This is a genomic window from Bradyrhizobium sp. USDA 4516, assembly GCF_054055915.1.
In genome coordinates this window covers 1,815,001-1,872,035 of the sequence record NZ_JBSRXT010000001.1, presented here as the reverse complement: position 1 = coordinate 1,872,035, position 57,035 = coordinate 1,815,001, and the positions used below count along the sequence as shown (strand labels likewise).

Genomic DNA, 57,035 nt, shown 5'->3' with positions numbered 1-57,035 from the left:
GAAGAAGGCGATCAGCGAGAGCGACCGCAAGCAGGCGCTCGACCGCATCGCCTCCGCCGAGTCGCTCGACGCGCTCGCCGATTGCGATCTCGTGATCGAGACCGCGATCGAGAAGGAAGAGACCAAGCGCAAGATCTTCCACGAGGTCTGTGCGGTACTGAAGCCGGAGGCGATCGTCGCGACCAACTCGTCGTCGATCTCGATCACAAGGCTCGCCGCCTCGACCGACCGCCCGGAGAAGTTCATCGGCATTCATTTCATGAATCCGGTGCCGGCGATGGAACTGGTCGAGTTGATCCGCGGCATCGCCACCGACGACATGACCTTCGACACCGCCAAGGCGTTCGTCGCCAAGCTCGGCAAGCAGGTCGCGGTGTCGGAGGATTTCCCCGCCTTCATCGTCAACCGCATCCTGTTGCCGATGATCAACGAGGCGATCTACACGCTGTATGAAGGCGTCGGTAACGTCGAGGCGATCGATGCCGCGATGAAGCTCGGCGCGCACCATCCGATGGGCCCGCTCGAGCTCGCCGATTTCATCGGCCTCGACACCTGCCTGTCGATCATGCAGGTGCTGCACGAGGGGCTGGCCGACTCCAAGTACCGGCCGTGTCCGCTGCTGGTGAAGTATGTCGAGGCCGGCTGGCTCGGACGCAAGAGCCAGCGCGGCTTCTACGACTATCGCGGCGACAAGCCGATCCCGACGCGGTAATCGTCGCGTCTTCAGATCAGTGCCCGCAGCAGCGCAAGCGTCGCGGGCACCAGACCGACAATCATCGTCACACCCGTTCCAAGTCCGAGCAGATGTGCTGTCAGCGCGAGGCGCGGGGTCCGTCCGTGAGGCGTCATTGCAGTGCCGCGCAGGCGCGCTTCAGCCGCCTTGCGGCCTCCTCGATGGTCGATGACGGGTTGGCGAAGCTGAGGCGGATATAGGGCGACAGCCCGAGATCCTCGCCGGGAAACACTGCCACGTCGGCCGCCTCGAGCAGATAGGCCGAGAAATCGCGGTCGGTCCGGATCACTCTGCCGTCGGGCGCGCGCTTGCCGATTATGCCGGCGCAGGCGACCAGCAGATAGAACGTGCCTTCCGGCGGTGTGCAGGACAGCCCGGCGCATTCGTTCACGAGTTCGGCAAAGCGGTCACGCTTGGCGCGCAGGATGGCGGCACGCGCAAGCAGCACATCCTGCGCGCCGTCGAGCGCGGCAATTGCCGCGGCCTGGCTGATCGACGACGCGCCGGACGTGGTCTGCGACTGGATCGTGATCATCGCGCGGATCAGCGCCGCGGGTCCTGCGGCATAGCCGATGCGCCATCCCATCATGGCGTAGCTCTTGGCGAGGCCACTGACGGTCAGCGTCCGCGGCTTCAGGCGCGGCTCGATTTCCGCAAGCGTCGGCGCCGGAGATCCGTTGAACACGATGTGCTCGTAGAGCCCGTCGGCCAGCACCCAGATGTCCGTATGCCGTAGCAGGACCGTGGCGATCTCGGACAGATCATCACGCGAATACAGCGCGCCGGATGGGTTGACCGGATTGTTGACGATGATCCAGCGGGTTCGCGCCGAGATCGCCGCCTGCAAATCCTCCGCGCGCAGCTTGAAGCCGTCGTTCTGCGCACACGGCACCACCACCGGCGCCGCGCCGGCCAGCCGCACCTGATCGAGATAGGGCGCCCAATACGGTGCGGGGATGATCACCTCGTCGTCGGGCGCCAGGGTCGCCAGCAGCGCGTTGAACAGCGCCTGCGTCGAGCCGTTGGTGATGACGATCTCGTCCAGACCATAGTCGAGATGATGGTCGCGCAGCAGCGCGGCGTGCACCGCCCGCTTCAGCTCCGGCGTGCCGTCGACATCGGTGTAACGGGTTTCGCCGCGCAATGCCGCGTCATGCGCCGCCGTGATCACATGCTCCGGTGTCGGGAAGTCCAGATTGCCCGACGACAGCTCGATGATGTCGCGCCCGGCGGCGCGCCGTTCGCGGGCGCGGCGGCGCAGCACCGATGCGGGCGATGCCGTGATGCCGCTCATGCGCGGTGAGAGAAGCGGTGCAGCGGTCATCGGACGTATTGCGCCTCACCGTTGCCGAACGACCAGTTCTCGGGGAGCACCTCGACAAGGTTGATGAAGATGTCCTCGGCGCGCAGGCCGGGGCTTTCGGTCAGCCGTTCCGCGATCCGTCGATAGAGCTTCTGCTTCTGCGCCACCGGGCGGGTATTGCTGACAGTAATCTGGATGATGATCAGATCATCGCTGCGCCTGATGCCGAGATAGTCGGCACCATAGAGGAAATCATCGTCATCGTGCTCGGAGATTGTCATGAAGCGATCGCCTTCCGGCACGTCGAAGGTCTCGCGCATGGCGCGATAAAGGCTTTCGAGAACGGCCTTGCGGTAGGCGGCGGGCTTGCCCCGTCGCAATGAAACGCGGGTCAGCGGCATGATGGTGGCTCTCCTGGTGGCGTGACGTGCCGCCGATCCTAGAGGCTCCTTGTTCATTGAAAAACGGTATGATAAAGCATTTCAATGATTTCATATTTAAATGAATGACCATGAAGGCGCTCGACCTCGAGGCGGTCCAGGCGTTCGTCCTGGTGGCCGATCTCAGCAGCTTCACGCGCGCGGCGCAGGCGATGGAGACCACGCAGTCCGCGGTCAGCCTGAAGATCAGGCGTCTGGAAGACGGCCTCGGCCGGCGGTTGCTGGAGCGAACGCCGCGGCTGGTTCGGCTGTCAGCTGAAGGTGCCGCCTTCCTCGGCGCCGCGCGCAATCTGGTGGCCGCGCATCAATCGGCGATCAGCTCGTTTGCCGTCGAGCATCGGCGGCTGGTCGTCGGCATCAGCCACCACATCGTCGGCTCGGAGCTCGCCTCGCTGCTGAAGCGGATGAACAGCACCGATCCCGGGCTGGTGATCCAGCTGCACGTCGACACGTCGCGTTCGGTGCTTAGCGCATTCGACGACGGCGGGCTCGATGCTGCGATCGTGCTCCGCCACGACGCCAAGCGCCGCGATGGCGACGTGCTGTTCGAAGAGCCGTTCGGCTGGATGGCCGCACCCGATTTTCACCATCGACCGGGCGAGCCGTTGCGCCTCGCGACGCAAGCCGAGCCGTGCAGCGTGCGTGCCATGGCGGTCGAAGCGCTCGACGCCGCCGGCATCGCCTGGACCGAGGCATTCGTCGGCGGCGGGTTGTCGACGATCGGAGCTGCGATCTCCGCAGGCCTTGCGGTCGCGGCGCTGGCGCGCCGGGTGGCGCCGGCGGACACCGTCGATCTCGGGCCGCGGCTTGGCCTGCCGCCATTGCCGTCCCGCGACGTCATGCTTCACTCAAAACTGTCCGATGCGCGGACACGGCAAGCGCTGCGCACCCTCGGCGCCGCCTTCGCGGCGAACGCGGCCTGAGACGCGGATCATCGCGCTAGCGGGAATTTCGAGGCCGATGCGTCAGCCTGACGCGGCCATCGATTACCCAAGCATTAACTTTCGCGCGTTACCTCAAACCCCAGTTTTGGGAGTGCCGCGTATGGACATGATGAGCATGGTCACCAGCATCCTGTCGATGCAGCAGGGTAGTCTGCAGGGTGAGATCGCAACCCGCGTGACCAAGCAGAACCTCGACGCCGAGAAGTTCGCGGTTCAGACCCTGCTCGGCACGCCTTCCACCGCGAATTTGTCGCCCGGCATCGGCGACAACCTCAACACCGTCGCCTGATCAGAACCCGGCTGCGGCTGGCTGCAGCGCGGCCTTCACCAGCTTGATCGCGTCGTCGCTCGCCCATTCGGCGGGACCGGCGATATTGGCGATTTCGCAGCCCTTGCCGTCGACCAGCACCGAGGTCGGCATGCCCAGCGCCTTGCCTATGTTCTTAAGATCCTGAAAAACCTTGGCTTTCTGATCCGAAAAATAGCCGAGACTGGTCAGATTGGCCTCTTTCAGGAAGTTTTTCGGCTTGTCCGGGTCGCGGGTGTCGATGTTGATCGCGACCACCTCGAAATCCTTGCCGCCGAGCTTGGTCTGCAGGCTGTCGAGCGCCGGCATTTCCTTGCGGCAGGGCACGCACCAGGTCGCCCACAAGTTGACCAGCACGGTCTTGCCGCGCCAGTCCGAGAGCTTCTTCGGCTGGCCGTTGGCGTCCTCGAAGGTCAGGTCGGGCAGCATCAAGGGGGTGGTCGCCATGGTCAGCGCCGCGACCTCGCCGTGGGCAAGCGGGGCGATCTTCTTCGCAAGAGCCACCGCGCTGTTGCAGGCGATATCGCCGCCCGCGGGATGCTTGAGGCTGGAGACCCCCGCATAGCCGATCACAGCCCCGGCCAGCACGGCGCCGATCACCAGCGGGATGCGCCACTTGGCGGTCGGCCTGGCGGTCGGGTTGGGTTGGGTCGTCTCGGGCATATCGTTTGTCATCCTGGGTCGATGTGGCTAAGCAGTGCCGGGAATACGACCGGAACTGCGGTGCTGTTTCGCCGCCTCCGGCCATGAAACCGCAAGGCTGAAATACGAATTCGTGAGCGAGATGTCATGAGCAACAAGATGTGGGGCGGCCGCTTCTCGGAACGTCCCGACGCGATCATGGAGGAAATCAACGTCTCCATCGACGTCGATCGTCACCTTTATGCCCAGGACATTGCCGCGTCCAAGGCCCACGCCGCGATGCTCGCTGCGCAGGGCATCATCACGTCCGCTGATGCGAAAAATATCGGCAAAGGTCTAGACACGATTTTGTCAGAGATCGGCAAGGGCGATTTCGATTTCAAGCGCGCGCTCGAGGACATTCATATGAATGTCGAGTCGCGGTTGTCCGAATTGATCGGGCCCGCGGCGGGCCGGCTGCACACCGCGCGCTCCCGCAACGACCAGGTCGCGACCGATTTCCGGCTTTATGTCCGCGACACCATCGATGAGACCAATGCGGCGCTGGCCGCGTTCCAGCAGGCGCTGGTCGCGCGCGCGCTGGAGCATGCCGGCACGGTGATGCCGGGCTTCACCCATCTGCAGACCGCGCAGCCCGTGACCTTCGGTCATCATCTCCTGGCCTATGTCGAGATGGCCAGCCGCGACCGCGGCCGCTTCGCCGACGCGCGCAAGCGGTTGAACGAATCGCCGCTGGGCGCGGCCGCGCTCGCCGGGACCTCGTTTCCGATCGACCGCGCCGCGACCGCAAAGGCGCTCGGCTTCGACCGTCCGATGGCCAATTCGCTCGACGCGGTATCCGACCGCGATTTTGTGCTGGAGACGCTGTCGGCGGCCGCGATCTGCGCAGTGCATATGTCGCGCTTCGCCGAGGAGATCGTGATCTGGACCTCGCCCTTGGTCGGCCTCGTCAAGCTCAGCGACAAGTTCACCACTGGCTCGTCGATCATGCCGCAGAAGCGCAATCCGGACGCGGCCGAGCTGGTCCGTGCCAAGACCGGCCGCGTGATCGGCGCGCTCACCGCGCTGCTGATCGTGATGAAGGGCCTGCCGCTCGCCTATCAAAAGGACATGCAGGAGGACAAGCAGGGCGCGATGGAGGCTTTCGAGGCGCTGTCACTGGCAATTCGCGCCATGACAGGCATGGTCGAGGACCTGGTGCCGGACGAAGCAAAGATGAAGGCCGCCGCCGGCGAGGGCTACGCCACCGCCACCGATCTTGCCGACTGGCTGGTGCGCACCCTGAAAATGCCGTTCCGTGACGCCCACCACGTTACCGGGCGCATCGTCGGCCTGGCATCGAAGCAGGGTGTGGCGCTGCACGAGCTGCCGCTCAAGGCCATGCAGGAGGTTGAGCCGAAGATCACGGCCGACGCGCTGAGGGTGCTCAGCGTCGAATCCTCTGTGCAGAGCCGGACCTCGTTTGGCGGCACGGCGCCGAAGAATGTGATGGCGCAGGCCAAGGCCTGGGCCAAGCGGCTGGAAAAAGAGCGAAAATTGGGCTGAACCGGAAAATTTGGCCGTGATTTCATGGCGCTCCGCCTCTCGCCAGAGCACGCCAATGTTTGTATGGTGCCGCCCGAATTGGGGAATTCGTCGTGATTAGCAAGAACCGCCTGACCCCCTCGGGATGGGCCATCGTTGTGCTGGGCGTATCCGCGCTGGCGCTCGGCGGCTGCGGCCGCAAGGGACCGCTCGACCTGCCGCCGACCGCGAACGTCGCGCCGGGCGCGGCACCGAGCGACACCGAGAGCGAGCGGGCGGCGCAGCCCAGCGTGTTCAATCCGACCTATGGCTCGGAGGCCGCGCCGGCCGCGCCGCGAGGCAATAAACGGCCCTTCCTCCTCGATCCGCTGCTCGGCAATTAGTATTTAAAAGCGTGTCATGAACCATTTCGACTATCGCAACGGCGTGCTGCATGCCGAGGCGGTCAATCTCATTGAGCTGGCGGAGGCCGTCGGCACGCCGTTCTATTGCTATTCGACCGCGACGCTGGAGCGTCACTACCGCGTCTTCACCGAAGCCTTCGCCGGCGAGAAGGCGCTGGTCTGCTACGCCATGAAGGCGAACTCCAATCAGTCGGTGCTGCGCACGCTGGCCAAGCTCGGCGCCGGCGCCGACGTGGTATCCGGCGGCGAGTTGAAGCGGGCTCTGGCGGCCGGCATTCCGCCCTCGAAGATCGTGTTCTCCGGGGTCGGCAAGACCGAAGGCGAGCTGCGCGCCGCGCTCGCAACTGACATCCTCTGCATCAATATCGAGTCCGAGCCGGAGCTCGAGATGCTGTCGCGTCTCGCGGTCGAGATGAAGAAGACGGCCCGCATCTCGGTGCGGGTCAATCCCGATGTCGATGCCGGCACCCATGCCAAGATCTCGACCGGCAAGTCCGAGAACAAGTTCGGCATTCCGATCGCCCGCGCCCGCGAGGTCTATGCCCGCGCGGCAAAGCTGCCGGGCATCAAGGTCACCGGTACCGATGTGCATATCGGCAGCCAGATCACCGATCTCGGCCCGCTGGAGGTCGCTTTCCGGCTGCTCGCCGAATTCGTGCAGACGCTGCGCGCCGACGGCCACGACATCTCGCATATCGATTTCGGCGGCGGCCTCGGCATCCCCTACTACATGGATCGCGCCGCGCCGCCGGCGCCGGACGCCTATGCGGCGATGGTCAAGCGCGTCACGCACAATCTCGGCTGCACGCTGATGTTCGAGCCGGGACGTATGATCGTCGGCAATGCCGGCATCCTCGTCACCCGCGTGATCCATGTGAAGCCGGGCGATGCCAAGAACTTCGTCATCATCGACGCGGCGATGAACGACCTGATCCGGCCGACGCTGTACGAAGCGCATCACGACATTCTGCCGGTGCGCCAGCCCGCGCCCGGCACCCCGACCATGGTCGCGGATGTAGTCGGCCCGGTCTGCGAGACCGGCGATTACCTCGCGCTCGATCGCGCGCTGCCGCAGCCGAAGGCCGGCGATCTGCTGGCGATCATGACCGCCGGCGCCTACGGCGCGGTGCAGTCCGGCACCTACAACACGCGGCCTCTGGTGCCCGAAGTGCTGGTCAAAGACGACCAGTACGCCGTGGTCCGCCCGCGCATCGACGTCGACGCCCTGATCGCGATGGACAAGCCGGCGCCGTGGCTGTGATGGCCGGTGTCGCGCTTCACTAACGGTGTCGTCCCTGCCTAGTGCGCAATTGCGCACGGGAGCAGGGACCCATAACCACCGCTCCTGATTGTTGTCCTGAGCTGGGGCCGCAGCTCAGCTAAACCACGAAGTCCTGTGGTGATGGGTCCCGGGTCGCGCGGAGCCTGTCATCGGGCGGCGCTTCGCGCCGACCCGTTGGCTTGCCCGGGACGACAGCGTTTATTTCGGCGAGAGCGTTACTTCGCGGCGTGCGCGCCGCCTTTACCGCCGCCGACGATCACGCCCGCGGCCTTCTCGATCGGCTTGATCGCCGCGGTGAAGTCCGACTCCGGTCCCTCGTCGCGGATGATGACTTCCCAGAGCCGGCCGACCGCCTCGGCGACTTCCATCGACAGCCCGAGCGCGCGCATTTCTTCGACCGCAAGCCGCACGTCCTTCACCATCAAGCCGGTGGCGAAGCCGAAGTCGAAGCTGCGCGGCAAGACCGAGCGCGGAAACTTGTCGCGGCTCGCGGTGTTCAGCCCGGAGCCGGCATTGATGACGTCGATCATCACGGCCGGATCGAGCCCGGACTTGACGCCCATCACAACAGCCTCCGAGGTCGCCACCATCGCGGTCGCCGACAGGAAGTTGTTGGCGAGCTTCATGGTCTGGCCGGAGCCCGGCTTGGTGCCGATGAAGAACACCTTGCCGATGACGTCGAGCGCGCCCTTCACCAGTTCGAAATCGGCGCGCGGGCCCGACACCATCACTGCCAGCGTGCCCTTCTCGGCGCCGGCGACGCCGCCGGAGACCGGGCTGTCGATCTGCACGATGTTCTTCTTGGCCAACAGCTCGTGGATCTTCACCGCCATCCGCGAGCCGACGGTGGAGAGGTCGATGAAGCGTTTGACGCGCGTGCCCTCGATCACGCCGCCCGCGCCGGTCGCCACCTCGAGTGAGGCCTGCAGCGAGGGCAGGCTCGCCATCACGGTCTCGACGCGGTCGGCGATGTCCTTGGGCGAGGTTGCGGCCACCGCGCCGAGTGCGACCAGCCTGTCGAGCGCGTCCTTGCCTGTGTCGAACACGGTGAGCTTGTGGCCGGCCTCGATCAGCCGGCGCGCCATCGGGAAGCCCATCTTCCCGAGGCCGATGAATCCGATTTCCATGAGTCGTTTCCTCTATGTCGTTATGTGCGATATGCGCGCCTCCCACACGATGTCGTCTCTGCGAAAGCAGGGACCCATAACCCCAGGACTAAGTTGTTTGGTGCAGTCGGGGCCACAGCCGTCGTAACCACGACGAGCTGTGGTTATGGGTCCCGGCTCGGCTTCGCTTGGCCGGGACGACAACGAGTGGAGCTCGCTCACGCCTTGTTGTCGAGTTCGGCGAACACTTCGCGCGCGATGCGGAAGCTGTCGACGCCGGCGGGGATGCCGGCATAGATCGAGACCTGCATGAAGATCTCGCGGATTTCGTCGCGGGATACGCCGTTGGTCAGCGCGCCCTTGATGTGGGCCTTCAATTCGTGCGGCCGGTTCAGGATCGAGATCATGGCGAGGTTGAGCATGCTCCGGGTCTTGCGCGGCAGTTCCTCGCGGCCCCAGACTGCGCCCCAACAATATTCGGTGACGAGTTCCTGGAATGGCTTGTTGAAGCTGTCCGAATTCTTCAGCGCATTGTTGACATAGGCTTCGCCCAGCACCGCCTTGCGGATTTCGAGCCCCTTGTCGTGCGTTTTTTGGTCCATATCGCGTTCCTCATGCGTTAATGCGATGGTTCGGCCGGGACGTTACGGGGTCGAACCGCCGCAGTCACGCCTTCGTGTTATGCGTATTTCCCGGTGTGGGTTACTGCCTGGAACGGGTGCCTCAAAGCCGCCGCCGTGCTAGGCTGACCTGCCGGCTACCCCGGAGATTTTATTGAGCGGAGCCAACATCGACCCCTCTGACCCGTCACGCGCCGTCCGCGACAGCGATGCGATCGCGCGGCTGAAACTGACAGAGGCTCTGCAGCGGGCAAGGTTCGCGATTGGGTGGGAACGGGCCTGGCCGCATCTGGCCCGGTTCCTGACGGTCGCAGGATTGTTCCTGGTCGCGTCCTGGGCCGGGCTGTGGCTGGTGCTGCCGTTTGTCGTACGCGTGGCCGGCGCCGGCCTGTTCGCGATTGCCGCGCTCGCGGCGCTGTCGCCGCTGGTGCGCTTCCGCTGGCCGAGCCGCGAGGAGGGCCTGAGCCGGCTCGACCGCGGCGCCGGCACTCGCCATCGTCCGGCGACCACGCTCTCCGACACGCTCACCAACAAGGACCCGTTTGCACTGGCGCTGTGGCAGGCGCAGCGCGAGCGCACGCTGGCCTCGATCAAGCGCATCCGCGCCGGGCTGCCGCGGCCGCGCGTGTCGCTGCACGACCCCTGGGCGCTGCGCGCGCTGGTCATCGTGATGCTGGTCGCGAGCTATGTCGCCGCCGGCGACGAGCGCGGCCTGCGGGTCGCCTCCGCATTCGACTGGAACGGCATCATGGCGCCGGCCAATGTCCGGGTCGATGCCTGGGTGACGCCGCCCAACTACACCGGCAAGCCGCCGATCATTCTGTCGAACGCCAGCAAGGACGCCAACGCGGCGGACACCACCCCGCTCGCGGTTCCGGCCGGCAGCACGCTCCTGGTGCGCTCCAGCGGCGGCAGCATCGACGTCGTCGTCGGTGGCGGTGTTACCGAGGTCGCGCCGGACGGGCAGGCGCCCAAGGGCACCAACGAGCGGCATTTCAAGATCACCGGCGACGGCACCGCGCATGTCCGTGCGCCGGCCGGCCAGCCGCAGTGGAAATTCACCGCGACGCCGGACCGCCCGCCGTCGATTGCGCTCGCCAAGGATCCGGAGCGGCAGGCGCGCGGCGCGCTGCAGATGTCCTACCGGCTCGAGGACGATTACGGCGTCAGCGAAGCGCGCGCGCAATTCGCGGTGCGGCCGACCGATGCGCCGAAGGAGGCTGACGGCAAGAAGGATGCCGACGGCAAGGCGGCGCAACCACGGCCGTTGTTCGAGCCGCCGCAATTCGCGCTGGTGCTGCCGAATGCGCGCACCCGCAACGGCGTCGGCCAGACCGTGAAGGACCTCAGTGAGGATCCCTATGCCGGCGCCGACGTGACCTTGACGCTGACGGCCAAGGACGAGGCCGGCAATGAGGGCAAGAGCGAGCCGTTCAACATGCGGCTGCCGGAGCGCCTGTTCACCAAGCCGCTGGCGCGCGCGCTGATCGAGCAGCGCCGTATCCTGGCGCTCGACGCCAACCAGAACGGCCAGGTGTTCGCCGCGCTCGAGGCGCTGATGATCGCGCCCGAAATGTTCATGCCGGAGACCGGCTATTACCTTGGCCTGCACACCGTGAGCCGGCAGCTCGAGGCGGCGCGCACCGACGACCAATTGCGCGAGGTGGTCGCCAGCCTGTGGTCGCTCGCCGTCACCATCGAGGACGGCAATATCTCGGACGTCGACAAGGCGCTGCGCGCGGCGCAGGACGCGCTCAAGCAGGCGCTCGAGCGCGGCGCGACCGACGAGGAGATCAAGAAGCTCACCGACAATCTGCGCGCCGCGCTGGACAATTTCCTCCGCCAGATGGTCGAGCAGTTCCGCAACAATCCGCAGCAGCTCGCCCGGCCGCTCGATCCCAATGCCAAGGTGCTGAGCCAGCAGGATCTCAAGAACATGCTCGATCGCATGGAGCGGCTGTCACGCTCCGGCGACAAGGATGCGGCGCGGCAGCTGCTCGAGCAGATGCAGCAGATGCTGGAAAACCTGCAAATGGCGCAGCCCAATCAGGGCGACGACGACATGCAGCAGTCGCTCAACGAGCTCGGCGACATGATCCGCAAGCAGCAGCAATTGCGCGACAAGACCTTCAAGCAGGGCCAGGATTCCCGCCGCGACCGCATGCGCGGCAAGCAGGGCGAGCAGTCGATGGGCGACCTGCAGCAGGACCAGCAGGCGCTGCGCGACCGCTTGAAGAAGCTGCAGGAAGAACTCGCCAAGCGCGGCATGGGACCGGACCAGCGCGGCCAGAAGGGCCAGAAAGGCCAGGGTCAGAAGGGCGACCAGGCGCAGCCGGGCGATCAAGGCGGCGACCAGGGCGATGACGGCGATGACGGGCTCGACCAGGCCGATTCCGCGATGGGCGATGCCTCCGGGCGGCTCGGCGAGGGCAATGCCGACGGCGCGGTGGATTCGCAGGGCCGTGCGCTGGATGCGCTACGCAAGGGCGCCCAGAGCCTCGCCGACGCGATGCAGCAGGGCGATGGCGACCAGCCGGGCGACAGCCCCGGCAACCGCGCCGGCCGCCAGCAGAGCGGCGGCAACCAGACCGATCCGCTCGGCCGCCCGTTGCATGGCCGGGAATTCGGCGACGACTACACGGTGAAGATCCCCGGCGAGATCGACGTGCAGCGCGTCCGCCGCATCCTCGAAGAGCTGCGCCGCCGCCTCGCCGATCCGTCGCGGCCGCAGATCGAGCTCGACTACATCGAGCGGCTGCTGAAGGATTATTGAGCGCCTCGTCCTTCGACTGTCGTCATCCGTGAAAGCTCGTGCCTACTCACGAGACATCGGCGCTTTGAATCGAACGGCCACGGCGACCTGTATGCCGCGCTTCCACTGGAATGACGCGGAATCTGCACGACGGTCGTAAGCCTGCGGACGTCAGCTTCTGCGGGCTACGCGCCCCGCGTTCCAATCGGGTGCGATCGGGACCGGGTGTCGTCCGCCCGTTTCGCACAATTTTCCTAAAATTGTCGGGTTCCCGTTGGTGCGCATTTAAGTCGCTTGCGTCACCTTACTTCGGAAAATTGGCAAGCGTCTCAGGAGAGCACATGAGGCACAGCCGTTTATTCATTGCATCGTCATACCGGCCATTGGGTATTACTCGCCGGCACCAACATCAGACCAGCTTGGTTCGACAATTCGTTCGAGACCAGTCGGGCAGCTATGTGATCATTTCAGCGCTGCTCATGCCGGTCCTGGTCGGCACGGCAGGGCTGGGTACCGAAGTGGGATGGTGGTACTACAAACATAAGAACATGCAGAGTGCCGCCGACTCCGGCGCGGTGAGCGCCGCAACGGCGGCAAGTGCAGGCGCCGACCTTTTGTCCGAAGCCAATGCGGTCACGGCAAACTACGGTTACGCGAACGGGGCGAACAACGTCACGGTCAGGGTGAATCAACCGCCGAAGACCGGCAGTCAGACGTCGAACCTGCAGGCGGTCGAAGTCATCGTGAGCCAACCGCAACAGCGGTTGCTGTCAGCCTTGTTCGGCTCGGCCCCGGTGCCGGTCACCGCGCGCGCGGTCGCGCTGCCGAATTCCGGGACGGGCTGCGTGCTTGCGCTCAACGCCAGCGCCAGTCCCGCGGTCAACGTGAGCGGCGGCAACCAGCTCAACCTGATCAAGTGCAACCTTTACAGCAACTCGGGTGCAAGCCCATCGCTCAACGTGGCCGGCAGCGCGACGGTCGCCGCCAATCAGGTCGGCGTCGTCGGCGACGTCTCCGGCACCAGCAACATCACGGCCACCAACGGCGTCAAGACGCATGTGAAGCCAATGGCTGACCCGTATGCGAACGTCTCGCCGCCGTCGAAGCCGAGCTGCACGAACGCCAAGATTACGGTCAATTCCAACGGAAAGACGAACTCCCTCAGCCCCGGCTGCTACTCGGGCAGCATTACGGTGAACGCCGGCGCAACGCTGAACCTCGATCCAGGCATCTATTACCTGGACGGCTCGAGCTTGAGCGTCGCGGGCAACGCCACCATCACGGGCAGCGGCGTGACCCTGGTCTTTACGGGCTCGGGAAGCAAGTGGGGCACGGCTTCGATCGGCAGCAACGCGATCGTCGATCTGACGGCGCCGACCTCCGGCTCCACGAAGGGCATCGTCATGTATGGCGACCGCAACATGCCGGCCGGGACTACCTTTAATCTCACGGGTGGTGCCACCCAGAACTTCGGCGGCGCCATCTACCTGCCGAAGGCCGACCTCAGCTTCGGCGGTGGCAACGGCACAAGCACATCATGCACCAAGATCATCGCGGACACGCTGACGTTCAGCGGCACGTCGAACCTTCAGGTCAATTGTTCGGCGCTCGGCACCGCGACGATAGGCACGCAAACCGCGCAACTCATCGAGTGAGGTTGGCCCCGATGCAAATCCAGAGATCCTCATCCAACAGCCGTGGTCGATTGGTTTTCTCTCTGACGCGGCTTGTGCGCACCGCCGTTCACGACAGGGGCGGCGTCGCGGCCATCGAATTCGGGATCATGATCCCGTTGCTGTCCCTGATGGTCGTCTCGGTAACCGACATCGGACTCGCGCTCTATCGCAAGATGCAGGTCGAGAATGCCGCGCAGGCGGGAGCGCAATACGCCATCGTGCGCGGCTTTGACGAGACTGGCGTCACCAGCGCCGTAACAGCCGCCACGAATTCCACAGCCATCAATGCTTCGCCCAAGCCGTACCAGTTTTGCGGGTGCCCGACCAGTTCGGGGGTCAGCACCGTCAGTTGCGGTGCGGTCTGCCCCAGCGGCGCGCAGGCCGGAACATATGCCATGGTTTCGGCGCAAGGGACCTACTACACGCTGATCAATTATCAGATTGTGGCGGCCACCTACACCTATAGCGCCCAGTCCACTGCGAGGCTGCAGTGAAACTCACACCGCTATGGCGGGACAATCGAGGGGCCTCCGCGCTGGAATTCGCCCTGACCGCTCCCGTGTTCTTCCTGTTCATATTTGGCATCATCGAATTCGGACTGCTGTTCTGGACTCAGCTCGGGCTGCAGCACGGCACCGAAATGGCGGCGCGTTGCGCGACCGTCAACAGCACGCTCTGTCCAAGCGGCAGCGCCATCACGAATTACGCCGCGCAGCAGGCGTTCGGCCTCACGCTCCCGGCGCAGACATTCACCTATTCCACGTCAGCCTGCGGCAACGTGGTCAGCGCGAGTTATGCATTTCAATTTGCGCAATTTCTCAATCTGTCCCCGGTGACGCTGACCGCCCGGGCATGCTTTCCGAGTTGAGCTCATAACCCTAGTGTCCCGAATCCGAAGTTCGCATCATTTGCCGCACCTTCGGAGCGAACTTCGGATTCGATAAGGACACTAGCAAATTTATGATTCTAGTGTGCCTTATGAATGCGAAGTTCGTGAAAGTGGCTGCCGCGAAATCGCACGAACTTCGCATTCAGCACACTAGCCGGCCTTCCGCGCCGCCAGCGCGTCCGCGACTGCGGTGCGGATATCGGCCACCGAGAACGGTTTCGTCACCACGTCATGCACGATCGCCTCGAGGCCGGAGGCGCGTTCGCGCTGATGGGCGAAGCCGGTCATCAGCAGGATCTTCAGCGCAGGGAAGTCGCGCGCCGCGGTCAGCGCCAGCGCGATGCCATCCATCACGGGCATCTGGATGTCGGTGAGCAGAAGGTCGAACGCGCCTTCGTCGCGCGTCAGCACCTCCAGCGCCTCGGCGCCGTCCTGCGCGGTCACGGTTTCGTGGCCGTCCATGGCGATGGCGCGCGCCACCAGCGAGCGCATTGAGTCTTCGTCGTCGGCGATCAGAACACGCGTCATGGTGATTGGTCGGTTCCCGATGGAGTTGGCCGGCGGCTCACGCGCGGCCGCCGGTGAGATCACGCTTGTTGAAGAAGCGTACGTCGATATTGCGGCCTTCGGGCGGCGGCGAGGCGAGGCGCGACTTGAAGAAGGCCCGCTCGCCGGGATTGAGCACCGGCTGCTCCAGCACGGCGTTCCAGGCATAGATTTCGGCGCCCTGGGCGTCGCGGACCGAGAAGCGCAGCCGCGGCAATTCGACCGGCTTCCTGGTCTGGCCGACGATCATGCCCTCGATCACCAGCACCGGCTTGCCGTCCACGGTCTCGTTGGTGATCTTGAGATCCTTGAAGGCGAGCCCGCGCAGATTCACGTCGAGCCCGGCCATCTTGTAGAACAGCGCGGTCTGCGGCAGCAGCCGCACCACGTCGTTGCGCCAGACGAACAGCGCGATGATCAGCGCGGCCATGGCGCCGCAGGTGGTCGGCAGGGCGCCGATCACCGGCATGAACGGAATTCGGGGCAGGGCGGGCAGGCGGAACAGGCGGGGAAGCCGGGGCAGGCGGAAGCGGCCCCTGGTTCCCGCATCCCCGGCATGGGCCACTGCATCCGCCTCGGCCAGCGCCGGCCATTCCGTGTCGGCGTCGCTGCCCTCGGTGGGCAAATCGGCCGAAATCGAGGGGCTCTCGACCATCGGGGTCGCGTCAGCCTCCTCCCGGCCCACGGCCTCCCATTCGGCGGCGAGGTCGGATCCGGCGGACTGATAGGCCAGAGTGGGCGCGGTCGCCCCGATGGCGTCCTCCGGCCGGGCCAGCCAGACCTCCCGGCAGCGGGAACAACGGACGGTACGTCCGGCCTCGCCAAGGGTGGCCGGATTGATGGCGTAGGATGTTGTACAATGCGGGCAGACAATATGCATGGAGGCCGAATCTCCACCGTGTGGATGCCCGGATGCTACTTAGCGACCGTTAACGAATCGGAAACCATAACCGAAGCACAAGCTTTCTGTGCGGTTCGCGGGCGCTCGGCCGGGGTTCGGGCCGTCTTCGCCGTCGGTGTAGGGTATTGGGCCATCGGCCCTCTCGAACGGAGCTAGCGCATTGGTTCGGTTCGAAAATGTCGGTCTGCGCTACGGGCTCGGCCCGGAGATTTTGCGCGACCTCTCGTTCATGATCCCGGCGCACTCGTTCCAGTTCCTGACCGGGCCGTCGGGCGCGGGCAAGACCTCGCTGCTGCGGCTGTTGTTCCTGTCGTTGCGGCCGACCCGCGGGCTGGTCAATCTGTTCGGCAAGGACGTCTCGCTGCTGAGCAAGGATCAGGTCGCCGACCTGCGCAAGCGGATCGGCATCGTGCTGCAGGATTTTCGCCTGCTCGATCACATGACCACCTATGAGAATGTCGCGCTGCCGTTCCGCGTGATGGGCCGCGAGGAATCGAGCTATCGCCGCGAGGTGATCGATCTCTTGAAATGGGTTGGCCTCGGCGAGCGCATGGACGCGCTGCCGCCGATCCTGTCGGGCGGCGAGAAGCAGCGCGCCGCGATCGCGCGCGCGGTGATCTCGCGGCCGCAACTGCTGTTGGCGGACGAGCCGACCGGCAGCGTCGATCCGACGCTCGGGCGCCGCCTGCTGCGGCTGTTCATCGAGCTCAACAAATCCGGCACCGCGGTCATCATCGCGACCCACGACATCACGCTGATGGATCAATACGAAGCGAGGCGGCTGGTGCTGCATCAGGGACGGCTGCACATCTATGAATAGGAGCGGCGACGAGAAAGTGTCGTTGGTCGATCTCGGGCGCGAACGCCCGCAGGTCCCGGCCACTGCGCGCAACATGTCGCCGATCGTGCCGCGGGCGTCGATTTCGGGCCGTGCACTGGTCGCGGTCGTCGCGATCATGACCTTCCTCGCCTCGCTGACGACAGGCACCGTGCTGCTGGTCAGCGCGTCAGCCGCCGAATGGCAGTCGGAAGTATCGAGCGAGATCACCATCCAGGTGCGCCCCTCGCCGGGCCGCGACCTCGATCGCGACGCGCAGGCCGCGGTGGACGCTATGCGGGCGCAGCCCGGCATTCTCGAGGTCCGTCCGTTCAGCAGGGAGGAATCCGCCAAGCTGCTGGAGCCGTGGCTCGGCAGCGGGCTCTCGATCGACGAACTGCCGGTGCCGCGCGTCATCGTGGCGCGGGTGCAGCCCGGCACCACGCTCGATCTCGCCGGCTTACGCGCGCGGGTGACGCAGGCGGCGCCGACCGCAAGCGTCGACGATCACCGCGCCTGGATCGAGCGCATGCGCTCGATGACCGGCGCCACGACGTTCGCCGGCGTCGGCATCCTCATCCTCGTGATCATCGCAACCATCATCTCGGTGTCGTTCGCGACCCGCGGCGCGATGGCCGCCAACCGCCCGATCGTCGAGGTGCTGCATTTTGTCGGCGCCGGCGACAGCTTCATCGCCAACCGCTTCCTGCGGCATTTCCTTCGGCTCGGCCTCGAAGGCGGGCTGATCGGTGGCGGTGCGGCGATGCTGGCGTTCGGCTTCTCCGAGTCGATCGCCAACTGGTTCTCCGGCACGCCGGTCGGCGACCAGTTCGCGGCCCTGCTCGGCACGTTCTCGCTGCGTCCGTCGGGCTATCTGGTGCTGGCGATGCAGGCGGTGCTGATCGCGGCGATCACCGCGTGGGCATCGCGGCGCACCCTGTTTGCCACGCTCGACGACATCGACTGACGGCGCTGCGAAACTCGAAATCATGGCGCCGCCTCGTGATCGCATTTCGTCGCCCAAGTGTGATTTCGCGCGCGTGCACGCGGCACTGGTCCCGGGGAAAACCGGTTTCCACTTTTCCGGATCATGCTTTAAAATCGCCCGGGGGGAAGGATAACCGCATCACATGAGTTTGCAGTCCGACGATACGTCGCCGAATGGCTTTGCCGCGCGCCCGCGCGGCTGGCTGCGCGCCGTTATCGTCGCGCCGCTGGCGCTTGCCTTCGTCGCCGCGGCGGTCGGCTTTGTCGGCTTCCTCTCGCAATTGCGCGGCGTCGAGACCGACCCGCCGCAAAATGCCGACGGCATCGTGGTGCTGACCGGCGGCTCGTCGCGGGTGTCCGACGCCATGGAACTGTTGGCCGCCGGCTACGGCAAGCGTTTGCTGATCTCGGGCGTACATCCGACCAACGACGCCAGCGACATTTCTCGCTCGGTGCCGGACAGCAAGGGGCTGATGAGCTGCTGCGTCGATCTCGACCGCTCGGCGCTGAACACCCGCAGCAACGCGGCGGAGACGCGGCGCTGGGCGCGCGAGCGCGGCTTCAAGTCGCTGATCGTGGTGACCTCGAACTACCACATGCCGCGGGCGATCGTGGAACTGTCACATGCGATGCCCGACGTCACGCTGATCCCATTCGCGGTGGTCGGCGACAAATGGCGCGACGAGCCGTGGTGGACGAGCGGCGCGACGTTCCGTCTCTTGCTATCGGAATACGCCAAATATGTCGCCGCCGAGATGCGGGTGCGGCTGGCCGGTCTCGGCCTCGACCTGACCTCCGATCTCGCCGAGCCGGCTGCCGCGCCGCGCCGCCCGGCGACGGCGCAGGCGAATTGATGTATCAGGCACCGTCATTCCGGGGCGATGCGCGGCATCGAACCCCAATTCGTAATTGCGAATTGTGGAATCTCGAGATTCCGGGTCTGGTGCTGACGCACCATCCGGAATGACGGTGTAAAGGATAGTGTTGAGAGAATGACTTCAATCTTCCTGCGCTCGCTCATCTTCAACGTGCTGTTCTATCTCGTGCTGGTGGTGCTCTGCATCATCGCGCTGCCGGCGCTGCTGTTGCCGCGGGGGGCGTTGATGGCGCTCGAAGTCGCGTGGGCCAACACCAGCCTGTTCCTGATGCGCGTGATCTGCAACATCAGGATCGAGTTTCGCGGGATCGAGAAGATACCGAGCGGGCCGCTGGTCGTCGCCTCGAAGCACCAGTCGTTCTGGGAGACGTTCGCGCTGGTGCGCTTCTTCGAGCATCCGCTGTTCATCCTGAAGCGCGAGCTGATGATGATCCCGGTGTTCGGCTGGTACCTCAAGAAGGTCGGCATGATCTCGGTCGAGCGCGGCGGCGGCCCGCGCTCGCTGATCAAGACGCTGAAGCGCGCGGCGGCCGAGGTGAAGCTCGGCCGGCAGCTTGTGATCTTTCCCGAGGGCACCCGTACCGCACCAGGGGCGCCGCCGAACTACAAGGCCGGCGTCGCGCAGATCTATGCCGAGAGCGGCGTGCCGTGCCTGCCGATCGCGCTCAATTCCGGGCTGTTCTGGCCGCGCCGCACCTTCATGCGCTATCCGGGGACGCTGGTGGTCGAATTCCTCGATCCGCTGCCGCCGGGATTGCCGCGCGATGAGTTCATGGCTCGCTTGCGCGACCAGATCGAAACCGCCACCACCCGCATCGTCGAGGCCGGCCGCGCCGAGCAGGCGAAATTGTTCGGCGGTGTGCCGAACGCGGCGAAAGGGTAGGGCGCAGCACAAGCCCTGGTGCGGTTGCTGCCGGGAATTTCGTGCGCGCGGTTTCGTCGGTCCCTTCAGAAATCGTCATGCCCGGGCTTGTCCCGGGCGTCCACGTTTTTGGTTCGGCCCGAAGCAAGACGGTGGATGGCCGGGCACAGGCAAGCCGAAGCGATGCCGTCCTTCGGGCGGCTGCCCGGCCCATGACGATGCGGAGAGTTACCGTATTGCGAATGGCGTCGCCACTACTGACCGGCCGCCGCGTCGGTGTTGAAGGTCTCGCCTTGCGGCACCCAACTCTTGCCGTCGAACGTCGCGATCTGCATCTGCGTGAACGGCGCATAGCGGTCCGGCCGCGTCGAGATAGCGATGCCGGGCAGCAGCAACGGCGCAACCACCTTGTTGAGGTTGGTTGCCTGCTTCAGCAAATTCTCGCGCGTCAGATCATCGCCGCACATCTCGATGACCTTCACCGTCATATAGGCCGAGATGTAGCCGGTGACGTTGCTGCCGTCGGCGATGTCGCCTTGCGGATACCACTTCGCCAGGAATTCCTTGAACTCCTTCACGTCGGCGGCGTTCTCCCAGGTGGGATCGGTCGGCGTCTTGAACGCCAGCGCGGTCAATAATCCCTTCGAAGCTTCGATGCCGGCCGGCTCCATGACGCCCTTGATCGATGAGGAGACGCTGACCACGTAGTTCAGCGGTTTCCATCCGAGCTCGTAGACCTTGCGTATCGCCTGCGCGCCGAACTTGGGCGTCGCCATCGTGAACAGCGTGTCGGCGCCGGAGGCTTTCAGGGAGACGATCTGCGAATCGACCGTCGGATCGGAAACCTCGTAGGTCACTTCCTTCACGATCATCGTCTTCGCCTTGTCGCCGAGGCCATCCTTCAGCCCCTTGACGTAATCCTTTCCGGCATCATCGTTCTGGGAGAACACGCCGAGCTTCGCGTCGGGCTTGTTCTTCAACAGATATTTGGCGAAGATCATGCCCTCCATCTGGTAGGGCGGATAAAGCTGGGTGGTCCACGGGAAGTTCTTCGGGTCGTCCCATTTTGCCGCGCCCGTCGAAATGAAGATCTGCGGGACCTTCTTCTGGTTCAGATACTTCTGGATCGCTGAATTGGTCGGCGTGCCGATGGTACCGATGATTGCCAGCACCTCGTCCTGTTCGACGAGGCGTCGCGTCTGCTCCACGGTCTTCGGCGGCGAATAGGCGTCGTCCAGTGAAATCAGCTTGATCTTTCGGCCGTTCACGCCGCCCTTCGCGTTGATCATCGCGTAGTAGGCCTCTTCGAGACGCCCCTGGGTGCCGTAGGCGGACGCCGGGCCGCTATAGGGCATGGTCTGGCCGATCTTCACCTCGGTATCGGTGACACCGGGGCCGTATTTCTTGTCGGCGAGGGCAGGTTGGGCGGTGGCGAGCATCAGCGCGCAGAACACTGCGCGTGAGTAACGAAACGTCATGGCGAATCTCCCCAAGTATCGGCCACGCTCTTCGGCGTGTGCCGTGGGGCTGATGATCGCTGCTCCACCCTGCACGTCAAGTGCGACAGCTCGGCGCGCGGGTGCCGTCGTACCGCTGTCCGTCCGGGAGCGGTGAAGCAAGCGATGTCAGTGCGGAAAACTCACCGCATCACGAACGGATTGGCCGGCACGTCCGTCGCGGTCGAGATCCAGACGCTCTTGGTCTCCTGATATTCGCGGACCGCGTCGATGCCGCTTTCGCGGCCGACGCCGGAGTGCTTCATGCCGCCGAACGGCATCATGTAGCTGATGGCCCGGTAGGTGTTCACCCACACGGTGCCCGCGCGCAGTTGCTTCGGCACGCGGATGGCGCGCGCGAGATCCTTGGTCCAGATGCCGGCGGCGAGGCCGTAGATCGTGTCGTTGGCGATCCGGATGGCGTCCTCCTCGGTGTCGAAAGAGATGATCGACAGCACCGGTCCGAACACCTCCTCGCGCGCGATCCGCATGGTGTTGTCGACGTCGGTGAAGATGGTCGGTTCGACGAACTGGCCGCCCTTGATGCCGTCGCCGGTGGCCGGCTTGCCGCCGAGCAGGCAGCGCGCGCCCTCGGCCTTGGCGATGTCGATATAGTCGAGCACCTTCTTGTACTGCGCCGGCGTCGTGATCGGGCCGACATTGGTGTCGGACTGCATGGGATCGCCGATCTTGGCGGACTTTGCCAGCTCCAGCACCCGCGCGACGAATTTTTCCTTGATCGAGCTCTGCACCAGAAGGCGCGATCCCGCGATGCAGGTCTGCCCCGTGGCAGCGAAGATGCCGGAGATCGCGCCGGCCGCGGCGGCGGTGAGGTCGGCGTCCTCGAACACGATGTTGGGCGACTTGCCGCCGAGCTCGAGCGAGACGCGCTTCAGGCTCTTGGCCGCGGTCTCGTAGACCTTTGCGCCGGTCGTATCGGATCCCGTGAAGGTGATCTTGGCGACGCCGGGATGGGCGATCAGCGCGGAGCCCGCCTCGGGACCGAAGCCGGTCACCACGTTGAAGATGCCGTCGGGAATTCCGGCTTCCTTGGTCAGCGCGGCGAATTCCAGCGTGCTGGCCGAGGTGAATTCCGACGGTTTGACGACCACGGCGCAACCAGCGGCGAGCGCGGCGGCGCACTTCCAGGCGACGAACAGCAGCGGCGAATTCCAGGCGGTCAGCGCCGCGACCACCCCGACCGGCTCATGGGTCGTGTAGGCAAAGGTCTCCGCCTTGTCGATCGGCACCAGGCCGCCCTCGAGCTTGTCGACGAGCCCGCCGAAATACCACCACCACTCCGGATGGTAGCGCAACTGGCCGAGCATCTCGGCCATCAGCTTGCCGTTGTCGCGCACCTCGATCTCGGCAAGGCGCTCGGCATTGGCCGCGACGAGGTCGCCGAGCTTGCGCATCACCTTGCCGCGTGCAGAGGCCGTCATCTTCGCCCAGGGGCCGCGCCACATCGCCTCATTGGCTGATTTCACCGCCTTGTCGGCGTCGGCGGCCGTGCCGCGCGGAATCTTCGCCCAGGCCTCGCCGCGATAGGGATCGATGCTGTCGAACCATTCGCCATTGGCGGGGTCGACATACTGGCCGTTGATGTAGAGCTGATAGGTTTTCATGACATCCTCCCGCAAGGCGATGGTTCTGGTTGGCGGAACGCTATCACGCATTGCGCGACGCCGTCATAACGCAGTCGCGTGAGCCGGGTTGCAGCCGAGGCGGGCCGCTATCGGCCATGCGGCGCGGCAAGCTCGGCCGCGATGATCGCGCCGAGCGCCATGTCGCTCTGTTGTCCGAAGCCATGATGCACGACGTTGCCGTCGCGGCCGATGAGGATGCTGGTCGGCGTTCCCTGCATGCCGTAGCGCTGCATGGTGACCGGGATCGGCGTGCCTTCGCCGGCCTCGTCGACGCCGATCGGGAAGGTCAGCCGGTACTCGTGGATGAAGGCTTCCAGCGACACCTCCGTCATCGCCGCGTGGTGCTCGAATACGGTGTGCAGCCCGATCACCTGCAGGTCCGAATGCTTGAACAGCTCGAACGCGCGCTGGGTCTGCGGCGTGCCGTGCGCGACGCAGCCGGGGCACAGCATCTGGAACGCGTGCAGCAGCACCGGCCGGCCGCGCAGCCCAGCCAGGGTCAGCGGCTCGCTGGTGTTGAACCAGCGCGACGCGGCGAGTTCAGGTGCGAGAGTCACAGATCGGTTCCTTGCGTCCGCTCACGGCGCAAGGTTGGCAAGATCGATACCGGTCTGTCAACGACCGGCGGCGCTTGATGCCGCGGCCCGGCGTGCGCGGCGCGCGGCGCGGCGGCGCTGGGTCCAGAGCCTGGCGCGGTCGAGATAGAGATAGACCACCGGCGTCGTGTAGAGCGTCAGGATCTGGCTCAGGATCAGCCCGCCGAAGATCGCGATGCCGAGCGGCTGACGCAGCTCGCTGCCTTCGCCGAGGCCGATCATCAGCGGCACCGCGCCGAACAAGGCAGCCAGCGTCGTCATCATGATCGGCCGGAAGCGCATCAGGCAGGCCTCGTAGATCGCATCGCGCGACGACAGCCCGCGCTGGCGCTCGGCATCGAGCGCGAAGTCGATCATCATGATGGCGTTCTTCTTGACGATGCCGACCAGGAGGATCACCCCGATCATGCCGATGATGTCGAAATCGGTGTGCGACAGCATCAAGGCCGCCACCGCGCCGACACCGGCCGACGGCAAGGTGGAGAGGATGGTCAGCGGGTGGATGTAGCTCTCGTAGAGCATGCCGAGCGAGATGTAGATCGTCGCCAGCGCGGCGAGGATCAGGAACAGCTCGTTCGCCAGCGCCTGCTGGAAGATTTTCGCGGAGCCCGCAAACCCGCCGGAAATGCCCGCGGGCATGCCGAGCGCGTGCATCGCGTTCTCGATTGTGGTGGTCGCCGTGCTCAGCGAGACGCCCGGCGGCAGGTTGAACGAGATGGTGCTCGAGACCAGGAGATCCTGGTGGTTGACGGAAAGCGGCGTCTCGCCATGCTCGAAGCGCGCGACGCTCGACAGCGGGATCATGGTCTCCGCGCTGGTGGAGACCGCGGTACCGGTCGATGCGACGCCCTTGCCGGTGGCGCCGATCGAATTGGTGGCCTGGTTGCGCACTACATTGGCGGCGACCGCGCTGACCGAGCTTTTTTGCGAGGACGAGGCCACCGTGCCGGCGACCGCGTTGGTGCTCTGTGTGCCGCTCGCCGAGCCGCCCGAGGTCGAGATATAGACCTCCTTCAGGGTCTGCGGGTCCTGCGAGAAGCGCGGCGCGACCTCCATGATCACATGATACTGGTTGCGCGCGACGAAGATGGTCGAGACCTGGCGCTGCCCGAACGCGTCATAGAGCGTGTTGTCGAGCTGGCTGACCGTGATCCCGAGCCGGGAGGCGGCATCGCGATCGATGATCAGATTGGCCTGCAGCGCCTTGTTCTGCTGGTCGCTGTTGACGTCGGCGAGCGTCGGCTCCTTCTGCAATGCCGCGACGAGCTTCGGCGTCCACTCGTTCAGCTCCTCGAAGGTCGAGCCCTTCAGCGTGTACTGATACGCCGCATTGCCCGAGCGTCCGCCGGCGCCGAGGTCGCCGATCGATTGCAGGAACAGCGTGGCGCCCGCGACGCTTGCCAACGGCTCGCGCAGCCGCTCGATCACCTTGTCGGCGCGCAGCCGGCGCTCGTCCATCGGCTTCAGCGAGGCGAACACGGTGCCGGTGTTGGTGCCGCCGGGACCCACGCCGCCGCCGCCGGTGAAGCCGACCGCGGTGTCGACCGCCGGATCCGACTTCACGATGTCGATGAACTGGGTCAGCTTCTGCTGCATCAGCTGGAACGAGGTGCTCTGGTCGGCCTGGATCGAGCCGACCAGCAATCCGGTGTCCTGCTGCGGCACGAAGCCCTTGGGCACCACCTTGTAGAGATGGAAGTTCAAATAGAGCGTCGAGCAGAGGATCAGCATCACCAGGAGCGGATGGCGCAGCGCGAGGCCGAGCGTCGCGCGGTAGCCGTTCAGCATCAGCTCGAAGATGCGTTCGCTGATCCGGTAGATCCGGCCGTGCGGCCGGCCCTCCTCCTTGCGCAGCAGTACCGCGCACATCATCGGCGTCGTGGTCAGCGAGACCACCAGCGAGATCACGATCGCGATCGTGATGGTCATGGCGAATTCGCGGAACAGGCGGCCAACCAGGCCGCCCATCAGCAGGATCGGCACGAACACCGCGATCAGCGACATGCTCATCGACAGCACCGTGAAGCCGACCTCGCGGGTGCCGACCAGCGTGGCCTCGAGCCGCGACAGCCCGGCGTCCATGTGCCGGGTGATGTTCTCCAGCACCACGATGGCGTCGTCGACCACGAAGCCGGTCGCCACCGTCAGCGCCATCAGCGAGAAGATGTCGAGCGTGTAGCCGAGTAGATACATCACGGCGAACGTCGCGATCAATGACACGCCGACCGCCACCACCGGGACCAGCGTGGCCCGGGCATTGCGCAGGAAGGCGAACACCACAAGTATCACCAGCGCCACCGCGATCAACAGCGTGATCTCGACGTCGTGCAGCGAGGCCCGGATTGTCTTCGAGCGGTCCATCGCGAGGGTGATGTCAACCGCAGGCGAGACCGAGGCCTTCAGCTGCGGCATCAGCCCTTTCACGGTGTCGACCATCTTGATGATGTTGGCGCCCGGCTGCCGGTACACGATCATCACGACGGCCGGCTTGCCGTTGGAAAGGCCGAGCGTGCGCACATTCTCGACGGAATCGATCACGTCGCCGACATCGGTCAGGCGCACCGCCGCGCCGTTGCGGTAGGCGACGACCAGCGGCCTGTAGTCGGCAGCCTTGCGGGCCTGGTCGTTGGCGTAGATCTGGTAGCGCTGGTTGCCGACGTCGATGCCGCCCTTCGGGCTGTGCGCATTGGCGCTCGAGAGCGCGGCGCGGACGTCCTCGAGCCCGATGCCGTATTTGTACAGCGCCGGCGGGATCAGCTCGACGCGCACCGCCGGCAGCGAGCCGCCGCCGACCGAGACTTCGCCGACGCCCTCGACCTGCGACAACTTCTGCGCCAGCACGGTCGAGGCGGCGTCATAGAGCTCGGCCGGCGTCAGCGTGTCCGAGGTCAAGGTGTAGATCAGGATCGGCGCCGAGGCCGGGTTGAACTTGCGGTAGGTCGGGTTGGCGCGCAGGTTGGTCGGCAGGTCCGCCCGCGCCGCGTTGATCGCCGCCTGCACGTCGCGCGCGGCGCCGTTGATGTCGCGGTCGATATCGAACTGCAGCGTGATGCGGGCAGAGCCGAGCGAGGACACCGACGTCATTTCGGTGACGCTGGCGATCTGGCCGAGGTGGCGCTCGAGCGGGCTTGCCACCGTGGAGGCGACGTCGGCCGGGCTGGCGCCGGGCAGGGTCGCCTGCACCATGATGGTCGGGATGTCGACGTCGGGCAGCGGCGACACCGGCAGCTTGAAGAACGCAATGATGCCCGCCACCACCAGTCCAAGCGACAGCAGCGTGGTGCCGACCGGCCGTCGGACAAAGGGGGCGGAGAGGTTCATCGAATTTGCGAGCGCTGTTTGCGGATCAGCTTCTATCCGTCCGCGCCGGGATGCAAAAGCCTAAATGTCACAGGGCGGCGCCATACCGCCGCCGCGATTTGCCGGATGCACCGCGGCGCACGCCGAAAAACGAGGATCTGGCAAAACCCGTTTACAAAGGCTGATCGATGATGGTGGTGAAGCGCAGTCGCAAGCACTGCGCAAAGGCCAAATGAAGAAGCTCAAGGCATTCCGCAAGTCGCCGGATAGTCCGCTCGGCGAGGTCGTTAAACGACGGTTGGCCAAGCGAACTAAGTAGAGCCTCGCGACGCAGCCTTACGCATCCCGGGCATCCTGCAGCGGGTGACGCGCCGCGTGGGCATCATGCAGCATCGTCGCTAGCTGGTGCAGCTGCGTGTCGCGAAAGCCCTGCTTCTCGATCGAGGCCACTGTCGAGAGCACATAGTCGCGGTTGTTGCCGGAGCGGCCATGGCCCTGCAGCACCAGGCGCTGCTGCTCGGCGAGCGACAGCCGCCCGGCATATTGCACATGACCGCGATCGACCACATAGGCCAGCGCGCTGACGCGCTCGCGCGCCGCATTCTCCAGCCACACCGAGCGCATCACCTCGCGATAGACGTTGGTGGTCTGCTCGCGTCCGCGCAAATAGGCGATGGTGTCGTGGCGCAGGCGGGCGGCGACGCGGAATGCGATGCCGCGGCAGGCGCCGCCGCGGTCGAGCCCGAGCACCAGGCCCGGCTTCTCCGGCGTGCCGCGGTGGTCGAACGAATAGACGCAGAGCGCGCGATGCTCGCCGATCAGCCGCGCCGGCACCTGTTCCAGGAACTCGAAGCCCGGCTTCCACATCAGTGAGCCATAGCCGAACACCCAGAGGTCGCCGTCGGTTTCGGAATGGGGAGGATTTGCTGACATGGCGCTGATGGGCTAGCAGAACGGGCCGTCGAAGCGAAGCGGATTCCGTGAAGTTTCCAAGGCTTGCTGAAGGCTCGCTCAAGGGTTGCTCGGGGCTTGTTCAAGCCCCGCGGCCGCTTAGATTTTGACAAATTCGCCCGCCAAAGGACCTGCATGTCGGATCAGACCTCCGCCCCCCGCCGCCGCTCGCGCTTCGGCCTTTATGCCGTCCCGGTCGCGGTCCTGATCGCCGCGGTGCTGTGGAGTGCCTTCTGGTTCTTCGCCGCCTCGCAGGTCGGCGTGCAGGCCGATGCCTGGCGCGCGCAGGAGGCGAAGGCCGGCCGGGTCTATGATTGCGGGGACCGTTCGGTGGCGGGCTACCCGTTCCGGTTCGAGGTCCGCTGCACCGATCCGAACGTGATGCTGGTCTCGCAGACCGCCTCGCCGCAGATGGCGTTCGTGGCGCGGCTCGCCGAGATCCTGGTCGTGGCGCAGGTCTACGATCCCAAGCTCGTGATCGCGGAGTTCAAGGGACCGGCCACGATCGCCGAGCGCGGCGCGCAGCCGACGCTGTCGGTGAGCTGGAGCAAGGCACGCAGCAGCGTGGTCGGCCTGCCGGCGCCGCCGCAGCGCGCCTCGCTGGTGTTCGACGATCTCGCCATCGACCGCACCGGCGGCGCGGCGCCGGTGCCGCTGGCGCGGGTCAATCACATCGAGCTGCACGGCAGGCAGGTCGACGGCTCGGCGCCGGACAGTCCGGCGATCGAGGCCGTGCTGCAGATTGCCGGCGGCACCTTGCAGGAGGTGCATCCGCTGCTCGCCCAGCCGTTCAACGCCGACATCCATGCGCGGCTCAATGGCCTGAAGGATTTCTCGCCGAAACCCTGGCCGGATCGCTTCCGCGAGATCCAGGCCGCCGGCGGCAGCGTCGAGATCCAGCAGTCGCGGATCGAGCAGGGCGATGTGCTGTCGGTCGCGGCCGGCACGCTGCGCCTCAACGCGCAAGGGCGCATCGAGGGCGAATTGCAGATGACGGTCGCCGGCCTCGAGCGCGTCATCCCCGCGCTCGGCATCGACAAGATGCTGGAGGAGGGCGTGCCGCAGGCAACGCTTGATCGCGTCGCGCCCGGCGTGAAGAGCCAGGACCTCAGCAATCTCTTCGGCGCGCTGGATCGCGCCATCCCCGGCCTCGGCAAGGTGATCAAGCAGAACGCCAATGCCGGCATTTCCGCCGGCGTCAATTCGCTCGGCACCGAGGCTACCCTCGAAGGCAAGAAGGCGCGCAGCTTCCCGCTGCGCTTCGCCGACGGCGCGGTGTTCTTGGGGCCGCTGAAAGTCGCGCAGATTCCGCCGCTGTTCTGAGCGGATGGACGCTGCGGAAACATCCGTCATTGCGAGGAGCGATAGCGACGAAGCAATCCATGGCTCCGCATATGCCGCGCGATGGATTGCTTCGCTTCGCTCGCAATGACAAAGCTTACCGGTAAGGCCGCTCACTATCTCCTCGCGCGCTATCGTCGATTACCGCGATCTATTCCCGCCGCCGCGATGAGAAAAACGTGACCGGAATAATGCGCCCCGGCGCGAATATCACTCCCCGAGTACCGCTCTCTCGCCTGAGGAAGCAACCTCGTGTGGAGGAGAAGCGATGCGAATTCTCGGGGGAATTCTGCTCGGCAGCATGCTGCTGTCGGCAGGCTCGGCGTTGGCGGAGGACGATGCGTCCGAGCTGCGTGCGCTGAAGGCACGGCTCAAGCAGCTCGAGCAGAAAATGGAGACGCAGGCGCGCAAGGAGGAGGCGCTGGCCGCAAGACAGAACGCAATTCAGAACGCGCAGATGACGGCGAAGGCGCCGGTGCCGTTCGATCCCTGCGCATCGGGCAAGCTCTGCTACAAGGGCGTCACCTTCACCTTCGGCGGCTGGGTCGATCTCACCGGCATCTATCGCAGCCGCAACCTCGCCTCCGATTCGGGCTCGGTCTACAACTTCATCCCGTTCCCGCAGAGCAAGAACTACAACACCGGCGAGTCGCGCTTCACCGCGCGCCAGACCCGCTTCTCGGTGCTCGCCGAAGCCAACGCCACGGAGAACATCCACGTCGCCGGCTATGGCGAGCTCGATTTCGAGGGCGCGGCGCAGACCGCCAATTCGGTCGCGACCAATTCGTTCAATCCGCGGCTGCGGCAGGCCAGCATCGAGATCGACCGCAGCGATCTCGGCTTGCATGTCCTCGCCGGCCAATCATGGTCGCTGAACACGCCGAGCAAGGCGGGCATCGATCCGCGAGGCGCCGATACGCCGGGCGTGATTGATTTCGAACTGGTGCCGGGCTTCCTCGGCGCGCGCCAACCCGGCGTCCGGGTCTGGCAGGATATCGGGCCGGAGTTCAAGCTCGCGGTCTCGGCGGAGAACCCGCAGACATCCTTTTTCGGCGGCAACAACCCGCTGGTCGGCACGCCGGCGGTTGGCCCGCAGGGCGTGCTCAATCCGAATCTGCTGGTCAATCTCACCGGTCCGGGCGGCAGCTTCTTCAACAGCCTGAACAATGTCAGCCTCAACCACGTTCCGGATTTCACCGTGAAGGGCGCGTGGGATCCGCGGCTCGGGCCCTACAAGATGCATGTCGAGGCGTGGGCGCTCTACCGCGACTTTTATGATCGCTTCAACTTCGCCAATCACGACGTCAACACGGTCAGCTTCGGCGGCCACCTCTCGGCCGAGATCGTGCCGAAGCTGCTCGAGGTGCAGGCCTCCGCCTCCTACGGTGCGCTGGGCCGCTTCACCGCAACGCCATTCCCGGATGCAACCGTGCGCCAGGACGGCTCGATCCAGCCGCTGCCGATCACGGCTTTCCTGGTCGGCTCGGTCTGGCACACGACGCCGTCGCTCGATCTCTACGCCTATGCCGGGCTCGAAAAGACCAAGGCGACCTTCTCCAATGTCGGCACGGTGCCGTTCGGCTACGGCAATCCGCTCTACAACAACCTCGGCTGCAACATCGAGAACTCGCCGGCCGCGACCTGTAACGGCAACACTTCGGAGGTGAGGCAGTACACCGCGGGCTTCTACGACACGATCTTCAAGGGCTCCTACGGCACCATCAAGGCCGGCGCGCAATATTCCTACACCCAGCGCTTCGCCTTCCAGGGTGTCGGCGGCGCGCCGAAGACCGACGACCACATCGTCATGACCCAGATCCGCTACTACCCGTTCTAGGACGTGACGATGTCATTTCGAGCCGAGCTACGAACTCTGGTTACCTCGCCCCGCGCGCGGGGAGAGGTCGGAGCGCATCGTTAGATGCGCTCCGGGTGAGGGGGAGCCTCCGCAAACGTTGCTATCACCATCTATGCGGAGACGGCCCCTCACCCCAACCCTCCAAGAGCACGCTTCGCTTGTCTCGACCCCGTAAGAACGGGGAGAGGGAGTGCACCACCGGCAAAGGAACACCGCACATGAGGATCGTGACCAGACCGAAGCAGAGGGCCGTGATCGCGCGCGAACTGATGATGGTTAGCCGCGCCGCGCATGTGCTGCAGCGAACTGGCCTCGCGATGGCCGGTGCCATGGCCGGCACCTTCGTCGCCGCCCAGCTCGCCAAGGGCCATGTCGCTGTCTTCGGCACGCTCGGCTTCATCGCGACGACGATCGTGATCGGTGCAGTCGGCTTCTATCTCGGCATCGATGTTCCCAAGCCGGTGATGCGCGGCACGGGTCGCATCGATGCCGTCGAGCTGATGAGCGCGGGCGGCATCTTCCTTGCCGCGCTGGCTGCGCTGGTGTCGGTCTACGGCATCATCTTCGACGAGATTCCGCCGCGCGCCTGGGAGTTCGTGATCGGCACCTGGTGGTTCGGCGGCGGCGTCATGCTGGCAACCGCCGGCCTCGTCGGCCGTCAGCGGCCGGCGCAGAAGGCCGCCGCGCTGTCGACGGGGCCGATCCGGGATCAACGGCTGCGGCGGTGAGTACGGTCGCAGACCTGCGGCCCCGCTGCGCCAATCTGTCCCGTAGCTGCGATCGGCCGATGCGATACCCTCACCAAAAAATCGGGGAGGGACTTCAATGCCAGCGAAATTCAGCCGCCGTCACGTCATCGCTGCCGGAACCGCGGCTGCCGCGATGCCCTTCCTGTCACGCGGCGCCTCGGCGCAAGCCGCCTGGCCCTCGCGACAAATCCGCATGATCTGCAGCTACCCCGCCGGCGGACAGACCGATCTCCTGGCACGCGCCTTCGGCGAATTCATCGCAAGGCAAGTCGGGCAAACCGTCGTCATCGAGAACAAGGCGGGCGCCTCGGGCTCGATCGGCGCCGCCGAGGTGGCGCGTGCCGCGCCTGACGGTCACACCATCCTGTGCTCGATCTCGACCACTTACGTGATGAACCGCGCGATGATGAAGAACCCCGGCTACGACATGGACAAGGATCTGACGCTGGTCAGCGTGATCCCGGGCGCCGGGCTGCTGCTGGTCGCGAGCCCGAAATTGGGCGTCAAGACACTGGCGGAATTCGTCGCCTATGCGCGCAGCAGCGGCAAGGTGAATTTCGGCACCTATAGCGCGGGCTCCGCGCCGCACATGACGATCAACGAGCTCAACAAGCAGTATGGCCTCACCATCGAGCCGATCCACTATCGCGGCGAGGCACCGATGTGGACCGGGCTTGCGGAAGGCACGCTCGATGTCGCGATGGGCAGCACCGCCGCGCAAACCGTCCTGCAAAGCGGTCGCGGCGTCGTCTTCGGGGTGCATTCGAAGAAGGTCGACGCGATCCCCGAGATCAGGACGCTGCCCGAGCAGGGCGCGACGTCGAAGTTCTTCACCGTGAGCGGCTTCTCGGGCTGGGCACTGCCGAAGGCGACGCCGCAGCCGATCGTCGATCGGCTGTCGGAGATTTGCGTCGCCGCCAATAACGATCCGAAGGTGAAGGAGGTGCTCGCGACCTTCGTGCTGGAGCCCGCGATCGGCTTCAAGGACAGCAATGCGCTGTATCAGCGCGAATTGCCGGTCTGGATGGAGGCCGCGCAGTCACTCGGCCTGCCGCCGGCCTGAAGCGATCCGGAACTGAAGGATGGCTGCATCGACGGTCACCATTCGTCGTAGAACCACTCCCTCGGGATACGAGGCCGCGCTCTTGCGTATGGCGGGATAGACGTCCGCTCGGGCTTGCGCGCGGCCGGCGCCGGCTGCGTCGGAGCCGGTGACGCCTTCGGCTCGGAAACCTTCGCGAGCGCTCGTTTCATTTCTTCCTGGCTCGCCTTGAGTTCCTCAATGGCTTTGGAGCTCTCGCGGGCCATCTGTTGCTGGTTCGCCTTTAGTTGCTCGATATTTCGCTCAACATTTGCGAGGTCGCGTGCGATCGTTTGCAGCAGCTGCGTCTGATCGGGAAGGGCTGTGTTGGCCGTCGGCGCGGCGTCCTGCGGTGGTGCGGTCTGAGGCAACGGCGTCGCTTGGGGCGGAGCGGCGTCTGCCGCGGCGACCTGAACGGCAGGTGGAGCGGGCTGCGCCGGAGGCTGCGGATCATCCGGCGGCAATGCTGGAGTTGAAACGAGCTGCGGCGCCCAACGGGCGACAAGCAGCTTGGCTTCCCCGCCATATGACGACTGCAAAGCCAGGGCAGCGACCACGATACATGCTGCCACCGACAAGGCGGTGAGGGCGCGGAATACCGGTCTTCCGGGCCGCGATTGCGAGGCAAGTCCGGAAGAAGCAGGGCTGGGCCCGGAAGAAACGGGGTTGGGTCCGACCGAGGGCGGGTTTGGCTTTGCCGACGGGTGGGACGCGGCATCGCGCTCCATTCTTGCGAGCTGTTCACTCAAGCGCGTGAGTTCTTCATCGGCGCGCGCAATCTGCTTTTGGGCTTCCGCGAGTCGTTCGTCGGCGCGCGCGCTCGGGCTATCGTTCGATCCAACTGGGTTCGGAGTGGGCGTGGAGTTCATTGACGTTTCCCTTTCCGTCCAATGTCACCCAAGAGTGCCGACTCGGCTATCCGTCAGGGGCGATCAGCCTCCAGCACTCCCTTCAGTCTTGTCTAAAGAATGGCCGGATGATAGCGCGCCCGAGGTCTCGTGATAATGGGGCGGGATATTGGCCCGGGCTAGCCGAAGATCGGGTCCGCTCGGGTCAAAAGCCGACATCATTCCGCGCCGCTTGGGGCAATGCAAACGGCCCTGGCCAGCGTAGTCTCAGGCGTCCCGCTGGACCAACTCGAAGGTGATGCCCTCTGGGCCCTCGAACAGCCGGAGCTTCCGGCTGATGTAGTCCATCTCCTCGCTCAGCATGGTGACACCGTTGGCCACCAGGTGCGCGGTGGCCGCCTCGATGTCGTCGACGCGGAAGGCGAGGTGATTGAAGCCCAGCTTTCGCAGATTGGTCGGGTGCACCCCCGGATCGGTCCCCGGGAGCGGGTCGAACTGAAGCAGCTGGATTTCGAAATCCGCTCCTTCGAGTGCGAGGGTGATGTGCTGCGCTCTCATGGCCGGCATGCCCATGTACCGGGCGGGAACGCCGCCGTCGATGGTCGCGACGTGAGTCTTCTTGAAGCCGAGCAGTGCGAAGAATTCGATCGCCGGGCCGGCATCTGCCACTGCGATAGTCACATGATCCGGACTGAGTATCATCTGATCGCTCCCTGTCATCAGCGACGCGCCGGCTTTCCTGCTGGAGGCTATCAGCTCGCTCCGTCCGCCGGTAGGTGGGTCGGCCCTGCGGCGACACAATCCGACGGGCAATCAGCGATTCATGTCGCGAGAATGCGGACGTGTGACCCACAAGCAGCGCAACACACTCGGTGTCGTCCCGGCGAAAGCCGGACCCATAACCACAGCTGGTCATTGTTGCGCGATGCTGGGACGACGAGTCCCGTCAACCACACCCGCCGCGGAGTATGGGTCCCGGCTTTCGCCGGGACGACGAATGGAGAGAAGTCGTCCCGCTTACGTCTTCAAATTCGCATGCGGCCGGCCGAAGTCGGGTGCGGCGGAGTCCTGGCCGGTCTCGACGATGCCGCGGCGGATGGCGCGGGTGCGGGTGAAGTGGTCGAACAGCGCTTCGCCGTCGCCGCGCCGGATCGCACGGGTCAGCTTCGACAGATCCTCGTTGAAGGTGCCGAGCATCTCGAGCACGGCGTCCTTGTTGGCGAGGAATACGTCGCGCCACATCGTCGGGTCCGAGGCCGCGATGCGGGTGAAGTCGCGGAAGCCGCCGGCGGAGAATTTGATGACCTCGGATTCCGTCACCTGCGCCAGCTCGTCGGCGGTGCCGACGATGGTGTAGGCGATCAGATGCGGCAAATGGCTGGTGATCGCGAGCACGAGGTCATGATGGTCGGGCGTCATGATCTCGACCTTGGCGCCGAGCGCGGCCCAGAACGTTCGCAATCGGTCGGTCGCCGCGGGATCGGTGCCTTCGGGCGGGGTGAGGATGCACCAGCGGTTGATGAACAGCTCGGCGAAGCCGGAATCCGGCCCCGAATGCTCGGTGCCGGCCACCGGATGCGCCGGGACAAAGTGGACGCCGTCAGGCAGATGCGGCGCCATGTCTTTGACGACGGCGCCCTTCACCGAGCCGACGTCGGAGATGATCGCGCCGGGCTTCAGATGCGGCGCGATCTCAGCGGCGACCGGGCCGCAGGCGCCGACCGGGATGCAGAGGATGACGAGGTCGGCGTCCTTCACCGCCTCGATGTTGGTCTCGACGACGCGATCGACGATGCCGAGTTCGGCGACGCGCGCACGCGTCTTCTCCGAGCGCGCGGTGGTCACGATCTCGCCGACCAGCCCTTGCGCGCGCGCGCCGCGCGCGATCGAGCCGCCGATCAGGCCGAAGCCGATCAGCGCGATGCGTTTGAAGAGCGGAGCGGTGGTCACGATGTCACTTTCCGGCCAGGAAGTCGCGCAGCCCCTCGACCACGAGGCGGTTGGCCTCCTCGGTGCCAATGGTCATGCGCAGCGCATGCGGCAGCTTGTAATTGTTGAGTGCGCGCAGCACGAGGCCGCGCCGCGTGAGATAGGCGTCGGCTTCCGCCGCGGTCTTGCCCGTGTCGGTCGGGAAATGGATCAGCACGAAATTGGCGACGCTCGGCGTCACCTTCAGCCCGAGCTTGCCGATCTCCTCGGTCAGCCAGTTGCGCCATTGTTCGGTGTGGGTCCGCGACTTCTGCACATGCGCGGTGTCCTCGATCGCCGCCACCGCCGCCAGCATCGCCGGCGTCGTGACGTTGAACGGACCGCGGATGCGGTTGCAGGCATCGACGATATGCGCCGGCCCGAACATCCAGCCGATCCGCAGCGCCGCAAGGCCGTGGATCTTCGAGAAGGTGTGCGTCACCACCGTGTTGTCCGTGGTCGCGACCAGCTCTATGCCGAGCTCGTAGTCGTTGCGCGAGACGTAGTCGGCATAGGCGGCGTCGAGCACCAGCAGCACATGCGACGGCAGCGCGGCGCGCAGCCGCTTGACCTCGTCGAACGGGATGTAGGTGCCGGTCGGATTGTTCGGGTTGGCGAGCCAGACCAGTTTCGTGCGCGGCGTCACCACCTTGAGTATGGCGTCGACGTCGGCCGTGAAATTGGTCTCGGCCGCGATCACGTTCCTGGCGCCGTTCGCCATGGTGGCGATCGGGTAAACCAGGAAGCCGTGGGTGGTCGAGATCGCCTCGTCGCCGGGCGCGAGATAGGTGTGCGCCAGCAGGTTGAGGATTTCGTCGGAGCCGGCGCCGCAGATGATGCGGTCGGGATCGAGCCCGTAGGCGCGGCCGATCGCCTCGCGCAGCACGCGCGAGGTGCCTTCCGGATAGTCCTCGAGATGGTCAGCCGCCGCCTTGTAGGCCGCGATCGCCTTCGGAGACGGCCCGAACGGCGTCTCGTTGGCGGACAGCTTGAACACTTTGCGGCCCGGTTCCGGCACCGGGCTCTTGCCGGGCGTGTAGGGCGCAATATCGAGGATGCCGGGGTTCGGCACGGGGCGGGACATCATCAACTCCGAACAGAGCGTTTTCGAGCGAAGTGGATACCGGTTCGCGTGAAGAAAACGCGTCAAAACAAAAGCCTGGACGGGCGGCTGGCTCTTACTTCAGGTCCTGGCCGATCCGTTAGAGGGCACCGTATAGCGCGTTGCGTGGCTGCCGACGAGGGCCGACGAGCGGACCGAGGCGCCGGCCTTGATCAGGGCGAGCTTGATGGCCTCGAAACCCTTGTTCTTAAGGTCTTGTCCGGTGACCGAGACCAGCAGCGCCGCGCCGTCGAAAGCGGTGTCGGGGACCGCGACGATCTCGGCGAGCGGCGCAAGCGCCCGGGCGACATCGGCGTTCCAGCCGGAGACGCGCACGCTCCAGGTCTGCACTTCGGTGACCATGGCGTCGTCGGCGACCCGCGAGATCACGAACACCGGCAGCGCGGCGGGATGGTCGGCGCGTTCGAGGAACGGCAGCCGCGCGATGATCTTCGGCGCGCCACTGGCCTCGAGCGCATTCCACCACGGCGTACGGCTTGCGATCGCGGAGACCAGCGCGAGGTCGCCCTTCGACTTCGCCACCGCCTCGACCGCGGCCTGTGCGCTGAAATGCGACACGTAAGGCACCACGAAGCCGAAGTGAAACCGCGCCGAGTCGCGCATGGCCGACTCGCCGACCGAAACATCGGCATGCACCGCGAACGGCGCCTGCACATAGGTGAAGGTCGAGATGATGACGCGCCAGATGCTCTCGATGGTGTCGAGCGGCAGGATGCCGCGATGACGCCGCACCAGCTCGCGCATCATGCTGGCCTCGCGTGCCGGGCGGAATGCCGAGCCGACCTCCTGGGTCTTCTTGACCTGGATCAGGCGGTCGATGATGTCGCCGCGCGCCATCAACAGGCGGTGTACCTGCTCGTCGATCGCATCGATCTCCTTGCGCAGATCCTGCAGCGAGGGCGGCGACGGGGGTGGGTTGGACATGCTCTCAAACCTTGTCGTCGGGGCGGCCCGGTGCCGCGTCGGACAGGGTCCCTGATTAGGAAAGACGGGCAGCGAAAGCAAAGAGAAACGTCGCAGGCGTGCCTTGCGCATTCGGTTAACCAATTGGCCGTGGGCAGGGCTGTCTTGACGGCGGGGGGCGTGGGGACTACGTTCCCTGCGTCCCGTGGTCATTTGAGCCGGCCGGCTTGCAGCCACGTTAAACAACTCGCTAAACAGGCCGGGGACCTTATCAGCTCCCGGCCGAACCTTTGTTCAGGCCGGGTTTTTTATTGGCCTGAGGTCCGTCGAGCCCTCCCGCGCGGAGGCAGGGTCGCCTAGATGAGCAACGTGCGTCCGATACCGAGCCCACAAACCCCGAGCGATGATCGCGCCCATGAGGCCGACCGTCCGTCGTCACTGGTGGCGAAGTTCGGGATGGACCAGCCGCTCAAGCTCGATTGCGGCGTCGATCTCGCACCGTTCCAGATCGCCTACCAGACCTATGGCGAGCTCAACGCCGACCGCTCCAATGCGATCCTGGTCTGCCACGCGCTGACCGGCGATCAGCATGTCAACAACATCCATCCCGTCACCGGCAAGCCCGGCTGGTGGGAGACCATGGTCGGCGTCGGCCGGCCGATCGATCCCGACAAATACTTCATCATCTGCTCCAATGTGATCGGCGGCTGCATGGGCTCGACCGGCCCTGCGTCGTTGAACCCCGCGACCGGCAAGGTGTGGGGACTCGATTTCCCGATCATCACCGTCCCCGACATGGTGCGCGCGCAGGCGATGCTGATCGATCGCCTCGGCATCACGACGCTGTTTTGTGTGGTCGGCGGTTCGATGGGCGGCATGCAGGTGCTGCAATGGACCGCGGCCTATCCGGAGCGCGTGTTCTCGACGCTCGCGATCGCCTGCTCGACGCGCCACTCGGCGCAGAACATCGCGTTCCACGAGCTCGGCCGCCAGGCCGTGATGGCCGATCCGGACTGGCGCGGCGGCCGCTATGTCGACGAGGACACCCATCCGCACCGCGGATTGGCCGTGGCGCGGATGGCCGCGCACATCACCTATCTCTCGGACGCCGCGCTGCATCGCAAGTTCGGACGGCGGATGCAGGACCGCGAGCTGCCGACCTTCTCGTTCGATGCGGATTTTCAGGTCGAGAGCTATCTGCGCTACCAGGGCTCGTCCTTTGTCGAGCGCTTCGACGCCAACTCCTATCTCTATCTGACCCGCGCGATGGACTATTTCGACATCGCCGCCGACCACAACGGCGTGCTGGCGAAGGCGTTCACCGGCATCCAGACCCGGTTCTGCGTGGTGTCGTTCACCAGCGACTGGCTGTTTCCGACCTCGGAATCGCGCGCGCTGGTGCATGCGCTGAACGCGTCGAGCGCACGGGTGTCGTTCGCCGAGATCGAGACCGACAAGGGCCACGACGCCTTCCTGCTCGATGTGCCGGAATTCCTCGAGATCTCCCGTGCCTTCCTGCTGGCCGCAGCCAAGGCGCGCGGACTGAAGGACGGCGGCCGGTCATGAGCATGCAGCAGACATTGCCCTTGCCGGGCATCGCGCCGGAGCGGACCGGCGGCCATCGCACCGATCATCTGCTGGTCGCCGACATGGTGCGGCCGGGCTCGCGCGTGCTCGATGTCGGCTGCGGCGATGGCGAGCTGTTGCAGCTCTTGGAAAGCCGCGGCATCGACGGCCGCGGCATCGAGCTGTCGCGCGAGGGCGTCAATGGCTGCGTCGCCAAGGGGCTCGCCGTGGTGCAGGGCGATGCCGACACCGATCTCGTCAACTATCCCGACGATGCGTTCGACTACGTGATCCTGTCGCAGACCTTGCAGGCGACGCGGCAGCCCAAGGTGGTGCTGGAGAATCTGCTGCGGATTGGCCAGCGCGCCATCGTCTCGTTCCCGAATTTCGGGTTCTGGAAGATGCGGCTGCAGCTTCTGATCGGCGGCCACATGCCGCGCACCGAGAATTTGCCGGCGAGCTGGTACGACACCTCGAACATCCACTTCTGCACCATCAAGGATTTCGTGCAGCTCTGCGAGGAGATCAACGTCAAGATGGAGCGCGCGGTGGCGCTCGATCTCTACGGCCGTCCGGTGCCGCTCAACCTGCCGTGGTGGGTGTGGAACATGTTCGGCGAGCAGGGCGTGTTCCTGCTCAGCCGGGGTGGAGGGGGCGAGCGACAAGGCCAAGTGAAAGCCGTGTGAAGCGTCAACCCGTCGCCGCCACCTGCGACATCGGATCGCACACAGCACCGGCCAGAGGCCGGTGCTCGACCCTTCAAAGGAACACGTGGAATCTCCGCCGATGCAGATCGTCGGCGATGACAGGATTGGGTTGTCGATGTACAGCTTTCCTGTTCGCGCTCGCCGTGTAAAAGTGGCTCATGCGGATCAGAGATGATGGAATCAGTCGTGAACTGGTGGTCATCGGGCTGACGCGCAATGGTCACTTGCTGGGGAAGACAATGCGAACAGGTTTCTCGATTGCGCTATTGCTCGTCGTTGCACTGTCCGGGGTCTTGTGGGCCGCCAATATGTCCATCCCCGATGGGCATCAACTCGGACATCTGGCGCTGCTGAATGGAGGTTGCGACACGCATGCGTCCGGACATGCGGCAGATCACGTCCCCGACCTTGCTCGCCATCGAGAGCATTCCGCCGCGCTCGATCTGGTAGCCCTGTGCTCCGAGACCGATATCGCCGCATCGTCGGGCGATTGGAGTGCGCCGTCCACCTGGGTACAAGGGAAGCCGCCTGCCGACGGCGCGAAAGTCCGCATTCCATCCGGGCTGACCGTCAAGATCGACAAGGAGATCACGGCCAAAATCGACTGGATTCGCGTCGATGGGGCTCTCGTCTGGAGTACCGATCAGGCCACTTCCGTCAAGGTCGGAACGATTGTGGTGACGCCCGACGGCGCCCTCGAAATGGGGACCGTAGATCTTCCCGTCTCGAAGACTGTCGTCGCAAAGCTCACCTTTGCCGCGCGGACGTTCCGAGACCGGGAGCACGACCCATTCGACATGGCCGGTGGCCTCATTTCGATGGGCGCCATCCGGATTCATGGCGCCGAAAAGACGGCCTGGAAGATACCGCAGAGCCAACTCGTGGCCGGGGTGGCAGTGTTCCAGTTCGATCGGCCTGCGTCGAACTGGTCGGCCGGAGATGAGCTGATCGTACCTGGGACCAGCGATCTAAATAGCGAGGACGAAACGCCAATTATCGTCAGCGTCGAGGGTGAGCGCATCGTCCTCGATAGGCCGCTCAAATATTCGCATCTGACGCCGGACGGCACCTCCGTCCCGATTGGCAACCTGACGAGAAATGTCAGGGTTAGCTCCGAGGCTGCGGCGTCCTTTTCGGCGCGCGGCCATATCATGTTCCTGCATCGGCAGACCGGTGTGAACATCGACGGCGCCGAGTTCAGGGATCTCGGCCGTACCGACACGAAACGGGCCCAGACCGCACCTGATCTCGACGAGACCGGAAAGCTGGTCCCTGGATCCGACGACAACACTATTGGTCGATACGCGCTTCATTTCCACGTCGTCTCAGGCGCGCGAATCGATATTCCGCCTCACGTGGTGCGCAACAGTGTCGTGAGGGGAAGTCCGAAGCATGGCATCGTCAACCATGGCGGTCATCTCCTGGCAGAAAACAATGTGACGTTCGCGATCGCCGGCTCGCATTTCCTGGCGGAGAACGGCACGGAGATTGGATCGTTTCGGGGCAATCTCGCCATCCGATCGACCGGATCAGGCGAGGATATCGTCAGCCGAATGGGGATCTTCGACAATGGCCATCAGGGGCATGGCTTTTGGATGCAAAGCGCCGGCGTCCGGGTAGCGGATAATTGGGCTTTTGGACACGCCGCGGGAGCCTACGTCGTGTTCGGTTATTCGTTCGCGGAAGGCGGCAACCGTACCTATTTCAACGCACGCAACACCGATAATCGAGTCAACGCCGATGTGGACGGCCGCATTTCGACGTCGGACGTCGATTTGTATTTCGCACGCAACCACGCCGCCGGCTCGACCGACGGGGTCGAGATCTGGAATCACAAGCTACTTGCGCCGCATCCTTCCCAGAGCCTCATCGAGGATATCACGGTCTGGAATGTCAGCCGGCACGCGCTGTTCATCCCCTACGTCCGGGACACGCTGATCCGCAACGTCTACGCCTATGGCGGCGAACGCCACATGGATACTGATTTTGCGATCGGGGGAAATTCCCAGACCGAGAACATTACCTTCCAGAATGTTACGGCGGAGCGGTTCCCCACTGGATTGGTGCTGCCGCGGCGCGGCATCAATGCCGTCGATGGCGCGTTCCTTCGCAACCGAACGAACATCATGATCGAATCGGCGAATCGCCCGTTCCGCGTGGTTACGCTCAGGAATATTCACGTTCCGTCCGAGGGAGCGACGACGAATTTCGATCTGAAGGATATGGCCGTGCCGGCGAATGGCGACGTCGCCATGCTCTTCGAGAACGACCGGATTTTCTGGAACGATTCCGCCGGCAAGACTTTCCGGCTGTATTTCGGGTCGCAGAACGAAAACTTTGTCCCCTTTGCGAATAGCGGGCCAACCGATCTCAAGGGACTGACCAGCGGGGAAATCAAGGCCCGGTTTGGCGTCGCGTTCGGCGGCCAGCTGGCGCCGGCCGATGCGAAGCCACTTCCGCGCAGCAATGCGACAATGGCCTTGGTCGATGCGGACAATCTGACGCCGACGTCGAAGGAAATGGAGTTTGCGCAAAATCCCTCGAACGAGCTCTATCCTTTGGCCGGACAGCATATCGTCAACACGGAGGACCAGGTCGCAAAAAGCCGCTGGATGTTCGCCCCCGGTTCCGAGCAGCCCAACTTTGTCTTCGTCAAGAAGACCAGCCCAAAGCTGATCGTGCATCCTTTGCTTCGCAAGCTGGAAATTCACCCTGACGACGTGCGCTACGGCTATCGGCTGGAGGGAATCGTCGCCGATATGGTCGGCAACCGCATCACCAAGATGGCGTTCATCCAAGATTTCCCAGTATTGCGGCCCGACGGGCAAGGCCATATCGCGCTCGATGTGAAGTTTCCCGATCCGGCGGGGGACATGACATCGCTGCCGTTGTCGCTCACCGTGACAAAACAGGCGGTCAGGCGCGGAAGGAACTACGAGTTCTACAAGCAGGCGCAGTACTGCGGGAAGTGCAATTTCGAACAGGAGATGGAAAGAGACATCCGCGCGACGTTCGCTCAGGCGACAAGCGGCGAATGATAGCGGCGCGTGCGCGAATTGCTCGCGCCCTTGTTGATTGCTGCGTGTCTGCGAAATCGCGCCGGTGCTATTCGAGGGAATAGCGCCAGAAGGTCATACGCTGATTGTAATTGAGCTGCACCGGATTATACGTGTTGCCGGCGTTGAGAAACTCAAGCTTGCGCACCGAATGCATGCCATTCTTGTCGGGTTGCGCGACGAATATGCTGTATCCGGGACCGTAGGAGGTCGACAGATAGACCGGCTCGCAGAAGGTCTGGAGATCCTTCGACCAGATCACGCCGATCTTTGAGTAGGTCAACGCGGCGTCATCGTCGCGGGCGTTGGCGAAGATGACGAATTCTCCATTATCGAGACGGGTCATCGTCATGGCATGGATATGACAGGCGCTTTCTGGCCGGTAGCAGGGATGCTCCGGGTCGACAAAATATTGCGCGAAGTAGGGCGCAAGGTCGGGCACGACCAGGGTGCCGTCGCGATAGAGCTTGAATGTCCGTGAAAAGCGGGCGTTCGATCCCACCCTGTTCGTGGCGTCGACTCCATCGAGATTGGCGCTGCGGACGATCGAATAGATAGCGTGCGATTGCTTGTCCCAAAAATGCGCCAACGGATAACGGTCCGCTCCATAGAGGCAGCTGTCGCCGTGATTCGCCGGATCGGCCACGGTGTCGGCCGTAGCGTCGCTCCACCGCGCGACGAAAGGCTCGCCATAACGGCCTTCGAAGGCGATGACGTTCTTGTAGACCGAATACGTGACCTGATTCTCCGGACATGGCGTGTAGTTGGCGAGCACGGTCAAAATGCTGATGCTGCCATCGTCACGGATGGCGACATGAGGATATTCCGGCGCGTAGGCTGGAGAGGGATATTCGGCGATGAGCTGTTTCGGCATCCACGGGCCAGTGTAGGGCGGAACTATCCTGGTGAGTTCGAGCCGGTGGCTCCGCGCAGGTCCACCGGTCCCGTATCCAGCGATCACGATTTCGCCGGTGGGCCCCATCGCTCCTCCGAGATAGCTCAGAAGCTCGTCACCGGGGTTCTCGAGCCTCGATAATAGGGTCCATGGGGCGGGAGCGGAGGCTTTTGGATCGAGCGAAAGCAGTTGGATGATGGAACGGTGATCCTTGGCGCGGACCCAGTAAGCGACCAGCAGCCTGGTTCCGTCGGTAAACAACAGCGGAGGATGATAAGCGAGCTCGGCCTGAAAGCCGTCCGGCGCGAAGGCGTGCCCCATATCGAGCGGTTGCGCGAACCTCTCGCCGTTTCTCAGGATTTCGACGCAGTACAGGCCTGGATTGGCAGGATCGCAAGGCGCGAAAATGGGCGCGTACTGATCGTCGCCGATGACGACGATCATTGGGCTCATTACGGCCCAGCCGATCGGGATCGAAGGCTGTGGCTTCCCATCCAGGAGATAGGACGTGTTCGCTGCGGCGCCCGCGGCTTCCAGTTTCATTTCCTCAACGAAGCCTTCCGCGCAAACCGTCCTGGAGACGACCGCAAGTCCGATGGAAATAACGCAGAGCAGCAGAAGGTAACCTGCTCTCATAGTTCGCCCGGTGGCATCGGAACGTTGATGGATTTCCTTTGCCCATATTCCGGACGCAGACTGCGCGCGCTGTCTGCCTTTACCGCGCAGGCTCTGGCTGCGTCCTGCACCCCGCGACCGCGACGACACGGGACAATCACCCTGCCACCAGCGACCGCGGATCGCGTACCGGCCAACGGCCGGCCTCGACCAGCGCGATGAAGCGCTCGACCATCTCGTTGAACAGCGCCGGCTCCTCGAGGTTGAGCACGTGGCCCGACTTCGGGAAGAACGAGAGGCCGGCGGCCGGCAGATGCTGCTTCAGGAACATGCTGGGCGCGATGCAATTGTCGTCCTCGTCGCCGCACAGGATCAGCGCCGGCGTCGCGGCGCGCTTGATCGCATCGGTCATGGTGTAGATCGAGGGCCTGCCGCCCTGGAAGCTGCGCATCGTGTTGGCTGAGCCTCTGGCGTCGTGGCGGGCGAGCGCGGCGTAGAAATCGGCGTGGCCGCGCGGATCCTTGACCAGGAACGGAATCCGGCTCGGCGCTTCGCGCGTCACCTTGGCGACCTCGACCGCGCCGATGCTCTCATATTGCTCGGCATTGGCACGGCACTGCGCGCGGAAGGCATCGAGATGCTCGAGGCTGGAGCCGGAGCCGACCGCGGCCAGCGTCATCGACAGCGCGCGCTCCGGCGCATTGAGGGCGACCTGCAGCGACGAATAGGAGCCCATCGAGAGCCCGACGAAATGCGCCTTGGTGATGCCGAGATGGTCGAGCACGGCGAGCGCGTCGGTATAGAAGTGCTGGTAGGTGTAGACGTCGGCACTCGCAGGCACGTCGGACGGCGTGTAACCGCGCGCCGAATAGGCGATGCAGCGGTGGCCGCGCGCGAAATAGCGCATCTGCGGCTCCCAATTGGTGTGATCCGCGGCGAACTCGTGCAGGAAGATGATCGGGGTTCCGCTGCCGGCCTCTTCGAAGTAGAGGCGGACATGATCTTTCGTCGTGGCGTAGGGCATTGAAATTCTCCTCTCGTTGGCCGCCTCCAGATTTGCAGTTAATTTTCGAGGCCGCAATGCGGCAGCTCCGGTTCCTTTCTCGTCATCGAATCATCGCGGAATGACCCAGAAATTGTTCCCGCAACGCCGCATGAAATCTTCCTCGCGCCATCCCGATTTTCAAAACCACCGCCGTGTTCCCCCAGGAACGCGACGGGGAATTGGGGGGCGTTACAGAGGATCTAGTGAAGTATGGTTCAGTTGCTTGCGTGTCGCCGGTCGCTTCGTGTTTTGGCGCTGGCTCTGTGTTCGCTCACTCTCGCCGTGATCTCCGCCGCTCCGGCCTCCGCCCGTCCGCATCATTCACGTCACGCGCATTCGGCCCATGCCGGCCATCACGCGCGTCACTATGCCCGTCATCACTATCGGCACGCAGCGCGGCTGTCGCGCGCCGAGCGTCGCGCACTCGCGCAGCCGGGCGGGATCATCGAAACCAACGCAGCGCCGTTGCCCGGCAGCGCTGACCCCGTGCCCAACACGGGCGGCGTGATTGCGGCAAGCGGCTTCGGCTCGTCCGGCATCGTGGCCGAGGCGCGCCGCTATCTCGGCGGCAATCCGACCGGCCGCTCCAGCCTGTGGTGCGCCCGCTTCATGAACATGGTGCTGCAGCACACCGGCCATCGCGGCACCGGCTCCGACATGGCGAGTTCGTTCGCCAAATACGGCACGCGCGTTTCGGGACCGCAGGTCGGCGCCATCGCCGTGATGAGCCGCCGCGGCGGCGGCCATGTCGGCATCATCACCGGCGTCGATGCCAAGGGCAATCCGATCATGATCTCGGGCAACAGCGGCCACCGCGTCCGCGAGACGCGGGTCTCGCGCGGCCGCATCTACGCCTATGTGATGCCGACCAACTGATCGCTCGAAAGCGGGGCAGGGCGCGCACGCGCCTTGCCCGGCCTACGACGCTACAGGTCCCTGAGCGGCAATCGTGTCGCCGACGGCGGCGCCGCCATCGCTGATGATCTCGGCATAGATGCCGCACTCATTGTTGCCGAAACGCTGCATCAGCGTGTTCGGCACCGAGAGGTCGCGCGCGCCGGTATCGGGATCGACATTGACCGCGGCGCAGCGGGTGATGCGCTTCACCACCCTGGCCCGGGCGCTGCCGATCGCGATGGTCTGGTCGAGCAGGCTGGCTTCATGCCAGGCCGGCCAGCCTTCGACATAGAGGTTGGCGCGGAAGCGCAGCGGATGGACCGGCGCCTGCACCATCTCCTCGATCGCCCGCAGGCTGGCCAGATTGATGATCGAGACCACCTTGCGCGGCACATCGGAGAAACTGTGCCCGGGGCTGACCAGCACCTTGGGCGGGCCCTTGATCTGGCCGGTATGACGATTGGCGAAATACCGCTCGATCGCCGCGCGGCCTTCCGCGGTCTCGAGGTCGCCCTGGGCCACCATCGCGCCATCCCGGCGCAGCGTCAGCACATGGCTGTCATCGTCGAAATGGGCGCGCAGCGGCGCCAGCCACTCGTCCCGCTGCAGCATCAGGAAATGCGGCTTCGGCAGCCATTTCGGCACCGAGGGATCGAAACCGCTCGGGCCGTTCTCGATCGCATAGCGGCGATCGGAGCGGAGCGTCTCGCCGGCCTTGAGCTCTGCGTGCGGCAGCGGCTCGGGCGTGAGACCCTTGACGGGGTAGCGATAGATGCCGGTGATCCGGGCAGAGGAAGCGTGCGTGTCCATTCGCCCGCTCTAGCCTGTTTGGCGTGCGAGGAGAACTGCCGCCCGCGGGAAGGTACTAGTCGGCGCGCGCCGCTCCAGGAGCGTCCAGCTGGCGCTGCATGAACACGAGATCGAGCCAGCGGCCGAATTTGCGTCCGACCTCCGGCATCCGGGCGACCTCGACAAAGCCGGCCCGCGCGTGCAGCCGCAGCGAGGCGAGATTGCCGCCGTCGATGCCGGCGATCATGACGTGCTTGCCGAGCGCGGTGGCCGCGGCGATCAGCTCGTCGACGATGATCCGGCCGAGGCCGCGGCCGCGATGATCGGCATGGATATAGACGCTGTGCTCGACGCTGTAGCGGTAGCCCGGGAAGGCCCGGAAGTCGCCGAATGTGCCGTAGCCGAGCACCGTCGTCCCCTCGACGGCCACCAGCACGGGATAGCCCAGAGCCAGCCGCGCCGTCATCCAGGCCAGCCTCTCGGCCTCGGAATCCTGCTTCTCCGTCCAGATCGCGTTCGAGTTGGCGACCGCCTCGTTGAAGATCGCGGTAATCTCAGGGATGTCCTGCTCGGTGGCGGGGCGGATAATCATCGGTGGTTCCTTGACGCGCCTCTTGAATGGACCCCATCGTCTACTATATAAGACAATATGTCAATTATAGAGGACAAGACCGATGAGGCTCTCGGGCGGCGGGTTCGCGCCGAACGGGAGGGCCGCGGCTGGTCGCTGGCGGACCTCGCCGGGCGGGCCGGCGTGTCCAAGGCCATGCTGAGCAAGATCGAGCGGGCGGAGGCAAGCCCGACGGCGGCGACGCTGTCGCGGATCGCCACGGCCTACGGCCTGACCATGGCTGCGCTGTTCGAAGTTGCCTCACACAATTCCCGCCTGCAGCGGGCCAAGGATCAGCCGGTGTGGCGCGATCCGAAGGCGGCCTATCTGCGGCGGCAGGTGTTCCTGCATCCGGCCAATCCGCTGGAGCTGGTGGAGATCGAACTGCCTGCGAGGCAGGAAGCCGGCTTCCCCGCCAGCGCCTATCACTTGGTCCGCCAGGTGGTCTGGGTGATCAGCGGCCGCCTCACCTTGATGGAAGGAGCGGAGCGCCACGAGCTCGCTGCGGGCGACCGCGTCGAGCTCGGTCCGCCGTCGGACATCGTCTTCCGTAACGAAACCGCTCAGCCTTGCCGCTACCTTGTCGCCATCGTGCGGCGCTGAGCTTCACCGGGCGAAATCGCAGGCTGTGGCTCTTCCGTTTTGGAACCAAGTGCCCACATCTGCGGCAAGCCTGAACAATGATGGCGACGACCAGAGGCTGGTTGAGGAACGTCAACGCGGCCCGCGGAAACCCAATGAAGATGCCGTTGTCATGCCTGAATGGGTGACGATGGCAGGCCGAGGGAAAACGAATGAACATTGAGAAGTACACCGAGCGCGCGCGCGGATTCATCCAGTCTGCCCAATCGCTCGCAATGCGCGACGGTCACCAGCAATTCTCGCCGTTGCACCTGTTGAAGGTGCTGCTGGACGACAATGAGGGACTCGCCGGCGGTCTGATCGACCGTGCGGGCGGCAATTCCAGAGCAATCCTGAAAGCGACCGAAGAGGCGCTGAACAAGCTGCCGAAGGTCTCGGGCAATGGTGCCGGGCAGGTCTACCTGTCGCCGGAGCTGGCGCGCGCCTTCGATGCGGCGGAACAGGCCGCCGACAAGGCCGGCGACAGTTTTGTCACCGTCGAGCGGCTGCTGCTCGGGCTCACGCTCGAGAAGGGCAGCGAGGCGGCAAGCATTCTGAGCAAGGGCGGCGTCACGGCGCAGAACCTGAACGCGGCGATCGAAGCGCTGCGCAAGGGCCGCACTGCTGACAGTGCGACCGCCGAGAACGCTTACGACGCGCTAAAGAAATATGCCCGCGACCTGACCCAGGCTGCGCGCGACGGCAAGCTCGACCCGGTGATCGGCCGCGACGAGGAGATCCGCCGCACGATTCAAGTTCTGTCGCGGCGGACCAAGAACAATCCCGTCCTGATCGGTGAACCCGGCGTCGGCAAGACCGCCATTGTCGAGGGCCTGGCGCTGCGCATCCTCAATGGCGACGTGCCGGAGAGCTTGAAGGACAAGAAGCTGCTGTCGCTCGACATGGGCGCCTTGATCGCCGGCGCGAAATATCGCGGCGAGTTCGAGGAGCGGCTGAAATCCGTGCTGCAGGAGGTCTCGTCGGCCGAGGGCGGCATCATCCTGTTCATCGACGAGATGCACACCCTGATCGGCGCCGGCAAGACCGACGGCGCAATGGACGCGTCCAACCTCCTGAAGCCTGCGCTCGCGCGTGGTGAGTTGCACTGTATCGGTGCGACCACGCTCGACGAGTACCGCAAGCATGTCGAGAAGGATGCGGCGCTGGCTCGCCGGTTCCAGCCGATCTATGTCAGCGAGCCGACGGTCGAGGACACCATCTCGATCCTGCGCGGCCTCAAGGACAAATACGAGCAGCATCACGGCGTGCGCATCACCGACTCCGCGCTGGTGGCCGCGACCACGCTGTCGAACCGCTACATCACCGACCGCTTCCTGCCGGACAAGGCCATTGACCTGATGGACGAAGCGGCGGCGCGGCTGAAGATGCAGGTTGATTCGAAGCCGGAAGAGCTCGATTCGCTCGATCGCGACATCATCCGGCTGAAGATCGAGCAGGAGGCGCTGAAGAAGGAGAACGATGCCGGCTCCAAGAGCCGCTTGCAGACCTTGGAGAAAGAGCTCGCAGGGCTCGAGGAGCGATCGACGGCGCTGACGGCGCGCTGGAGCGCGGAGAAGAACAAGCTCTCCAATGCCCAGAAGCTGAAGAGCGAACTCGACGCGCTCCGCGTTGAGCTGGCCAATGCGCAGCGTCGCGGCGAATTCCAGAAGGCGGGCGAACTGGCCTATGGCCGGATTCCCGAGCTGGAAAAGAAGCTCGCCGACATCGAGGCGCAAGCGAACAGCAAGCCGAGCGGCGGCGAGATGATGGAGGAGGCGGTCACCGCCAACCACATCGCGCAGGTCGTCTCGCGCTGGACCGGCGTGCCGGTCGACAAGATGCTCGAGGGCGAAAAGGACAAGCTCCTGAAAATGGAGGACAGTCTCGCCAAGCGCGTCGTCGGCCAGGCTGAAGCCGTGCGTGCGGTGGCAACCGCCGTGCGCCGTGCCCGCGCGGGCCTGCAGGATCCGAACCGGCCGACCGGCTCGTTCATGTTCTTAGGCCCCACCGGCGTCGGCAAGACCGAGCTGACCAAGGCGCTCGCCGCTGACCTGTTCAACGACGAGACCGCGATGGTCCGCCTCGACATGTCCGAGTTCATGGAGAAGCACTCGGTCTCGCGGCTGATCGGCGCGCCTCCCGGCTATGTCGGCTACGACGAGGGCGGTGCCCTGACCGAAGCCGTGCGGCGCCGGCCCTATCAGGTGGTGCTGTTCGACGAGATCGAGAAGGCGCATCCCGACGTCTTCAACGTGCTGTTGCAGGTGCTCGACGACGGCCGCCTGACCGATGGTCAGGGCCGCACCGTCGACTTCCGCAACACGCTGATCATCATGACTTCGAATCTCGGTTCGGAGTTCCTGGTGAATCAGCCGGAGGGCGAGGACACCGCGGCGGTCCGCGATCAGGTGATGGGCGTCGTGCGGGCGCATTTCAGGCCGGAATTCCTGAACCGCATCGACGAGATCATCCTGTTCCACCGCCTGCAGAAGAGCGAGATGGGCCGTATCGTCGAGATCCAGTTCGCGCGGCTGACCAAGCTGCTCGAGGATCGCAAGATCGAGCTCACGCTGGACGCCAAGGCGCGGGACTGGCTCGCGGAGAAGGGCTGGGATCCGGCTTACGGCGCCCGCCCGCTGAAGCGGGTGATCCAGCGCAGCGTGCAGGATCCGCTGGCCGAGATGATCCTCGCCGGCGAGGTCAAGGACGGCGATCATGTCGTGATCTCGGAGAAGGGCAACGTGCTGACCTTCAACGGTCAGGTGCCCAAAACCGCCGAGATCGTGCAGTTCGAGGCCCCGGTCTCGAAGCGCAAGCTGAACTGAGCGTTTCGATAGCGAAACCGGATGCGGCCTGGCGACAGGCCGCATCCATCGCCATGACATCGGCGGGCCGCATGCGACGGAGTTCCTGTTCGGCGGCCGGTTTTGTGAGCCCGAATTAATGAAACCGCCTCGGGACGGCGTTCGTTTTCATCCTGATGATCGGCTGGCGTGGCAAACGTCCCGCGCAGCTGCAAAGGAACTATCTGGCCCGAATCGCAGCGCTGATTCGCGCGCCGCCTTGCATCATCCTGCAAAGCCACTCCGCCGGTCGCCCTCAGCAGAAGGCGAATTGCATGAGCAGAGACCTCATTGCCCATAACCGGCCCGTCTATGACGATCTTCATCCGCGCGTTTACGGCGCAGCCGCCGGCCTTGTCGCGTGGTTCGCGGCGGCGGCATGGATATTGTTCGACCGCCAGGACGACGTCGAGCTGTCGCTGATGTTCGTCAGCGTATTGCTGTTCGTCGCGGTGCTATTGCCGTGGGTGCTTTCGCTGATCTGGCGGAAATACGACGATCGGCACGATCTGCATCAGCGGTCGATTCCGTTCCGGGAGTGGCGGACCGGCGAATTCGCGGTCTGGGGCAGCACGATCAACAGCACCCATGCCACCATCGACATGCTGCTCCCGCTCGCGTCCGTGGCATTCGGGCTGACCGCGATCGGGATCGTGTTCCTGATCTGCGCCAGCCTCGCGCCGTAAATCTTGCCGGACCCGTCATTCCGGCGGGGCGATGGGCGGTGACGGCTCGTCGTCCTCGCCGGGCTCGAGTTCGGACAGGATATCGACCAGCTCGCGGGCGCGGCCGGTGGCCAGCGGCTTGCCGGCATTGATCAGCGGCTCGTCATTGGCGAGCCAGGCCTGCGCCTCGGCAAGCTCGGTGATCGTCGCCCCCGACGCGATAATCCTCGCGATCGTGACGTCGTCGGCGGAGCCGACGGCCTTCAGCACATCGTCGCGGGTGAGGCTTGCCATGCGCGCCTCCTCTGCAAGGTTTACCTAAGCGGACAAAGCCTGACCGGCGCGGATGGTTCCGGATGGAACGGCTTCCTGAGCGAGGTTTCCGCCGTCAGCGGTTGGTGGTGGAGCGCGTCTGCGACGTGGAACTGGTGGCGTCCGAGACGATTCGCGAGCTGCCGCGGCTGGACATCTGGGCCTCGATCCGGTCGCGCTCCTTCTCGAAGTTCGCCAGCATCGGGCCTTCGAGCGAACGGCCGCGCGGCAGCTTCACGCGCATCGGGTCGACGAATCGGCCGTTGACCAGGATTTCGTAGTGGACGTGCGGGCCGGTCGACTGGCCGGTCGAGCCGACGAAGCCGATCACCTGGCCCTGCCGCACCTTCTTGCCGATCTCCATGCCCTTGGCGAAGGCCGACATGTGGCCGTAGGCGGTCTCGTAGCCATTGGCATGCTTCATGCGGATATATTTGCCGTAACCGCCCTCGTATCCGACCTTCTCGAGCACGCCATTGCCGGACGCGAAGATCGGCGTGCCGTAGGCGGTGGCCCAGTCGACGCCGGTGTGCATCTTCACATAGCCGAGGATCGGGTGGCGGCGGCCGCCGAAGCCCGAACGCATGATCGCGTTGTTGACCGGCTTGCGCACCAGGAACTTCTTCGCGCTCTTGCCGGTCTCGTCATAGTAGTCGACGAGGCCGTCGTCGGAGCTCTGGAATCGGTAGTACTTCTTGGTTTCGCCGCCCACGGTCAGCGCGGCGTAGAGCACTTCGGTCTTTTCGGTGCTGGTGACGCCCTCGTCCTCGCCGGCAAAGAACACGTCGAACGAGTCGCCGGGCTGGACCTTGCGCTGGAAATCGACGTCGTAGGAGTAGATCTTGACCATGTCTTCGATGACGGTCGGCGGCACCTTGTTGCGCAGCGCGGTCTCGTAAATGCTCTGGTAGAGCCGCACGCCGCTGCCATCATCCTCGTCATCGTCGCTGGAATTGTCGGCGGTCTCGGTGACGGTGTTCATGCTCTGCACGTCGACGGCAACGTATTTGCCGAGATCGGACAGCGCAGCGACGGCCTCGATGACGGATTCGTTGGCGACGATCACGCGATAGGGCTGCAGCCTGACATTCGGTCCGGGCGCGGCCGGCGCCATCAGGATTCGTACCTTCTGGCCTTCCTTCAGGCCGCCCTCGCGGCCACGCGGGCCGAGCGTTGCGGCGATCGCCTTCGCCTCGTCGGGCGTTGCGCCCTGATCGCGCAGGATCGAGGTGATGCTGTCGCCCTTCCTGACGACGTGAACCCGTTCGCCGACCGGATTGCCGCCGGTGACCTGCTCTTTGGTCTTCGGCAGCAGGGTGACGTTCTCAGGCACCACGCGGGTCTCGAAGCCGGCATAGGGATCGGAGGTGTTGCCCTCGGTGGCGTAGGCCATCCTCATGTCGGGGCCGGCGCCGCTCGCGTCAGCCGCGGCATTGGCGAGTGAAGCGTAGCGCACCGAGCCGCCGGAGCCGCGCCAGTTGGCGGCGTCACGGACCCGCATCAGCACGTCGTCGAGCGCGACGACGGCGGCGAGCTTGGCTTTCGGCAGCACGGAGCCGAGATCCTTGGTGACGAACGAGACCTCGGCGTCGGGCTCGGCCGCGGCATTCGGATCCTCGGCCGCCGCCGGCGTGTCGGAGCCGACATCGGTCAAGAGACGCTGCGCGTTGAACGCCGGGATTTTGGCCGACAGGTCGCTCGTGGTCATCGAGAGATTGCCGGAAATTCGGATGAAGGGCCGCACCCGCATCACGTCGCGATTGCCGACGCGGGTCACGGTCGACACGCGCACCAGGCTGCGGGAGGCGGAGGATTCGCTGGGCGGCGGCAGGCGGTCACCCTTGTGCAGGCTGACGACGCGATCGTTGCCGGTGAACGCGCCGCGGAGCGCGCCTTCGACACGCTCCGGCACCTTGGCGAAGGTCATCTCGCCGTCGAGCGACGCAAAAACGGCGCCGCCGATCAGGGCCGCGCCACATAGTCCAGTCAGAATGGTGCCGCTAAACCATTGAACGGAGACACGGCGACGGTCGATCACCGCGGCCTCGGTGCCGTCGACTGAAAGCGGCGGCTCGTGACCGAGATCGATCATCCCGGTCTCGCGCCCAATTCCGCTTCCGCGTGACGCCCGTTGGCTCAACCCGATATCCCCCCAAATTCCAGCAACTGCGATCGACCTCAGCTCGTCCTCGTCCCCACCTTGATCCCCCGAAGAGGAATCGCGGCAGTGTGGCGAGCTACACGCATCGAATTCGAGAAGCCGATGGCCATTAGCTAGCCGCGATCTCGAACGTCAATGGTGTGCAGATCTCTCGATGTTGCTCGGCCGCGAAGGGAAGAGGCGACGGATTCTTGGAGAAAATCGCCTGGTCCCCCAGAAAAACCGCCCCAGCCCCCACAGGTTACGAGCGGTTCAATGCATTCGTTATAGCCAGAACGTCGCAGGATTGTGGCTCAAGTGCGGCATTTGAGGTGGAAAAGCTTCCCTGAAAGCAGGTCGATGCGCGCCGCCCGGCCCCGGGGCGGTCGGAACCCGTTTTGGAGGGCCTCACGGGCTGCCCGGCGACGAACTTTTTTTAAAGTTTTTTGCCGCGAGGGCTGGGTGGCGAATTTTTACCTCCGACCTAAGCCACGGAAAGCACGAGAATTTCTTCGCACTGCACAAGCGATTTGGGCGTGCGACGATTTGTTGACAATGGCCGTTGACAATCCCGAGGGGTGCGGACTATAAACCAACCACTGAGCGCGGCGCCGCCGGGTCACTGACCAAGGCGAGCGAACGCGCCACTGATGCTCCTCACTTCGATGAGTGACACAACAGCCGACATAAATCGGTTGAAGTTCACCGTCGGCCGGTGAAGGGTAGAACCACCCTCTAAGGGTGTGGGGTCATCGGATCCCGGGCTGTTTGACAAGTGAAGATGAAGAAAGAGAAACGTGGACGGCGGAGTCCTTGCGTCTCTCGGAATACTTGAAAGCTTCGGCTTTTGACTTCTGAGAGTGGACGAAAGACTTCGGCGGTACACGTTTTAAAGGTTACACCATCGCTGCCAACGATGTGAATCGCAGGCGGCTCGTTGACTTCGGTCGACGAAGAATGGTGGGACCTCGTCAAACGTTGTGATCAGCCGGTTCAAGGTTTCAAGTCCAACTTGAGAGTTTGATCCTGGCTCAGAGCGAACGCTGGCGGCAGGCTTAACACATGCAAGTCGAGCGGGCATAGCAATATGTCAGCGGCAGACGGGTGAGTAACGCGTGGGAACGTACCTTTTGGTTCGGAACAACTGAGGGAAACTTCAGCTAATACCGGATAAGCCCTTACGGGGAAAGATTTATCGCCGAAAGATCGGCCCGCGTCTGATTAGCTAGTTGGTGAGGTAATGGCTCACCAAGGCGACGATCAGTAGCTGGTCTGAGAGGATGATCAGCCACATTGGGACTGAGACACGGCCCAAACTCCTACGGGAGGCAGCAGTGGGGAATATTGGACAATGGGCGCAAGCCTGATCCAGCCATGCCGCGTGAGTGATGAAGGCCCTAGGGTTGTAAAGCTCTTTTGTGCGGGAAGATAATGACGGTACCGCAAGAATAAGCCCCGGCTAACTTCGTGCCAGCAGCCGCGGTAATACGAAGGGGGCTAGCGTTGCTCGGAATCACTGGGCGTAAAGGGTGCGTAGGCGGGTCTTTAAGTCAGGGGTGAAATCCTGGAGCTCAACTCCAGAACTGCCTTTGATACTGAAGATCTTGAGTTCGGGAGAGGTGAGTGGAACTGCGAGTGTAGAGGTGAAATTCGTAGATATTCGCAAGAACACCAGTGGCGAAGGCGGCTCACTGGCCCGATACTGACGCTGAGGCACGAAAGCGTGGGGAGCAAACAGGATTAGATACCCTGGTAGTCCACGCCGTAAACGATGAATGCCAGCCGTTAGTGGGTTTACTCACTAGTGGCGCAGCTAACGCTTTAAGCATTCCGCCTGGGGAGTACGGTCGCAAGATTAAAACTCAAAGGAATTGACGGGGGCCCGCACAAGCGGTGGAGCATGTGGTTTAATTCGACGCAACGCGCAGAACCTTACCAGCCCTTGACATCCCGGTCGCGGACTCCAGAGACGGAGTTCTTCAGTTCGGCTGGACCGGAGACAGGTGCTGCATGGCTGTCGTCAGCTCGTGTCGTGAGATGTTGGGTTAAGTCCCGCAACGAGCGCAACCCCCGTCCTTAGTTGCTACCATTTAGTTGAGCACTCTAAGGAGACTGCCGGTGATAAGCCGCGAGGAAGGTGGGGATGACGTCAAGTCCTCATGGCCCTTACGGGCTGGGCTACACACGTGCTACAATGGCGGTGACAATGGGATGCTAAGGGGCGACCCTTCGCAAATCTCAAAAAGCCGTCTCAGTTCGGATTGGGCTCTGCAACTCGAGCCCATGAAGTTGGAATCGCTAGTAATCGTGGATCAGCACGCCACGGTGAATACGTTCCCGGGCCTTGTACACACCGCCCGTCACACCATGGGAGTTGGTTTTACCTGAAGACGGTGCGCTAACCGAAAGGGGGCAGCCGGCCACGGTAGGGTCAGCGACTGGGGTGAAGTCGTAACAAGGTAGCCGTAGGGGAACCTGCGGCTGGATCACCTCCTTTCTAAGGATGATCCTTCAGATCAGCTCACGCTATCTATCGGATCGTTTTAGAAACATTCAGGGGCCAACAGTTTCAGGATTGTTGAGCTCCATTGGCGGGATTTCGCCGTCTTCGTTTCTCTTTCTTCGCGGACGAACACGCGCCAGGGGCTGAGCGCTGTGCGATGCACCGACTTCAGGTCGAGTGCGCGCCGGCATGTCTCTCGTGTTAGGGGCTTGTAGCTCAGTTGGTTAGAGCGCGCGCTTGATAAGCGTGAGGTCGGAAGTTCAAGTCTTCCCAGGCCCACCATTTTGATCGAGTGCGGA

The 57,035-nt window shown here is 64.4% G+C and carries 49 protein-coding genes, 1 tRNA gene, 1 rRNA gene and 1 riboswitch (1 of these 52 running past the window's edge); of the genes, 28 read left to right on the top strand and 23 right to left on the bottom strand.

Annotated elements, in window-relative coordinates; translation table 11 throughout:
* Positions 1-712, top strand: the 3' portion of a protein-coding gene (locus ACVI1L_RS08800; RefSeq protein ID WP_076827506.1) for a 3-hydroxybutyryl-CoA dehydrogenase. The gene continues 170 nt to the left of window position 1, outside the view; the window shows 712 of its 882 coding nt (coding positions 171-882); the start codon falls outside the window, past its left edge; it ends in the stop codon at positions 710-712.
* 133 nt (positions 713-845) lie between these two features.
* On the opposite strand, the gene ACVI1L_RS08795 is transcribed toward ACVI1L_RS08800, so the two are convergent.
* Both ACVI1L_RS08795 and ACVI1L_RS08790 read right to left on the bottom strand, forming a co-directional pair.
* Positions 846-2,057, bottom strand: coding sequence for a pyridoxal phosphate-dependent aminotransferase (locus ACVI1L_RS08795; RefSeq protein WP_456782703.1), 1,212 nt, complete (start codon positions 2,055-2,057; stop codon positions 846-848).
* Positions 2,054-2,437, bottom strand: a complete 384-nt coding sequence (locus tag ACVI1L_RS08790; RefSeq protein WP_076827425.1) for a tautomerase family protein — start codon at positions 2,435-2,437, stop codon at positions 2,054-2,056. Before ACVI1L_RS08790 ends, ACVI1L_RS08795 begins: the two co-directional genes overlap by 4 nt.
* A 110-nt stretch (positions 2,438-2,547) precedes the next feature.
* Here ACVI1L_RS08790 and ACVI1L_RS08785 point away from each other — a divergent pair, with 110 nt between their 5' ends.
* Both ACVI1L_RS08785 and ACVI1L_RS08780 read left to right on the top strand, forming a co-directional pair.
* The gene (locus ACVI1L_RS08785; protein ID WP_456782702.1) at positions 2,548-3,399 is read left to right on the top strand and encodes a LysR substrate-binding domain-containing protein; all 852 of its coding nucleotides are present in this window, start codon (positions 2,548-2,550) and stop codon (positions 3,397-3,399) included.
* A 121-nt stretch (positions 3,400-3,520) separates the two neighbouring features.
* Positions 3,521-3,709, top strand: a complete 189-nt coding sequence (locus ACVI1L_RS08780; RefSeq protein ID WP_076827427.1) for a putative motility protein — start codon at positions 3,521-3,523, stop codon at positions 3,707-3,709.
* On the opposite strand, the gene tlpA is transcribed toward ACVI1L_RS08780, so the two are convergent.
* The gene (gene tlpA / locus ACVI1L_RS08775; protein WP_168857833.1) at positions 3,710-4,390 is read right to left on the bottom strand and encodes a thiol:disulfide interchange protein TlpA; all 681 of its coding nucleotides are present in this window, start codon (positions 4,388-4,390) and stop codon (positions 3,710-3,712) included. It abuts the gene before it with no gap.
* Positions 4,391-4,516: 126 nt separating this feature from the next.
* Between tlpA and argH the strand changes: the two genes are divergently transcribed.
* The 3 genes from argH (at position 4,517) to lysA (ending at position 7,558) form a co-directional block, all read left to right on the top strand.
* On the top strand, positions 4,517-5,914 hold the full coding sequence (gene argH, locus ACVI1L_RS08770; protein ID WP_456782701.1) for an argininosuccinate lyase: 1,398 nt from the start codon (positions 4,517-4,519) through the stop codon (positions 5,912-5,914).
* 92 nt (positions 5,915-6,006) lie between these two features.
* A complete protein-coding gene (gene lptM / locus ACVI1L_RS08765; protein WP_456782700.1) occupies positions 6,007-6,276 on the top strand; it encodes an LPS translocon maturation chaperone LptM in 270 nt (89 codons plus the stop codon).
* A gap of 16 nt (positions 6,277-6,292) precedes the next feature.
* Entirely contained in the window at positions 6,293-7,558 is a 1,266-nt protein-coding gene (lysA, locus tag ACVI1L_RS08760) for a diaminopimelate decarboxylase (protein WP_057017759.1), read from the top strand.
* Between the two features lie 236 nt (positions 7,559-7,794).
* Here the strand turns inward: lysA and ACVI1L_RS08755 are convergent, their stop codons facing one another.
* Complete coding sequence (locus ACVI1L_RS08755) at positions 7,795-8,706, bottom strand: NAD(P)-dependent oxidoreductase (protein WP_229191844.1); 912 nt, start codon at positions 8,704-8,706, stop codon at positions 7,795-7,797.
* A gap of 197 nt (positions 8,707-8,903) precedes the next feature.
* On the bottom strand, positions 8,904-9,287 hold the full coding sequence (locus ACVI1L_RS08750) for a carboxymuconolactone decarboxylase family protein (RefSeq protein WP_018268955.1): 384 nt from the start codon (positions 9,285-9,287) through the stop codon (positions 8,904-8,906).
* 172 nt (positions 9,288-9,459) lie between these two features.
* On the opposite strand from ACVI1L_RS08750, the gene ACVI1L_RS08745 reads away from it, so the two are divergent.
* The 4 genes from ACVI1L_RS08745 (at position 9,460) to ACVI1L_RS08730 (ending at position 14,601) form a co-directional block, all read left to right on the top strand.
* Positions 9,460-12,078 carry a TIGR02302 family protein gene (locus tag ACVI1L_RS08745; RefSeq protein ID WP_456782699.1) on the top strand — a complete coding sequence of 873 codons (2,619 nt, stop codon included), beginning with the start codon at positions 9,460-9,462 and terminating at the stop codon, positions 12,076-12,078.
* Positions 12,079-12,398: 320 nt separating this feature from the next.
* Entirely contained in the window at positions 12,399-13,712 is a 1,314-nt protein-coding gene (locus ACVI1L_RS08740) for a pilus assembly protein TadG-related protein (RefSeq protein WP_456782698.1), read from the top strand.
* Positions 13,713-13,786: 74 nt separating this feature from the next.
* The gene (locus ACVI1L_RS08735; RefSeq protein WP_141340959.1) at positions 13,787-14,227 is read left to right on the top strand and encodes a TadE/TadG family type IV pilus assembly protein; all 441 of its coding nucleotides are present in this window, start codon (positions 13,787-13,789) and stop codon (positions 14,225-14,227) included.
* Positions 14,224-14,601, top strand: coding sequence for a TadE/TadG family type IV pilus assembly protein (locus ACVI1L_RS08730; protein ID WP_225164603.1), 378 nt, complete (start codon positions 14,224-14,226; stop codon positions 14,599-14,601). Before ACVI1L_RS08735 ends, ACVI1L_RS08730 begins: the two co-directional genes overlap by 4 nt.
* Before the next feature lie 171 nt (positions 14,602-14,772).
* Here the strand turns inward: ACVI1L_RS08730 and ACVI1L_RS08725 are convergent, their stop codons facing one another.
* Positions 14,773-15,150 (bottom strand): response regulator, encoded by a 378-nt coding sequence (locus ACVI1L_RS08725; protein ID WP_016845302.1) that lies wholly within the window; start codon positions 15,148-15,150, stop codon positions 14,773-14,775.
* 37 nt (positions 15,151-15,187) lie between these two features.
* Positions 15,188-16,048: an MJ0042-type zinc finger domain-containing protein gene (locus tag ACVI1L_RS08720; RefSeq protein WP_076827438.1), complete on the bottom strand. Its 861-nt coding sequence runs from the start codon at positions 16,046-16,048 to the stop codon at positions 15,188-15,190.
* A gap of 181 nt (positions 16,049-16,229) precedes the next feature.
* Between ACVI1L_RS08720 and ftsE the strand changes: the two genes are divergently transcribed.
* The 4 genes from ftsE to ACVI1L_RS08700 all read left to right on the top strand — a co-directional run bounded on the left by ftsE (position 16,230) and on the right by ACVI1L_RS08700 (position 19,633).
* Positions 16,230-16,889 (top strand): cell division ATP-binding protein FtsE, encoded by a 660-nt coding sequence (gene ftsE, locus ACVI1L_RS08715; RefSeq protein ID WP_016845305.1) that lies wholly within the window; start codon positions 16,230-16,232, stop codon positions 16,887-16,889.
* Positions 16,882-17,853, top strand: coding sequence for a cell division protein FtsX (locus tag ACVI1L_RS08710; protein WP_057017877.1), 972 nt, complete (start codon positions 16,882-16,884; stop codon positions 17,851-17,853). Before ftsE ends, ACVI1L_RS08710 begins: the two co-directional genes overlap by 8 nt.
* Before the next feature lie 163 nt (positions 17,854-18,016).
* Positions 18,017-18,727, top strand: a complete 711-nt coding sequence (locus ACVI1L_RS08705; protein WP_076827440.1) for a YdcF family protein — start codon at positions 18,017-18,019, stop codon at positions 18,725-18,727.
* Positions 18,728-18,865: 138 nt separating this feature from the next.
* Positions 18,866-19,633 (top strand): lysophospholipid acyltransferase family protein, encoded by a 768-nt coding sequence (locus tag ACVI1L_RS08700; RefSeq protein ID WP_057017876.1) that lies wholly within the window; start codon positions 18,866-18,868, stop codon positions 19,631-19,633.
* Positions 19,634-19,866: 233 nt separating this feature from the next.
* Here the strand turns inward: ACVI1L_RS08700 and ACVI1L_RS08695 are convergent, their stop codons facing one another.
* The 4 genes from ACVI1L_RS08695 to ACVI1L_RS08680 form a co-directional block, all read right to left on the bottom strand.
* Positions 19,867-21,090, bottom strand: a complete 1,224-nt coding sequence (locus ACVI1L_RS08695; RefSeq protein ID WP_057017875.1) for an ABC transporter substrate-binding protein — start codon at positions 21,088-21,090, stop codon at positions 19,867-19,869.
* 161 nt (positions 21,091-21,251) lie between these two features.
* Entirely contained in the window at positions 21,252-22,733 is a 1,482-nt protein-coding gene (locus ACVI1L_RS08690) for an aldehyde dehydrogenase (RefSeq protein WP_057017874.1), read from the bottom strand.
* A 107-nt stretch (positions 22,734-22,840) separates the two neighbouring features.
* Entirely contained in the window at positions 22,841-23,311 is a 471-nt protein-coding gene (locus ACVI1L_RS08685) for a peroxiredoxin family protein (protein ID WP_057017873.1), read from the bottom strand.
* Between the two features lie 57 nt (positions 23,312-23,368).
* Positions 23,369-26,671: an efflux RND transporter permease subunit gene (locus ACVI1L_RS08680; protein WP_456782697.1), complete on the bottom strand. Its 3,303-nt coding sequence runs from the start codon at positions 26,669-26,671 to the stop codon at positions 23,369-23,371.
* A 64-nt stretch (positions 26,672-26,735) separates the two neighbouring features.
* On the opposite strand from ACVI1L_RS08680, the gene ACVI1L_RS08675 reads away from it, so the two are divergent.
* Entirely contained in the window at positions 26,736-26,969 is a 234-nt protein-coding gene (locus tag ACVI1L_RS08675) for a hypothetical protein (RefSeq protein WP_141340958.1), read from the top strand.
* 17 nt (positions 26,970-26,986) lie between these two features.
* Here ACVI1L_RS08675 and ACVI1L_RS08670 read toward each other — a convergent pair whose 3' ends face one another.
* The gene (locus ACVI1L_RS08670; protein ID WP_057017872.1) at positions 26,987-27,583 is read right to left on the bottom strand and encodes a gamma-glutamylcyclotransferase; all 597 of its coding nucleotides are present in this window, start codon (positions 27,581-27,583) and stop codon (positions 26,987-26,989) included.
* 153 nt (positions 27,584-27,736) lie between these two features.
* Between ACVI1L_RS08670 and ACVI1L_RS08665 the strand changes: the two genes are divergently transcribed.
* From ACVI1L_RS08665 to ACVI1L_RS08650, 4 genes are all read left to right on the top strand, one after another.
* The gene (locus ACVI1L_RS08665; RefSeq protein ID WP_456782696.1) at positions 27,737-28,924 is read left to right on the top strand and encodes a DUF2125 domain-containing protein; all 1,188 of its coding nucleotides are present in this window, start codon (positions 27,737-27,739) and stop codon (positions 28,922-28,924) included.
* A 286-nt stretch (positions 28,925-29,210) separates the two neighbouring features.
* Complete coding sequence (locus ACVI1L_RS08660) at positions 29,211-30,779, top strand: hypothetical protein (protein ID WP_456782695.1); 1,569 nt, start codon at positions 29,211-29,213, stop codon at positions 30,777-30,779.
* Between the two features lie 239 nt (positions 30,780-31,018).
* Positions 31,019-31,528 carry a hypothetical protein gene (locus tag ACVI1L_RS08655; RefSeq protein ID WP_456782694.1) on the top strand — a complete coding sequence of 170 codons (510 nt, stop codon included), beginning with the start codon at positions 31,019-31,021 and terminating at the stop codon, positions 31,526-31,528.
* A gap of 97 nt (positions 31,529-31,625) precedes the next feature.
* Complete coding sequence (locus tag ACVI1L_RS08650; protein WP_456782693.1) at positions 31,626-32,612, top strand: Bug family tripartite tricarboxylate transporter substrate binding protein; 987 nt, start codon at positions 31,626-31,628, stop codon at positions 32,610-32,612.
* A gap of 35 nt (positions 32,613-32,647) precedes the next feature.
* Here the strand turns inward: ACVI1L_RS08650 and ACVI1L_RS08645 are convergent, their stop codons facing one another.
* The 5 genes from ACVI1L_RS08645 to ACVI1L_RS08625 form a co-directional block, all read right to left on the bottom strand.
* Positions 32,648-33,499 carry a hypothetical protein gene (locus ACVI1L_RS08645; RefSeq protein ID WP_141340956.1) on the bottom strand — a complete coding sequence of 284 codons (852 nt, stop codon included), beginning with the start codon at positions 33,497-33,499 and terminating at the stop codon, positions 32,648-32,650.
* A 246-nt stretch (positions 33,500-33,745) separates the two neighbouring features.
* Positions 33,746-34,180: a VOC family protein gene (locus ACVI1L_RS08640; protein WP_057017867.1), complete on the bottom strand. Its 435-nt coding sequence runs from the start codon at positions 34,178-34,180 to the stop codon at positions 33,746-33,748.
* A gap of 315 nt (positions 34,181-34,495) precedes the next feature.
* Complete coding sequence (locus ACVI1L_RS08635; RefSeq protein ID WP_310881274.1) at positions 34,496-35,428, bottom strand: prephenate/arogenate dehydrogenase family protein; 933 nt, start codon at positions 35,426-35,428, stop codon at positions 34,496-34,498.
* Positions 35,429-35,432: 4 nt separating this feature from the next.
* Positions 35,433-36,530, bottom strand: a complete 1,098-nt coding sequence (gene hisC / locus ACVI1L_RS08630; protein WP_456782692.1) for a histidinol-phosphate transaminase — start codon at positions 36,528-36,530, stop codon at positions 35,433-35,435.
* A 99-nt stretch (positions 36,531-36,629) separates the two neighbouring features.
* Complete coding sequence (locus tag ACVI1L_RS08625) at positions 36,630-37,493, bottom strand: chorismate mutase (RefSeq protein ID WP_253606686.1); 864 nt, start codon at positions 37,491-37,493, stop codon at positions 36,630-36,632.
* Positions 37,494-37,667: 174 nt separating this feature from the next.
* Positions 37,668-37,747, top strand: a riboswitch (SAM riboswitch).
* Between the two features lie 85 nt (positions 37,748-37,832).
* On the opposite strand from ACVI1L_RS08625, the gene metX reads away from it, so the two are divergent.
* The 3 genes from metX (at position 37,833) to ACVI1L_RS08610 (ending at position 42,783) form a co-directional block, all read left to right on the top strand.
* The gene (gene metX / locus ACVI1L_RS08620; RefSeq protein WP_057017865.1) at positions 37,833-39,038 is read left to right on the top strand and encodes a homoserine O-acetyltransferase MetX; all 1,206 of its coding nucleotides are present in this window, start codon (positions 37,833-37,835) and stop codon (positions 39,036-39,038) included.
* Positions 39,035-39,724, top strand: a complete 690-nt coding sequence (metW, locus tag ACVI1L_RS08615; protein ID WP_456782691.1) for a methionine biosynthesis protein MetW — start codon at positions 39,035-39,037, stop codon at positions 39,722-39,724. The genes metX and metW overlap by 4 nt, the downstream gene beginning before the upstream one ends.
* Before the next feature lie 179 nt (positions 39,725-39,903).
* Positions 39,904-42,783, top strand: a complete 2,880-nt coding sequence (locus ACVI1L_RS08610; RefSeq protein ID WP_456782690.1) for a G8 domain-containing protein — start codon at positions 39,904-39,906, stop codon at positions 42,781-42,783.
* Positions 42,784-42,850: 67 nt separating this feature from the next.
* On the opposite strand, the gene ACVI1L_RS08605 is transcribed toward ACVI1L_RS08610, so the two are convergent.
* Both ACVI1L_RS08605 and ACVI1L_RS08600 read right to left on the bottom strand, forming a co-directional pair.
* Positions 42,851-44,332, bottom strand: a complete 1,482-nt coding sequence (locus ACVI1L_RS08605; RefSeq protein ID WP_456782689.1) for a hypothetical protein — start codon at positions 44,330-44,332, stop codon at positions 42,851-42,853.
* A gap of 136 nt (positions 44,333-44,468) precedes the next feature.
* Entirely contained in the window at positions 44,469-45,335 is an 867-nt protein-coding gene (locus ACVI1L_RS08600) for an alpha/beta fold hydrolase (protein WP_456782688.1), read from the bottom strand.
* A 231-nt stretch (positions 45,336-45,566) separates the two neighbouring features.
* On the opposite strand from ACVI1L_RS08600, the gene ACVI1L_RS08595 reads away from it, so the two are divergent.
* Positions 45,567-46,232: a TIGR02594 family protein gene (locus tag ACVI1L_RS08595; RefSeq protein WP_456782687.1), complete on the top strand. Its 666-nt coding sequence runs from the start codon at positions 45,567-45,569 to the stop codon at positions 46,230-46,232.
* 42 nt (positions 46,233-46,274) lie between these two features.
* Here ACVI1L_RS08595 and ACVI1L_RS08590 read toward each other — a convergent pair whose 3' ends face one another.
* The gene (locus ACVI1L_RS08590) at positions 46,275-47,063 is read right to left on the bottom strand and encodes an MOSC domain-containing protein (protein WP_456782686.1); all 789 of its coding nucleotides are present in this window, start codon (positions 47,061-47,063) and stop codon (positions 46,275-46,277) included.
* A gap of 55 nt (positions 47,064-47,118) precedes the next feature.
* On the bottom strand, positions 47,119-47,634 hold the full coding sequence (locus ACVI1L_RS08585; RefSeq protein WP_456782685.1) for an N-acetyltransferase family protein: 516 nt from the start codon (positions 47,632-47,634) through the stop codon (positions 47,119-47,121).
* 57 nt (positions 47,635-47,691) lie between these two features.
* On the opposite strand from ACVI1L_RS08585, the gene ACVI1L_RS08580 reads away from it, so the two are divergent.
* From ACVI1L_RS08580 to ACVI1L_RS08570, 3 genes are all read left to right on the top strand, one after another.
* Positions 47,692-48,255, top strand: coding sequence for a helix-turn-helix domain-containing protein (locus tag ACVI1L_RS08580; RefSeq protein WP_456782684.1), 564 nt, complete (start codon positions 47,692-47,694; stop codon positions 48,253-48,255).
* A gap of 191 nt (positions 48,256-48,446) precedes the next feature.
* Complete coding sequence (gene clpB, locus ACVI1L_RS08575) at positions 48,447-51,098, top strand: ATP-dependent chaperone ClpB (protein ID WP_168858415.1); 2,652 nt, start codon at positions 48,447-48,449, stop codon at positions 51,096-51,098.
* Between the two features lie 293 nt (positions 51,099-51,391).
* The gene (locus tag ACVI1L_RS08570; protein WP_456782683.1) at positions 51,392-51,802 is read left to right on the top strand and encodes a hypothetical protein; all 411 of its coding nucleotides are present in this window, start codon (positions 51,392-51,394) and stop codon (positions 51,800-51,802) included.
* Between the two features lie 15 nt (positions 51,803-51,817).
* Here the strand turns inward: ACVI1L_RS08570 and ACVI1L_RS08565 are convergent, their stop codons facing one another.
* Positions 51,818-52,075: a hypothetical protein gene (locus ACVI1L_RS08565; protein WP_057017856.1), complete on the bottom strand. Its 258-nt coding sequence runs from the start codon at positions 52,073-52,075 to the stop codon at positions 51,818-51,820.
* Between the two features lie 94 nt (positions 52,076-52,169).
* Positions 52,170-54,233 carry a M23 family metallopeptidase gene (locus tag ACVI1L_RS08560; protein ID WP_225160476.1) on the bottom strand — a complete coding sequence of 688 codons (2,064 nt, stop codon included), beginning with the start codon at positions 54,231-54,233 and terminating at the stop codon, positions 52,170-52,172.
* A gap of 1,008 nt (positions 54,234-55,241) precedes the next feature.
* Here ACVI1L_RS08560 and ACVI1L_RS08555 point away from each other — a divergent pair.
* Both ACVI1L_RS08555 and ACVI1L_RS08550 read left to right on the top strand, forming a co-directional pair.
* A 16S ribosomal RNA gene (locus tag ACVI1L_RS08555) occupies positions 55,242-56,730 on the top strand.
* A gap of 211 nt (positions 56,731-56,941) precedes the next feature.
* Positions 56,942-57,018, top strand: a tRNA-Ile gene (locus ACVI1L_RS08550).
* Positions 57,019-57,035 lie beyond the last annotated feature (17 nt).

Coding starts and splice junctions, on each gene's coding strand:
- ACVI1L_RS08795 (WP_456782703.1), bottom strand. CDS start 2,057: ATGACCGCTGCACCGCTTCTCTCACCGCGCATGAGCGGCATCACGGCA.
- ACVI1L_RS08790 (WP_076827425.1), bottom strand. CDS start 2,437: ATGCCGCTGACCCGCGTTTCATTGCGACGGGGCAAGCCCGCCGCCTAC.
- ACVI1L_RS08785 (WP_456782702.1), top strand. CDS start 2,548: ATGAAGGCGCTCGACCTCGAGGCGGTCCAGGCGTTCGTCCTGGTGGCC.
- ACVI1L_RS08780 (WP_076827427.1), top strand. CDS start 3,521: ATGGACATGATGAGCATGGTCACCAGCATCCTGTCGATGCAGCAGGGT.
- tlpA (WP_168857833.1), bottom strand. CDS start 4,390: ATGCCCGAGACGACCCAACCCAACCCGACCGCCAGGCCGACCGCCAAG.
- argH (WP_456782701.1), top strand. CDS start 4,517: ATGAGCAACAAGATGTGGGGCGGCCGCTTCTCGGAACGTCCCGACGCG.
- lysA (WP_057017759.1), top strand. CDS start 6,293: ATGAACCATTTCGACTATCGCAACGGCGTGCTGCATGCCGAGGCGGTC.
- ACVI1L_RS08755 (WP_229191844.1), bottom strand. CDS start 8,706: ATGGAAATCGGATTCATCGGCCTCGGGAAGATGGGCTTCCCGATGGCG.
- ACVI1L_RS08750 (WP_018268955.1), bottom strand. CDS start 9,287: ATGGACCAAAAAACGCACGACAAGGGGCTCGAAATCCGCAAGGCGGTG.
- ACVI1L_RS08740 (WP_456782698.1), top strand. CDS start 12,399: ATGAGGCACAGCCGTTTATTCATTGCATCGTCATACCGGCCATTGGGT.
- ACVI1L_RS08725 (WP_016845302.1), bottom strand. CDS start 15,150: ATGACGCGTGTTCTGATCGCCGACGACGAAGACTCAATGCGCTCGCTG.
- ACVI1L_RS08720 (WP_076827438.1), bottom strand. CDS start 16,048: ATGCATATTGTCTGCCCGCATTGTACAACATCCTACGCCATCAATCCG.
- ACVI1L_RS08710 (WP_057017877.1), top strand. CDS start 16,882: ATGAATAGGAGCGGCGACGAGAAAGTGTCGTTGGTCGATCTCGGGCGC.
- ACVI1L_RS08705 (WP_076827440.1), top strand. CDS start 18,017: ATGAGTTTGCAGTCCGACGATACGTCGCCGAATGGCTTTGCCGCGCGC.
- ACVI1L_RS08700 (WP_057017876.1), top strand. CDS start 18,866: ATGACTTCAATCTTCCTGCGCTCGCTCATCTTCAACGTGCTGTTCTAT.
- ACVI1L_RS08695 (WP_057017875.1), bottom strand. CDS start 21,090: ATGACGTTTCGTTACTCACGCGCAGTGTTCTGCGCGCTGATGCTCGCC.
- ACVI1L_RS08690 (WP_057017874.1), bottom strand. CDS start 22,733: ATGAAAACCTATCAGCTCTACATCAACGGCCAGTATGTCGACCCCGCC.
- ACVI1L_RS08680 (WP_456782697.1), bottom strand. CDS start 26,671: ATGAACCTCTCCGCCCCCTTTGTCCGACGGCCGGTCGGCACCACGCTG.
- ACVI1L_RS08675 (WP_141340958.1), top strand. CDS start 26,736: ATGTCACAGGGCGGCGCCATACCGCCGCCGCGATTTGCCGGATGCACC.
- ACVI1L_RS08670 (WP_057017872.1), bottom strand. CDS start 27,583: ATGTCAGCAAATCCTCCCCATTCCGAAACCGACGGCGACCTCTGGGTG.
- ACVI1L_RS08665 (WP_456782696.1), top strand. CDS start 27,737: ATGTCGGATCAGACCTCCGCCCCCCGCCGCCGCTCGCGCTTCGGCCTT.
- ACVI1L_RS08660 (WP_456782695.1), top strand. CDS start 29,211: ATGCGAATTCTCGGGGGAATTCTGCTCGGCAGCATGCTGCTGTCGGCA.
- ACVI1L_RS08655 (WP_456782694.1), top strand. CDS start 31,019: ATGAGGATCGTGACCAGACCGAAGCAGAGGGCCGTGATCGCGCGCGAA.
- ACVI1L_RS08650 (WP_456782693.1), top strand. CDS start 31,626: ATGCCAGCGAAATTCAGCCGCCGTCACGTCATCGCTGCCGGAACCGCG.
- ACVI1L_RS08645 (WP_141340956.1), bottom strand. CDS start 33,499: ATGAACTCCACGCCCACTCCGAACCCAGTTGGATCGAACGATAGCCCG.
- ACVI1L_RS08640 (WP_057017867.1), bottom strand. CDS start 34,180: ATGATACTCAGTCCGGATCATGTGACTATCGCAGTGGCAGATGCCGGC.
- hisC (WP_456782692.1), bottom strand. CDS start 36,530: ATGTCCCGCCCCGTGCCGAACCCCGGCATCCTCGATATTGCGCCCTAC.
- ACVI1L_RS08625 (WP_253606686.1), bottom strand. CDS start 37,493: ATGTCCAACCCACCCCCGTCGCCGCCCTCGCTGCAGGATCTGCGCAAG.
- metX (WP_057017865.1), top strand. CDS start 37,833: ATGAGCAACGTGCGTCCGATACCGAGCCCACAAACCCCGAGCGATGAT.
- metW (WP_456782691.1), top strand. CDS start 39,035: ATGAGCATGCAGCAGACATTGCCCTTGCCGGGCATCGCGCCGGAGCGG.
- ACVI1L_RS08610 (WP_456782690.1), top strand. CDS start 39,904: ATGCGGATCAGAGATGATGGAATCAGTCGTGAACTGGTGGTCATCGGG.
- ACVI1L_RS08605 (WP_456782689.1), bottom strand. CDS start 44,332: ATGAGAGCAGGTTACCTTCTGCTGCTCTGCGTTATTTCCATCGGACTT.
- ACVI1L_RS08600 (WP_456782688.1), bottom strand. CDS start 45,335: ATGCCCTACGCCACGACGAAAGATCATGTCCGCCTCTACTTCGAAGAG.
- ACVI1L_RS08595 (WP_456782687.1), top strand. CDS start 45,567: ATGGTTCAGTTGCTTGCGTGTCGCCGGTCGCTTCGTGTTTTGGCGCTG.
- ACVI1L_RS08590 (WP_456782686.1), bottom strand. CDS start 47,063: ATGGACACGCACGCTTCCTCTGCCCGGATCACCGGCATCTATCGCTAC.
- ACVI1L_RS08585 (WP_456782685.1), bottom strand. CDS start 47,634: ATGATTATCCGCCCCGCCACCGAGCAGGACATCCCTGAGATTACCGCG.
- ACVI1L_RS08580 (WP_456782684.1), top strand. CDS start 47,692: ATGTCAATTATAGAGGACAAGACCGATGAGGCTCTCGGGCGGCGGGTT.
- clpB (WP_168858415.1), top strand. CDS start 48,447: ATGAACATTGAGAAGTACACCGAGCGCGCGCGCGGATTCATCCAGTCT.
- ACVI1L_RS08570 (WP_456782683.1), top strand. CDS start 51,392: ATGAGCAGAGACCTCATTGCCCATAACCGGCCCGTCTATGACGATCTT.
- ACVI1L_RS08565 (WP_057017856.1), bottom strand. CDS start 52,075: ATGGCAAGCCTCACCCGCGACGATGTGCTGAAGGCCGTCGGCTCCGCC.